Origin of the sequence: Anabaena sp. 54, from assembly GCF_017355725.1 — a bacterium.
GTDB classification, from domain to species: domain Bacteria; phylum Cyanobacteriota; class Cyanobacteriia; order Cyanobacteriales; family Nostocaceae; genus Dolichospermum; species Dolichospermum heterosporum.
In genome coordinates this window covers 1-47,708 of the sequence record NZ_JAAVWA010000038.1, presented here as the reverse complement: position 1 = coordinate 47,708, position 47,708 = coordinate 1, and the positions used below count along the sequence as shown (strand labels likewise).

Below are 47,708 nucleotides of genomic sequence, written 5' to 3'. Positions count from 1 at the left end.
TCAATAACCAATACTTATTGACAGAACTGTTGCTGTTACGTACTTTTAGACTTTTTATTTACATCGAACTCAGGTGACACGATATTTGCGGCAGGCAGAGATGGACACCAAGAGAAGTAGTTCGCCACCTGGGCAGTTAAAAAATATGCTAAAATATAATCGGTGGAAGTCTTATGACAAAGAAAAAATATGCAAATTTCTATTGTTTTACCCGATGCTATAGCTCATTATCTGACAGAACAATGGGGTGATTTAGATACTAGAATCATGGAAATGATTGCAGTTGAGGCTTATCGTCAAGGTTTAATTAGTGTAGGTAAATTAAGAGAATTATTAGGTATGAAAACCCGTTTAGAGGTAGATACTTTTTTGCAATCTCAAGGCATTTATCTAGCTTATAATGAAATGGATTTAGAGCAAGATCACCAAACACATCAACAATTACAAGAATCAGGTATTTTGTAGAAAAATGTTAGTTATATCTGATACTTCTCCAATTTGTTATCTAGTGTTAATTGGTGAAATTGACATACTTGCTCAACTTTATCATCAAGTGCTAATTCCGCAGATAGTTCAGGAAGAATTGTCGCATAAAAAATCACCAAATTTAGTTCAGAATTGGATTAATGATCCTCCTCGTTGGTTAATTATTAAAAATATTGATATTTCTGGGAGTCCAGATTTAGAAGTTTTAGATCCAGGAGAAACAGCAGCTATTCTTTTAGCGAAAAAAGAAAATGCCAATTTAATTATTATTGATGATGGACTAGGAAGAAAAATTGCCAGCAATCGCGGTTTAAAAGTGACTGGTTTGCTGGGCGTTTTAGAGCAAGCAGCATCTCAAAATTTAATTGACTTACCTGATGTTATTAGTCGTTTACAAAAAACAAGTTTTCGAGCTTCATCATCATTGCTAAATTCTTTATTGAAACGTCAAACATAAAAATTGTGCAGCTTCAGGAGTATCTTTGTATAAGCATTCAAAACGAACAAAATTGTGCTTTTGTGCAAGTTGGTACAAAGTAGTTTGAGTTTCGGGAAAATCATAAGTAGATATATGATTTTCCATGATTGACATATCTTGAGACGAGAGTGCAGTCCAGTTTTGACGCATATTTTCTAAGTAGCGATTAACAAAGTGTTCTTTGTCTTCCTCTTCTTTGCAAACTATGTCAATCAAAACAAATATACCGTTGGTTTTCAGAAGATGAGATACTTGCTCAATGACTTTATCTTTTTGTGCCAAACTTAGATGATGTAAAACAAAGGAAGTCATAACCAGTAAACCAAAAAGTTTTTCCCAAAGAGCGATTTTTACGGAATGCTAACGCTATTGCTACAGACGAAGCAGGCATCAACAACAAAATACGATAGACATTTATGTGATATAAAATACTAAATACATAAGAAATAGTTATAGTAATTTGCACTGGGTCAAAATATGAAATGATGAATGTAGTGTGTAGCATATTGGTTGAAAAAATTGACTGTTTCATCTCTAACAAAAGCCACGCAGGGCGAATCTACAGAAGAACTCGTTTTAACCGACTCAGAAACCCAAGACGCAGGTTATTCAGTGTTTAGTAGAAAATTTTTCGATTGAAACGCAAGGAGCCTGTGACCAACAAACTTTATTCGAGATTCTGGTTAAAGCAGCCAGCACTGGAGACAGTATTGAAAACACAGCTAAATTGTTAAAAAATATTCCGACAGCTAATGATATTAGATATCATCTCAATAAAATTAATAATTTTGAGGAATTAGAAGCGCAAATAAATCAAGCATTAAAAAGTCGAATTCCTTTAGGATTAAAAAAGGGGTGTTTAAAAATAGCGATTGATTTAAATTTAATTTGTTATTATGGTAAACCAACACCGTCAGAATTACCCTACATACCTGAGTTCGATGTAAATAAAAAGTCTAAAAGTACGTAACAGCAACAGTTCTGTCAATAAGTATTGGTTATTGAGAATTAAAGCCCACGCCAAAAAGTTCTCAAAAAATTAATTTTTTGAAATGTATTTACTATTAGGTAATATTGATATTTAATTGGTAATTAAGCTAATAAAACTGGTAAGGTTTCAATTTCATTTTCATCAAATCTTAAAGAAGGTTTTTTAGGTTGCCAAGTATAAGCTATTATTGCAGCAACAACATTAACCATGAAATTAGTAACACTTCGATGTCGAGAATGAGCAAGTTGTGAAATATTTTTGAGTTGGTCATTAACAGTTTCAATTAAAGAGCGTTTTCGGAGCATTAATTTCTCCTCCAGGGACAAGAGCTTATTCCGCATATTTTTCTTGAAAGGAGTGATTAATTTGAGTCCATTAGACCAAAGTTCAAGCCAGAGTTTTTGAGAAATATATCCTTTGTCTCCAAATATTTTCCCAAATAACCTGAGTTCGATGTAAATAAAAAGTCTAAAAGTACGTAACAGCAACAGTTCTGTCAATAAGTATTGGTTATTGAGAATTAAAGCCCACGCCAAAAAGTTCTCAAAAAATTAATTTTTTGAAATGTATTTACTATTAGGTAATATTGATATTTAATTGGTAATTAAGCTAATAAAACTGGTAAGGTTTCAATTTCATTTTCATCAAATCTTAAAGAAGGTTTTTTAGGTTGCCAAGTATAAGCTATTATTGCAGCAACAACATTAACCATGAAATTAGTAACACTTCGATGTCGAGAATGAGCAAGTTGTGAAATATTTTTGAGTTGGTCATTAACAGTTTCAATTAAAGAGCGTTTTCGGAGCATTAATTTCTCCTCCAGGGACAAGAGCTTATTCCGCATATTTTTCTTGAAAGGAGTGATTAATTTGAGTCCATTAGACCAAAGTTCAAGCCAGAGTTTTTGAGAAATATATCCTTTGTCTCCAAATATTTTCCCAAATAAGTTCTTAGTCAAAGTGGGAACAGGTTTTCGGTCATCTGTATTTCCAGGAGTAATTTGAAACGCAAGTAACTCTCCTTGATCATTAATAATCAAATGAAGTTTAAACCCAAAATACCAACAAATAGAACTTTTCCCCCAGCCAGCTAAATCTTTAAAGACCTTATTTGTCTTGGCTCTTTTAGAATGACAAATGGGAATAGAGGTACTATCAATAAAACTTATACCTGTATTGAGTCCTTTTCGTGTATTCAGATAATACATCAAGGGAATTAAAGCATTTGGCATTAATTCAACAAATCTTTGATAACTCACTAAATTGGGAAATTCACCTTGGCAATATTTGAAGATATGTTTCAGGTAATAATCTTTAAAATTGCGGTAACTAGAGCGATGAAAATACACAATTATTGTCATAATTTCACTTAGACATAATCGGCTGGGTCTAATTCTTTTTTTTATTTGGGATGGGATAAGTTGAGCTTGAAATATTGGCTCAAAATAGGTACAAAAATCATCAATTTCACAGAAAATAGTTTCTAATTCCATGAGTTATAATCATTAATTTTCTTTAATTAAACCTCTTCTATTGTCCCTAATCTGAGGTACTTTGAGTTTGTATTCAAATAGTATTCGTAATATAAATTTAGATTTTGTTATGAAAATTTACTTAAATCTAGGCTGGTTTCCTATTAATTCTCAATAATTAAGGCTTATTGAGAATATAGGCTCTTTCCAGAAAAGCCTCTAACCCTTTTGAATACTCATTTTTAGCTGGTTTTCTTACATCGAACTCAGGTGTATAAGGTTTTTGAGGTTTTCTTAGCATACAAAATTCTCGTGAACACTCGCTAATTATACTTACTTATTTAGAACCTCGCCATACTTAGATGTTAGTATTTTGGGGATGTGATCTCCCCAAAACCTTTATTGATTTACCGCAAAAGCTGGTTTAAACAAATTCTTGATTCTATCCCTCACATCTTGGGTTAAAGCTTTCCAAGCGGCTATCTTTTGCTTAGATGTAATGCTATCATTAATCGCATAGCATTCTTCCTGAGTTGAAATTTTCTGCAATTGTTCAATAATAAACGGAACTATTAGACGGTCATGGTCTGTTAAAGATTCACTACTATTCATAATTTCTGGCTCGCTATTTATAATTTCGTTCCAATCAATAATTGATTTTTCTGACTCCATCCAAGCCGTGAACCGCTTACCAATTGCGGTTAAAATATCCTCTCTAGCTGCGGTTAAATCAAATTCTCCATCGTCCAATTCTTCCTTGAACTCAACAGGCACGGCTTGGTAATGGTTCAATCTAATATCACCGACAAACTTTTTACCCTGCGATTTATTCTTAAATCCAATCATGCCTAGCAGGGAAGAAATAATATTTAAGTTTTCCTTACCTGTTTCAGTGGCAGGTGGCATACTTTCCATCTTTAATGCAATTCTGATATCTTTGCTATCTCGTAACTTTTGAATCAGGTTTAGAACGTCCTCAGAATTTTTGTGATATTCCCTTCCATCGGTAAAATTCAAAATGTCTAATTCTCTTAATGCCCAGATAACGCTATGACTCATCCTACTGACTCTAGCACTGTAAAAATCTTCCTTAGTGGCTTCATAAAACCATTTTGCTTCATGCCGTTTTTGGCTGACATCGAAGTTTTTAACGAACCAATACCGCTCTATATTTCTGATGTATTCCTTCCGCTTAATATAAGTTTCATAAATAAATTCATCCCCCCACAATGGACTATCTTCAATCTCTGGTAGTCTATCTAAGAAGAATGTTTTCTCGATCCGTCGCTGGGTATCCTTCCTTGGGTTAGCTTTAGCGGCTTGTTTCGCTTCTTCTACAGTGTCAAATTTATTAGCTGTATAAAGTTCTTTGGCGTAAGTTTTTTGAACTGTTTCTTTAGCCAGTGATTCAGTTTTTTTCAGTTCGTCATTAGCTTCTATTTGAATAATCTCAACATTATGCCCTGCTTCTTCTAAAGCGTAAATTAAGCATTTTCTGAGATTATCCATTTCATAGTTATCCAATGCTCCTAGCACATAGGATATACCAAGCCAATCGTCTTGTTGTCTCGTTATGGCATTGCCTATTACTTCTGATGCTCTAGTAGGATTATTAGCACTGAGAGAAGCTAAAATACCTGATTGAAAAATTCTCTCGTTGGCGATTTCCTGAAGCTGCTTGGCATTGTATGTGTGGGGACTATTGCGGTCTTTTACCATAGATTGTTCTGGACAAAAAACATAATGAGGGATTGAGTTATCACGTAATCTAAACAGTGCTTGCATTTGAGAATTAGTTCCTGCAACCCCCGCAAAAAATGTGAATTTATGGGTAAAGTAGCCAGTTAACGTTACTTCACCATTTTTACGTTTCCTTTCTGCTTTTTTTGAATCATCACCAGCAGATATACCACTTTCGGCAGTAGGTGAAAGTATTATGTAATCTGGCTTTTTATCCAGAATAAATTTATCAGGATTTGCTAAAAATTCTTTAGCCCAATCATCCCCCGCAGTCTCAGAATTGAGGCAGTAACCACTTTTCCCACCTTCAATCAAAATCTGATGCAATATTTTAGTTCTTTCTTTAGAATCGCAGTAAATCCAGGCTTTAACCTGTAAATCTAATATCATTTCTAATAATGGCGTTCTGTTTCTTGACTTTAATTCTCCATCGGTAACAGCCTCTACAAACATAAAGTTTTGCTTTGGTGAACCATAAGTATTTTGAATTTTGATGAGTTTTTTATCTAAACACTGAGAATGGAAAAAATTAGTATACAAATCGCTGTTGTTTCCATCTAACAAAAAGACTCGATTACACTGTTTAAGTGCAGTAGACAGTATTCTAATTGATTTGGCTTGATTATCGCCTAAAGTGCCACCATTTAAAGCATGAATCAATACTGAACATGATTCATCAAGAATGATATCTCTATCTTTAAAATAGCCCTCTACTTTATGAATACTATCTAAACAAAGTGCAATACAAGCATATCTATCTGCTAATACATCAGTTCCGTCGTCATCGTTTAGATGATATATATTTAAACCATTTTCTTTAGCCCTTGCTATTGTTTGGTGTAATAAATTATTCCGATAACCAATAATAAGTACACCATTACCAGCGCGGATAATTTCTTGAATTATCGCTTGGGTTTTACCTTTACCCAAACTAGCCATAACGGATATCATTGCATTAGAATTAGGCAATTTTGGAAACTGAAAATATTCATCCTTCATGATGATATCTGGCGTGAACTTACGGCTTTTTACCCATTGTTCCCACGCCCAATCACCTATAGATTCTTCCTTGGATTTTTTGATTGATGTATCAACAAAAGCCAACGAGACAAACTCATCAGGAGTAATATATTCAATCTGGCTAAAATCTTCTAATTCATCAATATCAAAGTCATCCTTGCTGACCTGACCCCACCAACCAAACTTGACATCATAGCCAAAACTAATAATTAAACTGGCTATCTGTTTCCATCTGGACATGACAGATTTATTTGCAATGTCCCCCGCATCAGGATAGATAACTATTTCCTTGATTCCTACATCTTTACTAGCACGGCTTAAATATTCCTCTAGCAATTTGGGACTACCAGCAAACTGGCCACCCGCCGCGCCGATGACAATATTATTTAACCGCTTGCTTGCTAGATAAGGCTTAACGCCTGTTCCCTCAACAATTGATATTCCCGTAAGGTTTTCTGGTTTAAAGACCGTTAGCGGGTTTTCCAGACCATCCCCAACATTCAATGACAATGTTTGAGCCGATGAACTAACCCACCGATATCTACCAGAATTATCTGGATTATGAAGCCTTAACTGTAGCGCGACAATTTTCCCGTCATAGTCTTTAAGAGGGCATAGATACCCGTCACCACCGACTACCAATGATTTACCATCTTTTCCTATTCCTGGTAGTCTCTTATCTACCGCAAAGGGTAATTTCTGCCACTTCTGAACCGACTTAAAGCCGCAATTAACAATTTCATCTTTACTAAAACCGCGATTTTCTAGATCTGCAACTGTGGCAGCATCCAAACTGAGAGAATCAAGAATTTTGGAGTACAGGTCATGCCGTTGATCCGTCGTTAAGGATTTTTCGCGCTTGGCTTTTTCCTCTAATCTTGCGTCTGCTTTTCTGAGTGCTTGCCTAGTTTTCCATTCTTCTCGTTGCTGTTCGGTCCACTCTTGGGAATTGTGGCGAGTAAAACCTTTTTTCTCGATCCCAATTCTTGCCAAGGCTTCACTAAGTGGATTAATTACTTCCCTGATTAATTCAGACGGACAGCCTTCACCCCAGCAATGATAAGCGCCAGTTTTGGGGTCAATTGTTAGCACTCCCTCTATACATTTAGGGCATTGGTAGCGATTTTTGCCCTGCTTAGAGATTAATCGTTCTGTAAAATTTCTGATGTCAAATCTTTCAAGTGAAGGGTTAAGCATCGCCACACCCCACAGCCGCAATTTCACCCAAAATGAATAATAAAGCTAAATCACCTGTAAACCCTGATTCTTCAAGCACTTCCAGAGTTTCGGTGAGTCTATGTTGGCTAATTAAGAGCTTAATTTTCTTGAAGATGCAGTTCCCACACTTCACTGCCAAACGCCCGCCGGGACACTTGATTAAATTCCCGACTTCATAGCCACAGGATTTACAGAGATTTAAGAGTGGAGTAGAGGTTTGCGAATTATAGTAAAATGTACTATAATTAATTTGGGTGGCTAAACCCTTTACGACTGCACTTGAATTTGATATTATTTTTCTATCTGGCTTTTTCAATAAAGCCTCTGACTTATTTGATCTGACTGGCTTTGACATAGAGCCTCTTTTAAAACACAAAATAAGTGTTCCCATGTTGAACTCATGGGAAAAACTAGAAGCTCTGAGTTTGCACCTCAGAGCTTTTTCGTTTTCAAGTTAATTTTATTGGTTCTTAACCCTGCTTTTTGAAAAATGGTTAAATTCCGTATATTCTGCCATTTTTTTGCTTTTTTTGCAGCTTTTTTTACATCGGTGGGATAAAAAATAGCAGAAGATGGATTAACCATCTATCAATTTCATCAGAATAGCTTCTAATCTCTCTAAAGCGGCATTAGTTGAGCGTTGATTTTCTTCAAAACGCTGTTGATGTAGCTCAAAATTACGGTCAAGCCTAACGATCAGTAAACCAAAAAGTTTTTCCCAAAAAGCGATTCCTATAAAACACTGATGCTATCATCAAACAATCAGTAATATAAAATACTTTTTAATTCCCAGTGTTCTAACCAGTAGATATCATATAGATAACAATTACTTATGATTGGCTGGGTAATAATTTCTTGACGCTAACCGGATGGAATATAAATGCTTTCAACGACTTGATATTTCCTCTGTAGGGCTTGAGATAAAAAAGCTAACATCTGTTTGAGTGTGAAAAGTGTGCGATAAATTAATCGACTACCCTTCCTTTTACGGCTGATTTTGAGCCATAGTAGATTCACCCAGATATTAACTAGAAGAAAGGATATTCCAATGAATAGTAATCTCAAAACTGGATTTTTGTTATTCGTCTTAATTCGACAAATATTTTTCAGACGATAACTAGTTTCAATGCCAAATCTTTTTCGATAATCTTGATAGATATAATTTAAATTTGTTTTGACCTTATAAGCAAGATAAACAAAGTATTGAACTCCATGCTTTTTATGCTTTCCCTTTCTATATTTACAGACAATCCATAAATCAAATGTGACGAAATCATCTTTGTCTCTTGTAATGGTATAGGTAGTTTTATAACTTTTTTTACCCTTGAGAAATTGTTTGATTCCTCCTTTTTTTCCAGTCTTGATAGCAGGCATAAGAAAGGGGATATCTAATGCCTGTAACCATCTAATTACAGGAGTATTAAAAAATCCTCTATCCAAGTAGAGTTTTTTTACATTTATTTTGAGGGGTTCAAGTTCTGCTAATAAATAAGTAATTAAAGCCACACTAGTATCTAATTGGCGAACACCTCTTATTGCCAGAGTTACACGCTTATTATTACTAATAACGTATAAAGTGGCATAGGCGTAAAATGAATTAGTACCAGATTTAGCTTCACTTCGATATATGTAGGGTAATTCTGACGGTGTTGGTTTACCATAATAACAAATTAAATTTAAATCAATCGCTATTTTTAAACACCCCTTTTTTAATCCTAAAGGAATTCGACTTTTTAATGCTTGATTTATTTGCGCTTCTAATTCCTCAAAATTATTAATTTTATTGAGATGATATCTAATATCATTAGCTGTCGGAATATTTTTTAACAATTTAGCTGTGTTTTCAATACTGTCTCCAGTGCTGGCTGCTTTAACCAGAATCTCGAATAAAGTTTGTTGGTCACAGGCTCCTTGCGTTTCAATCGAAAAATTTTCTACTAAACACTGAATAACCTGCGTCTTGGGTTTCTGAGTCGGTTAAAACGAGTTCTTCTGTAGATTCGCCCTGCGTGGCTTTTGTTAGAGATGAAACAGTCAATTTTTTCAACCAATATGCTACACACTACATTCATCATTTCATATTTTGACCCAGTGCAAATTACTATAACTATTTCTTATGTATTTAGTATTTTATATCACATAAATGTCTATCGTATTTTGTTGTTGATGCCTGCTTCGTCTGTAGCAATAGCGTTAGCATTCCGTAAAAATCGCTCTTTGGGAAAAACTTTTTGGTTTACTGTTAAATAAGATTTCATCCCACATTCCGCACCCTTGACTGTCACAAACGGTGATTACGGAGGTAAATTGATGAAAAATGAGTAAAAGAATACATTTATCTATAAAAAAACAAATTTTAGATAGGAAAATTGATTCAGATACATTCTCAATAAGAAGCAATAAAGAATGAGGGTGGTTTCTGGCAGAAAATATAATATAATTTTATTGTTAGTCTATCAAGACTTAATCATAACTTATATCCTTCTAGAAATAAACTTAAAAACAGCATTAAAACTTAAACTCATTAATAAAATCAATGAGTCAAATTGTATAATTAAACTATTAATAATGTTGATAAATCAACTTATATATCTGTAGTAATTACGGCAAGCTTCTGGGAGGAATAGCAGCAATTCTCATTTTGAAAAAAATAAGATAAAATTCTCTTAATTTAAGTGTAAACCCTGTATTAAATTATTCTTTTTTAATAGATAATTATCATCCGACGCTGGAGATAGATAGGGTTTTAAAAATCTTTAAAAATCTAGACATGAAGAATTGATTTCAACTTACCAATCTAGCTGAAATTCTAAGCAAATTTATAGTTTTTTGAATAAATAACTTTCTCCTCCTCTTTCAATATATTGACATTTTTCAACCAGAATTTATTTTTTTAAATGGGACATATTCCCTGAGAATAAATGAGAAAAAATCCGACCAATCTTTAAACCAAATAAATTTTAATAGGCTACGCATATCATTAAAAAAAGAAGTTCGGGTTACTAATAACTCACGAACTTTCTGATAGGTATAATTAACTAAATCTAAAACAGTATGAAATAAAAAAGCTAATAAATTCAAAGACAATAATAACTCACACAAATGATTTTCTCCATGACCAAAGTTATGCTCTAAATTATAACCGTGATTTTTAAGAATGTTATTCCCTTCATTCTCAACTTTCCATCTGCTGCGTGCAGCCTTGACAATTTTTTCAACATTATTTTCAGTGATCTTATGATTAGTAATCCAATTATTTTGGTAGATGATTTTCTGTGTTTTTTCATTAATAACAGTTACTTCGCACCAATTAACTTCGAGACTGGAGTCTTCATCTTTTAAGGGAACTCTAGAAGCATAACGATAACGATAAATTAAATTTTTTCGTCCATCCCATTGTTTGGTTTCAACGGTTGCAACTTCTCCACTTTTTTCTAAGAAGTCTAGCCATTCATATACAGTTTTATGCGACGCTTCCAGACAAACAAAAATAAAATTATAACCTTGTTTTAGAGCTAGTTCACAAATAGGTTGGTGAGAGTACAAGTCGTCCCCTAAAAGAGTTGCAGCATAACCATACTTGTTTTGATGATTCTTGTTTAACCATCTTTTAACCGCTGCATTTTCACAATCTTGTTTTTGATGCCCATCTTGCTTTTTAATAAATTCTGGTTCTAAATTAATTACTTGTTTTTGATTAGGAGAAACTACAATGGGTGTGACACAGCCATGAAAATAAGTTGTAGTTCCATTTCGATGATTACGACAATTACAATGAGGGCAACTAATTTTTTTAGATGAGAAATATTCTGTCCCATCTAAAGCGATTAAAATTTCTTCATCTAAATAGACAAACTTTTTCAAAACTCCATTTTTATTTAACCATTCATAGACTTCTTGAAAAGTCATAAAGATAGTAGCGGCTGGAACTGGATCTAACAAATTTCTTATTTGATTATCACAGGGGATTTTCTTAATTGAAAATAAACTTTCTGCGTTATCTTTTCCTTTATTGCTTTTCATTAATCTTTGATGCTCTAAAAAAGACGCTGACTGCGTAAAAAAGATTGAAAATGCTGCCATCACTGCGTCTTCTACCTGATATTTCGTATTATTTCCAGGTTTTCTTTCATCAGGTAAATCATGTAATTGTTGACGTAAAAATTGCATTAATTCAGGAATTTCTAGTGTCGCTGTCTTTGGAGTCATGTTTGAGTAATTTGATGCACTATCAGATTTTTAACTCACCGATTTTACATCATCTGACAACAATTATAAATTTTTATTTCCCTTGGATTCCCTATTCTAAAACCCGAACGATAAACTGGATTTTCCCCATTCGTTGTCAAGCAATCTCTCTAGTTTATTGAGTATTCATACTTATTTTTCAACCCGACTGTTTTTTTAGCCAGAGGCAATGGCTAAAAAATAGTTACTTTGTACTATATTTTGAATTCCAAAATCGGGGCTAATACTTTATTTTTCTCAAAATGAGAATTGCTGGAGGAATAGGAGAATGTACTTCATTTCTGATGTCAAATTATAAAATTCTCTTTTTCCTTGAAAAGTCACAAGATGAACTGATTGAAAACATTGAAATATCCACCGCATAGTTGGATTGTTTATGGCCTTTCCTAATTGATTTTCTTCTTTGATTTTAGGACTTTTTTCGATAACTTCAATATTTTCTACTTGATGATATTTAAATTCTTTACTTATTTTTGTTAATTCCTTTCTAGCATCAGCCGCACAAGCAAATTTTTCTTGCGATAGGTTTTTTAACTTACTTTGAGTATTAGTCAAAGCTTTTTCTATTCTCTTTGATAATTTCTTTAAGTCAGATTTTTTTCTATCTTGACTTTGTACGATTAACCATCTTTGCTCTATATCTCCATAAGTTATTTTCTTCTCGGCATAAGAATATCCTGCTTTTTCACTTTTAACAAATTCCGATTCTGCTAAACTCATCACTAAGTTTTTTGCTGATTTTATCGTTAAGGGTACTCTGGTTAACCATTTGAGACTCGACATTAACTTGATATTTGATTCTGTATATAATGCGCTATCTGCTACTATCAAACTATCAACTTGTATTCTTTTCTGATATTCAACTGCGATTTCTCCAAATTTTTTAGAATCAACTTCATTCCCTGATACTGCTTTTATATATATTGGTATATCTCCATCTCCTGAACATACTAATTGTGTAATAAATTGTTTTAAATCTGGACGATGATCTCTAGAATAACCGTAAGTCAGCTTTATCGCTTGAGGTGATTGACTCTCTTCATTTTCTTTTTCTAATGAACCTGATTCTTTTGAATCTTCAAATATTACTGATGGTAAACTATTTTCATATTCTCCATGTACATGAAATGATGTTGAATCCAAGTGTGATGATGAGAGTGATATCTGATATATTTCTACTGCATTTAAACTGACGGCTAAAAATACTGTATCTAGTCCTTTTATAAATAATTTATCTAATACTCTCCCCAGCTTGTCATCATTGAGATATTCTGCTTTTACTCCTACACCAATTAAATGTTCACAAGCAATTAATTCAAAGAATTTTGGAAACATATATAACGGCTGTGACATCATACTTAAGCCGTTCAAAATCATCGCCTTTACCACCTGACCTGCACTGACTTTTTCTCCTGGCTCTGAACCTACTAAATTATTAATTATTTCTACAATCCCTATTGAATCTACTATTCCTGCTACTATCCCTAAATGGTCTATCTTCTTCAATTCCAGGTCTTTTGTACTAAACATGGTAACAGAAACTCCATATAAGTATCTGTTACCATGTTCTCATTTTTCTGTTGATTTAAAACGTTTTTTTAGTTTTTTATAGTCATTGAGGATAAAGCTTTCAATGATTCTGGACTAGGTTTTCCATTACAATCACCTCAGAATCAAAATTTCGTACTTAGTCGTTTTATTGACTATATATCTGCTTTAATAGTAATTATTCCTATTTAGCCTCAATAAATTTTAATCACCCCTCACAGGTATTAGTTCTTATGTACTAAATATATCGGTTTTCTTGGGGTGTGACACTTGGGGGTGCGGAATGTGGGATACAACCCATCGTAGGCTAAAACAGTTTATGAGGAATTTTAGGGGCAATTGGGAAAACTTGACTCCTCCCGATCATATAGAAGATAAGCCAGTGGGAATTATGTAAGTATTTTTGTGTCCAGACTATCCCTATCTATAAGAGGATAGGGTAGTGCTGGACACGGGAAATTAAGCTTTGAGCCGCCACTTAGTTGGAAATATAGCCAGATTAGTAAAGTCGAGAATTTGGGAAAATTGGGAGAATCGGCGAGCGCCCATCTGGAAAAATGCACAGAAGCCGCGCTTAAATTTTATTCTATCCGTTGTTTGATGTTGGGAGTCAATAAAGAAAGATAAGCCAGTGAGAATTATCTAAGTATTTTCGTGTCCAGACTATCCCTATCTATAAGAGAATAGGGTAGTGCTGGACACGGGAAATTAAGCTTTGAGCCGCCACTTAGTTGGAAATATAGCCAGATTAGTAAAGTCGAGAATTTGGGAAAATTGGGAGAATCGGCGAGCGCCCATCTGGAAAAATGCACAGAAGCCGCGCTTAAATTTTATTCTATCCGTTGTTTGATGTTGGGAGTCAATAAAGAAAGATAAGCCAGTGAGAATTATCTAAGTATTTTCGTGTCCAGACTATCCCTATCTATAAGAGAATAGGGTAGTGCTGGACACGGGAAATTAAGCTTTGAGCCGCCACTTAGTTGGAAATATAGCCAGATTAGTAAAGTCGAGAATTTGGGAAAATTGGGAAAATTAGCGATAGCGAAGCGCTCCGTAGGAATCGCCCATCTGGAAAAATACACAGAAGTCGCGCTTAAATTTTATTCTACCCGTTGTTTGATGTTGGGAGTCAATAAAGAAAGATAAGCCAGTGGGAATTATGTAAGTATTTTTATGTCCAGTGATATCTCATCTATAACCCACATTCCGCACCCCCAAGTGTCACACCCCAAGAAAACCGATATATTTAGTACATAAGAACTAATACCTGTGAGGGGTGATTAAAATTTATTGAGGCTAAATAGGAATAATTACTATTAAAGCAGATATATAGTCAATAAAACGACTAAGTACGAAATTTTGATTCTGAGGTGATTGTAATGGAAAACCTAGTCCAGAATCATTGAAAGCTTTATCCTCAATGACTATAAAAAACTAAAAAAACGTTTTAAATCAACAGAAAAATGAGAACATGGTAACAGATACTTATATGGAGTTTCTGTTACCATGTTTAGTACAAAAGACCTGGAATTGAAGAAGATAGACCATTTAGGGATAGTAGCAGGAATAGTAGATTCAATAGGGATTGTAGAAATAATTAATAATTTAGTAGGTTCAGAGCCAGGAGAAAAAGTCAGTGCAGGTCAGGTGGTAAAGGCGATGATTTTGAACGGCTTAAGGAATGTGGATTAAATAACTTACAATTCTAAATGTTGTTGTGGTTTAGCAGTATAGTTCCACTGTGGCAAAAAATCATCAAAGAAAATCTCCATTGTTTCTTTAAAACCCTCAGCAACTTTCTTACCGGTTTGGTAGGCTTTATCAATGATGGTCGTAAAAACCTGTAACCCTTTCTGAGTAGTAGCTTTTGCCATCAGTTTAGCTACAGTGTTAACACTGTCGAAAATAACACCTTTACAAGCCCGACTTAGATGTGGAAACAGCCGATGCTCAATCGGATTGTACTTAGATGTATAAGGAGGATAGTGAGCAATGCGAATTTCAATTCCAATTTCATTCACCAAAGCTTGTAATGCTTCTTTGAATACATAGTAACGAGAACTGTTGCTACCACCACCATCACATAACAGTAGTATAGAGGTAGCCAATTGGTAGCGGTTTTTGCCATAATTATTCCACCAATAACGGATTGAATCACAGGCAAATTCGCTGGTGTCATGGCTAGTACCAATTTGTATAAAACCAATGTTATCCTTTAAATCATATAACCCATGTGGAATTGCTATTCCTGTTGCCAAAGATGGAAAGTCGTGGTCTAATACCTTGATTGGAGCATCAGTATAAATACTTCCTTCTCTATATAAATTGCCAATTAACTCTTTTTTTTACTGTCCATACTAATCACTGGGTTACCCTCAGCAAAATACTGGGTTTTAAGGCTTTCAATCTTCTCAAACTGCTCATTACGATTTTCGCTACTTCCACACGCAATCATTTTCACTGCTTTGCGTTTACGAAATTTATGTTCCCAGAGTAATTGGTCTACAACTGTAACACTGATATTTATGCCTTTTTCGGCTAATAAGTCTGCTATTTGTTGACGAGTTAAGTTTGTCCATTTAATATCCTCGTCCATTGGCGAACCTGCTGTGTGTGTTTCTATTACCGTCAGGAATGCTTCATTGATTCCAGGTATCGTTAACAGTGCTTTTTTTCTTCCTCCTCCTGGACGGCGAATTCTTGGACTGCTGGTTTTACTCGGCTGTTCCAGATCCTCCATCCCTCTATTGATTGTTCTGTAGTTACATCCCAACAATTTACTTATGTATCCAATCCCCCCGTACCCAAGCTTTTTTGCTTCAATCGCTGCATACCGCCTACGGTCTTTCTCCGATAGAGATTCATAGTAATCTTGCATCTGCTTTTCTAGCATTGGAGAGTAGATTTCTATCACGATATTGTTCCCTAATACCTACTTCTTTAGTCTACTATACCCCTGTCACAACTTCTGCATTTTATTTAATCCACATTCCTAAGGACTACGCTTTTCCACAGATTCACTAGATAATAAATCATTTAGTTTTTGTATATATTCATCATCAAGCCGACTAATCACTAGAGAAAATAATTTTTGATTAACTAAAGTTCTGATCCGAGCTACCAATCGATCTAAAGTATTAAATCCAGGTAATTCATACCGTTCTTTTACTAATTCACCAATAGCTACATTGATTAAATCAGCAGGATTATCCATTACCTGTGCAGACTTATATATAGATTCAGCGCAAAAGTGTCGAGCATTTTTATCAAATGGATTAACTTTTAGATACTCACGGATAGCTATTCGATGCCGATACATTGTTTTAGAATTTTCGTAACCCAAAACAATTTCATCGGACAATTTTAAACAGGTTCTTACATGATTTAACACCAAGTTAGGTATATCAGAAAGCTTGGGAAAATAACCCAGACGTTGGAATACCTTTAACAAACCTGAGTTCGATGTAAGAAAACCAGCTAAAAATGAGTATTCAAAAGGGTTAGAGGCTTTTCTGGAAAGAGCCTATATTCTCAATAAGCCTTAATTATTGAGAATTAATAGGAAACCAGCCTAGATTTAAGTAAATTTTCATAACAAAATCTAAATTTATATTACGAATACTATTTGAATACAAACTCAAAGTACCTCAGATTAGGGACAATAGAAGAGGTTTAATTAAAGAAAATTAATGATTATAACTCATGGAATTAGAAACTATTTTCTGTGAAATTGATGATTTTTGTACCTATTTTGAGCCAATATTTCAAGCTCAACTTATCCCATCCCAAATAAAAAAAAGAATTAGACCCAGCCGATTATGTCTAAGTGAAATTATGACAATAATTGTGTATTTTCATCGCTCTAGTTACCGCAATTTTAAAGATTATTACCTGAAACATATCTTCAAATATTGCCAAGGTGAATTTCCCAATTTAGTGAGTTATCAAAGATTTGTTGAATTAATGCCAAATGCTTTAATTCCCTTGATGTATTATCTGAATACACGAAAAGGACTCAATACAGGTATAAGTTTTATTGATAGTACCTCTATTCCCATTTGTCATTCTAAAAGAGCCAAGACAAATAAGGTCTTTAAAGATTTAGCTGGCTGGGGGAAAAGTTCTATTTGTTGGTATTTTGGGTTTAAACTTCATTTGATTATTAATGATCAAGGAGAGTTACTTGCGTTTCAAATTACTCCTGGAAATACAGATGACCGAAAACCTGTTCCCACTTTGACTAAGAACTTATTTGGGAAAATATTTGGAGACAAAGGATATATTTCTCAAAAACTCTGGCTTGAACTTTGGTCTAATGGACTCAAATTAATCACTCCTTTCAAGAAAAATATGCGGAATAAGCTCTTGTCCCTGGAGGAGAAATTAATGCTCCGAAAACGCTCTTTAATTGAAACTGTTAATGACCAACTCAAAAATATTTCACAACTTGCTCATTCTCGACATCGAAGTGTTACTAATTTCATGGTTAATGTTGTTGCTGCAATAATAGCTTATACTTGGCAACCTAAAAAACCTTCTTTAAGATTTGATGAAAATGAAATTGAAACCTTACCAGTTTTATTAGCTTAATTACCAATTAAATATCAATATTACCTAATAGTAAATACATTTCAAAAAATTAATTTTTTGAGAACTTTTTGGCGTGGGCTTTAATTCTCAATAACCAATACTTATTGACAGAACTGTTGCTGTTACGTACTTTTAGACTTTTTATTTACATCGAACTCAGGTTTAACAAAATGACTAGGTTTAAAATATTGCTTTGTCCATTGGTAGTATTATAAGCAAAGGCAATTTCAGATTTTGTAGGAGTATAAATTTCTCCTAGTTCTTTAGGAGTGAAATAGCGTTTAAATCTCGGATAAGCAGTACGTTGAATAGATGTCACAAAAGGTTATCAAATAAAAGTTTTAAGGAGGCACAAGGTAGGAGGCAGAAGGAATCCCTATAAATAAATTTAGGTGGCTCAGAACCCTGTAGCAAAATGCAAAAAATATATTTTCTTCCTCCTACATTTTGCCTTTCTTCTGTCAAATAATTTCCGTGAGGTATGGAAATAGAAAATTCAGTAATAACACTATTACTTGGAGTACCCTGCACCACAATTTGGGCAGAATCGATGTTTGAAATCACTGATTGCTTCATCGCATCTATGACAGCGAGTACGTAAAATCCTGCCACAAACTAAACAATACTTGGCACGTTGCATCAGCCATACTGGATCTGGGTTACTACCAGGAGTCCAGCATTGGGGACAAAATTGCTTTTTTTCTACCATAGATACTGGTTGACCACACAACACTGCATCTAGATATTCGACGGGTATTGACAGTGCTGTTGCTAAACCAACTTTAGTTTTTTGATTTAGCCTTTGGGTTTGACCCCGCTCAATCTTACCCATGCTTTGAATGTGAATCCCTGCCAGAATTGCTAATTGTTGCTGGCTGATCTTTATCTCATTGCGTAACCTTTGGATATAATTGTCTAAGGTTTCTCCTGCCTTTGGGGCTTTCTGCTCTGTTAAAATATACATATAAATATATGATTTTAGTAGATAAATAAGTATATATTATTTCTAGAAATTTACAAAAATCTTTCATATAGAGGGGGTTGTAGTTTGTCAATTACTTTAGCTAGATTAGCCAGAGAATTTTTAGACCGTCCAGGTTTGAGCCAAAATACACGGAAGTCTTATGAATTCACATTGATACCTTTACTTAAAGAACATGGATGGTTGTCAGTGGAAATTATTACTCGCCAAACTATGTGTGATTACTTGAATGCTGTAACACATATTCATCACACTACTCATCATCGCCACCAAGCCATAATTCAAGCTCTTTTTAATTTTGCTGTAGAACAAGGCTATTTGAGTAATAATCCGCTCTCTAGTTTAAAAAGACGCAAGCCTGATGCTGATAAAGGAGAACATGGAACTGATGAAATTATTCGTTACCTTTCCGCAGAACAGTTAACGATTTTATACAAACTTGTGGCAACCGATTTCCGAATGAATGCTTTGGTAAGGTTGCTTCATCGTACTGGAGCCAGAATTAGTGAAATATTAGCATTGAACTTAGATAATATTGACCTGAATGCTAAGAAATTCCAGGTCATTGGGAAGGGTAATAAACGACGGTGGTGTTTTTATAGTGATGATGCATCTATTGCTATGCAAAAATATTTTCAAAATGAGAGACATCCTCATTCCAAAGCAGTTTTTACGGCGAAACAACCATTGACAGGAGAAATAACTCGTTTAAGCTATCGCCGATTTCATAAGTGCTGGAGTGATTTAATTGCCCAAAGTCCAATACTTTTGGGAGTTCGGATTCACGATTTACGACATACTTTCGCAACTGAGCGAGTCGGATTGATGGGAATTGAAACCCTTCGTGCATTGATGGGTCATGAGAATATACAAACGACATTGCGTTATCAAAAAGTTACATCATCACGAGCAGAGGAAATCGCACAACTTGCTTTTAATACTCTAGCCAAATACTAGAATGATTTTCTCAAGACTAAACAAGAGCAAGTATATATTTTTCACTTAATAATCTTATTTAAATTATTTAAGGAGAGTATGTATTATACTCTGCCTCAGAAAAATAAGGTTTCCTATTTCTTGATCATAAAACGTTGCATATTGCAAGCATCTTTACAAATCTTTGCATCGTGTCCCATTTTGCGCGTATCCCGGCTAGACCCCTCGTTCTGGCATTGGTTGAAGTGCTGCATTAATAGGTACATACTTACAATAACAAATCACAATCATATCAAATCCCATACTGGCAATATCAGGAGTATAGGTTTCAACACTGGTTACTTCCCAATCACTTAAACGATGATGGGTTTTGGCTTCTGGGTATTCGGCATCAACAAACTGCTCAACTTTAATAAATTCTGGGGGACGATAACCAACTTCGGGTAGTGGTGTATCTGAACAATCATAGTGTTCACCTAGAGTTTTGGTTAAAGAACCCGTGTGAGCATATTTTCTGTCTTGCCAACCTGGTTGACGTTTATCAGCACGAAACACAATCCATCTACGCATCATCACAACATTCCTCATGTGATTTATTTTGCTCCTGGGGTTTTGGCATATTCTCTTTTATTCAACTTTCTTGTTAGGATTATTTTTGATTGTTTCAGTGATCGCCTCCCATATATCTTTGATTTCATCTTTACTATTGAGATTAAATTGATAGACAGTGTTCGCGTGGACTTGAGAATTTCCCATTGTTACAGAGCAACTATTATCGTCTTTGATAGGAAATAATTTCTTTACCAACTTAGCTTTTTCATCTATCGTCAAATGCGTCAAATGTTCAGTAGCCATTTCCAAAAATTCTAACTTTTCTTCAGCACTTAACTTATCGTAATGATTTCTGTCCATTGGGATTCCCTGGTAATAACTGCTATAATTATCCTATATTTTATGTGACATACTCCACACACTCCCTTTCAGGTTTTTGGGATTTTCCTCTAAGAAAATTTTGACAGTAGCATGGAACAAAGGAAATGTGGGAGCAACCTTTCCAACATTCTTAGAGGAAACCCAAAAGTAATTATGTAGAGTAAGTGTAATCACTGAAGGATTTTCTTAGAGGAAACCGCAAAACTCTAATTTTTCACTTTCTAAAACTTTTCAAACATCCTCTTAAACTTTTTGTCCTGCTTTGATTTGATTTTTTGAGTCCGTCACTGGTTGGTGGTTTTGAACTTGTTGTGCTATCTAATCCCAGTCGCCTCTCTAGCTCTGCTATTTTTTCCCGCAGTGCTTTCACCTCTTGCTCCAGCCTTTCTATTTTTTGATCTTTTTCTTCTGGACTCATGCTTGAACTCTACCATCTTTTTTCCCTTATGGGAATATCCCTGGTTTTCCTACCTGGGCAGTTACTTTTTTTCTTTTCTTTGTGAGAAATCCGGGTTAGGATATCGAACATGGGCAGTGCGCGAGTTTTTGAGTTGTTGTTTTGGAAAACTATAACTTTACTACATCAGCCCTTTTTTCATACTCTTTTTTTGGCTAAAGTATTGCAAATCATGACAAAGATTCTGGTAATTTATTATTCTCAGTCAGGTTCTGTTTGGCAAGCGGCTCAATCATTACTGAGTCCTCTCGAATCTCTTTCTGATATTGAGATTACTTGGCAAAAGATTAGCCCCGAAGTAGATTATAGTTATCCTTGGAAATTATATCAATTTTTTGATGTTTTTCCCGAGTGTATCAATCAAGAAGTCTCAGCAATTAAAACGCCAAACTTTGATCCAAATGAGCAATTTGACTTGGTGGTTTTGGCTTACCAGGTGTGGTATTTAGCTCCATCATTGCCAATCCAGGGATTCTTAAAATCAGAATATGCTAAGGTATTGAAGAATACTAAAATCATCACTTTAATTTGCTGTCGTAATATGTGGCATTCTGCTTCGGAAATCATGAAAAATATGATTAAAGATGTAGGGGGTATCCATATTGATAATATAGTGGTAACTCACCAAGGTTCCCCCTTAATTACTTTTATCACTACCCCTAGAATGGTACTAACAGGAAAAAAAGACTCTTTAATGGGAGTGTTCCCACCAGGAGGTTTTCGGGATGAAGAAATTGATTCACTGTCACGTTTTGGGGAAGTAATTGCCAAAAACATCAATAACTTGGGTAATTCATCTTTACTCAAAAAACTTGAGCCTGTTTCAGTCAATCAACGTTATATCATTCCCGAACAGATTGGACGAATTCTCTATCGGCCTTGGGCAAAACTTGCTCGTTTGTTTGGAGAACGAGGAAGTTGGACGAGAATACCAATTATTATCCTATTTGCTTTACAGCTTGTAATTTTAATTCCGGTCGTTTTATTTATTTCGGGGCTGATTTACCTAATTTTTGGTTTTTTACTTCAAAATAAACTGGATAGCTATGCTCAGACTCTTAAATCTACGGCTAGTGAGGGTTAAGGCATATAGTTAAAACTGGAGTTTAGACTAAGCCATGCAAAAAGACCCAAGATATCTGATCTGACAGGTGTAGTAGTGTGTTAATTCTGTGTATTTTTGGAGGGATTGTCCGGAAAATTATTGGTGTTACCGCAATTTACACCGAAAACATCTGTTCCAGGCACTTTCTCATAAAAATATGGCGACATATTTTGTGCATGAAGTCTTATAGGATAAGGGATTCAGAATTAACACACTACAGGTGTAGGTTTTTTACAACTAGCACGATTGGGGATAATAAAAACTATCAACAGGAGTAGGAGGAAAAGAACTCCAACGTTTACAAACTTTGTTAACGCCCATCTCCCTCGAAAAAAAATCGCTCTCCTTATAGTTGCAAATAATCCTGGTTTGAAAGTGTCTTGATTGCAAGTTTTAGTAATTAGCATTGCAGGTCGCTACATTCTACATTTAGGCATGGGAATTTTCAAATATTCCCTGAAAGTATTGACCATGAAACCCAAAAGGAATATGATGAGGGACTTTAGTTCTGGCAATTTCTACAAAAGAATGACCATCCAGTATTAACAAAAAGGAATTGCTTTGGTTTCCATCTAAAACCAGAGAAAGAACAATCCCCTCATCTTCTTGTTCACTATTTGGTTGAGGAACAAAAATAGGTTCGCCTGGATAACAGCCTTCTTCATACCATCTGGATACTTTCTGCTTGATAATATCTATTTTTAAGAGTTGATTGAAAAAATCATTATGTCGCTCTTGAGCGAAACCGACACCATAAACAAACTGATACTTTTTACTCTGACATTTTTCTGAATTGATTTGAGGAAATTCTAAGAATTGCTCCGATAACAATTCATAGTTAACTAATTTGGATGATAAGGCTATTTTATAGCGTCTTAATTCAGGTTTTGATAGTTTACATTCTTGTGTATTTCTGAGATTACTTAAGTAATAGTCATTGATTACATGGCTTGGATAAGCACATAAATCAAGAATTATTTCATCTTGATTCTCGAAAGCGTTGACTTGATTTAAGGCAAAACAAGCTTCTGTTTCATAAATACCAATTAATTCGCTTTTTTTTCGATTAATAACTAAAAAACGAGTCATTTTTTCAGGTTTCCAGTTAAAGTTATCAATAAAGGGTTTTCCCTTCAACTTTTGTGAAATCAAATTCATGGGATTCGTAAGCAAAGGAAATTCCGGTAAAATTATATAATTTTCGGTTAAAGCAAAACTTTGTATATAAGCTGGTTCAGCAACAGGAATTGATGTAATTAGTTGCCTTGTGGTTTCTCCAAAAAAAAGCCGATATATATTGTAGGTACTGTTTTGAGAAATATCTGTGGTAAAATTAATTATTTCTTGCTTCTCAAAATCTCGCTGCGGGTGTCCTGTTGTTAATAAACCGGGTATGTTATCTGTATAGTCAAATTTTCCTAACGTCTCTAAAGTATATGGGTCAAATTCTATCAGATTAGCACTTCCAGTAATTGCAAGAAAATGCCCGGCTATTTGGGCTATATTTAGGTTATTATTGTCACTGATTTCTAGATTTAAAAGCGAACCAACATTCTGCCAAATCGAGCGATTTATAGAAGTAGCAAATTCATCTACACAAATCTTACCAGCTTTTAGATTTTTCCGATAAGTTTCGCTCCGTAAAAAACGATTACGATAAGATACTTTTCCTTCTTTAAAAGTAAATTTATGTAGCATTGCCAAACCATCAAAAAGATGACGATATTGTTGATTGCCTACTTCAAATTTACTCGGTCCGTTACGGAATAAGCTTCCATTAAGCCAAAGCGGAATTTCACCTTGGATCGATAACTGCTCTAATGTTATTTCTTGCTCTAAGGTCGTCAAGCCTAGCTGAAAGTTATTGCTTTTTAACATAATTTTCCCAAAAAATCTGATTAATATAAATGGATTTAGCAATACCTTAGCCAAAAAAAGAGTATGAAAAGAGGGCTGATGTAGTAGAGTTATAGTCTTCCAAAACAAAAACTCAAAAACCACAACCAGCTCATGTTCGATATCCTAACACTCTTGCAATGCCTGCTACCAGCAAATTTAAGTGACGACAATACGGCAGTTGAACCAGATCATCATGGCCATGTTAGCCATGAGCGGGCGAGTCACAATGTTAGAAATCTCTCGTTGGGCAGGTGTGGGTGGTAGTTATCGGACGGTGATGAGATTCTATCAGACGGTCATACCGTGGGCAACAGTGTTCTGGGTATTTTTTCGTCGGCATCTGTTTTCTCCAAATGATGTTTATCTGTTGGCAGGAGATGAGGTAGTAATAAGCAAAGCCGGGAAAAAACATATGGATTAGATAGGTTCTTTTCCAGTCTAATAAGCAAACCTATATCCAGTAAACCAAAAAGTTTTTCCCAAAAAGCGATTCCTATAAAACACTGATGCTATCATCAAACAATCAGTAATATAAAATACTTTTTAATTCCCAGTGTTCTAACCAGTAGATATCATATAGATAACAATTAGGTATTGAGCCGAGATACGTGTAAAAACCTGCAAGATGGTCTGGAAACGCTTACTGTGTCTACATTTCAAAGATTTCTGGAGGGAGATTAATCGCCGCCTCCAAAGGTTGAGGAATATTATGTAAATTCACCACATAATCACCGTATCTTTTGATATGTCTTGTAATATAAGGACTCAAAGCAGCAAGGTATCGCATAGGAATCACCTCACCCTGTGACATCAACGTTTGAATCGCCAACGACATATCCACCGTATTTTGCAAAATCACCGCACTGGCCACCAAATCCAGATACTTTAACCGCTTTTCCTGCTCAATTGGATCATTCTCAGTAATCATCCCTTGCTTACCAAAAAATACCCAATCCAGAAAACCATTGTACATCTCCACAACATTTGTTACCGCCGTAATTTCCCGTCTCAACGTAACATTAGAAATATAATCCAGCAGAAACATAGTCCGTACCACCTTACCCAACTCTTGAAAAGCTTGATAAAGACGATTTTTCCGACTGTAGCTCCCTAACTTACGTAACAGCGTCGAAGGCATCACCTTACCAGCCTTAATTGACAGTACCACCCGCATCATGTCATACCAATGAGTCTGAATTAAACTCCAATTGACAACACCCTTAAACAGCGGTTCAATATGCTGATAGCTCACATCCGTACCAGGACGCACAAAACTAAGATCCTGCCAATTACGGATACGTGGCATCAACTTAATACCCAGAAGATAGGAAATAGCAAACACAGGTCCAGATTGACCTTGAGTATCTGCGTGTAACGTATCCGGCTGAATATCCGAAAGATTTTTCAACAACCCATCCAAAATATAAACCGCTTCCCAAACCCCACAAGTAATGAAGTGAGTAAACAAAGCAATGTATTTATCAGAAACATGATGATAGGCAATACCACCATAGCCACCGTAACGGATATGATACTCACTGTGTAAATTATTTTCGTATATCTCAAACTTACTACCATCCGCTGCCGCCTTTTTCCCCGTCCCCCAACAAGAAGGTAAGCTGAAACGGTTATAAGCATTAATAATATCCCGAATTGCCGCTTCAATCTTGGCAGCACTAACATGGCGACGGTTAGTATAAGAAATTTCATGGGCAGTCACCATACCCCCCGAATGACGAGCCATTTGATTAGGTCCAAGATTGCAACCATAACCAAAAGTAGTAAAAATATAACGTTCCCCAGGGTCAGATATTTTGGCTTCACTTCCCGACATTAAACCAAAATGTCTAGTCCAATTCAACCAATGCTCAACATTGCATAATATGTCTAAAATACTCCGTTCCGGCATCAGCGCCCGGATTTTCGACTCCAATAAATCCACCTCTGGAGGTTGGGTAAATGATGGCGGTTTCTTTAATACAGGATTGCCTTCCTTATTAATTGTAAATTGTTTATCGACAGCACAAATATTATCTACTTTCTCAGCGACTTGTGTTAAACATAAGCGTAAATGTTCGACAAAATCCGTTGGATTAGCCGGAAAACCAATTAAGTCACAGTAATCTTTTATTAATGGTTCACACTCAACAGGACTTAATAATTGTTCGCGGAAATCCGCGTAGCTCTCCGACCCCACAACACAGGCATCTCCCGTTTTAAATTCAGTCGCCAAATTGTAAAAGATGCAAATTTCTAATTGCTGACGTACCAAAACCTCGGTGTCATCAATTTCGGCGACAACTAGCGCCCGCCAGTTATTACTAATAAAACCCAAATCAATATCAAAAGGTAAATATTTAGAGCGTTTGTGTTCATGATCTAACACAAATTGCAAAGCTTCAATCACTGATTCATCCGCAGAAGTAGAAAGAATATCTAGAGAACGCACTAAACTAAACAGTGCTTTGCGGTTGGCAGCATAAAACCGCCACATTAATGGTAAATAGTTATTGGTATTGTACGCCGCAATTTCATCTAATTTTTGCATCAGCAATTCTGCCCCACCATGTTCATCCAAAATTAACTGCACCTGTTCTCCAAATACAGCATTATCCTGGGTTTCCTTGGCTTGTTTGGATGCTTGCAATACTTGTCCCAATGTCGCTAACAACTCTGATGTTTCTGTCAGATGTTTATCCCGGAGTTCCTGCAATCGCAGTTTGGCATTATTTTGAATTTTCAGGATACGTTTAATAAACATCTCAACCAGATAATCACGAGTTTTTACCTGTGCTTCGTATAATAGACATAATAGCAATGTCCGCCGTTTGGGTAAATTAATATCTTGAAATTCCGTGATATCTAAAGTTCTAGCATAAGCGGCAAAATGTCTAACTTTGGTAGGAGTAATATTTTGTAGTAATCGCTTGGCATCTCCAAAAGTCATGAGCATATCAAACTTGTTTTGCAGGAGTTTCATCCCATTTAGTTTGGCACTTTTAGGTGGCGATTTTAATAAATTCAGGGTGGCATTTTCATCATCATCCTCATTGTCTATCACCACGAGTAATTGGTCTAAATAAGTTTGTTCGATAGTTGAAAGTCCTTGAGAACAAAGTGCAAATAACTGATTATTGACCATTGACCGAATATGGCGAATTAATCGGTCAAGGGTGCTAAATGCTGGTAATTCGTATCGTTCTTTCACTAATTCCTCAATTGCCACATTGATTAAATCAGCAGGGTGGTCTTTAATTTGGGCTGCTTCTGCAACTAATGTGGCTATTAATCTTTGACCAGTTTTATCATATTGTTTGACCCCTAAATATTCCCGAATAATATTTTTATAGGTATGACGTTGGCGTTCGGAGGGTATTGCTTTTACTGAGTCTTGTAACTTTAAACACGACCGTAAATGTTTAATTACTGCAATTGGGATCTGTTCAGGATGAGGGAAATATCCCAGACGTTGAAAGGATTTGAGCATCACCATTAACCGTAGTAATCCTTCATGGTTCTTGGTTTTAGACTTAACAAACTTGATTTCTGTGGGTGTCGGAGTATAAAGTTCTGCCAGTTCTTTGGGGTCAGGAAATTGTTTAAATTTGGGGTAAGCGGTACGGTCAATTGAAGCCATTCAAGTAATATTTATAACATAAAATTTAAGTTAGCCCAGAAAATGCTTTTATCCCTCACTCCTCTACCAAAGAGTATTTTATATTCTTTTGGGTAGAAATTGACAATGCCCATAAAAATGTTGTTTTTTAGCTCAAAAAGTTGTCAATAATTATGAATGTTATGGTGACTCAGTTCAGCTTTGTAGTTCTGGATTAATCAGCATATTTAAGGCGTGACGGGCGGCTGATTCAGCTTTTTGGGAGGTAACTTTCTGGTAGCGTAATGTGGTTTGAATGCTTTCATGTCCCATGAGTGAGCGTAATTCTTCTATGCTGATTAATCCTACTCGTTCTGTAGCATAAGTATGGCGTAAATCATGAATACGTACCCCGGTTAATTCGGGATTTGTGCTGGTAATTTCTCGCCAATAATCATGCAATGTATGATAGCTAATTCTACTGACTTTGAGGGTAACTGGATGTTGTGCTGTGAACAGTGCGTTGATGTTTTGATGTCGTGTGTGTTGGAAATATTTATTTAGTGATTGGGCGGCATCATTGCTATAAAAACACCACCGTTGTTTGTTGCCTTTTCCCAATACCTGAAATTTCTGATTTTTGATATCTATGTCTGATAAATTCAGGGCTAAAAGCTCTCCTATTCTGCATCCTGTGCGATGCAATAGATGAATTATTGCTGACAGCCGCAGGTTATCTTTGGTTGCTGTATAGAGGATATTTAGCTGGTCTGATGTTAGATATCTTATAGGAGTATCACTTTTATGTTCACCTTTTTCTCGTTGTGGGGAACGCTGTTTTAATCCGTGAATTGGGTTGATTTTTATATAATCTTGTTGGACGGCGAAGTTAAATAGACTTTGTAGCAGAAGTGTTGAATGTTAGGAAAAGATTAAAAAAAAGTACCATAATTTGATACAATCTAAAAAAATCTAGATAAAGAATTATCAAATTATGCGCTTAAAGAATTTCCCAGAAGTGGTCAAAACAATATTGAAACCATTGCCCAAAAAAGATTATCCAGTTCTGGACACATTTTCATTTGTATCAGTGTGGTTACAGTATGTCATGGATAAAAGTATAGTGAGTATGAGAGATTTATTTCAAAGACTAAATAATCAAGGGATAGATTTAAAAATATCAAATTTTTCCAAGGCAAGTAAAAAGAGAGATACTCAAGTATTTTTGGAGATAATAACTGAATTAAACAATCAACTGAGAAAGAAAAAAGGAAAGGAAGAAACCCAAGCATTATTTCCTATAGATTCAACAATTATTACATTAACAAGTAAATTATTATGGAGTCAAGGATATCATCAAGTAAAACTATTTTGTGGGTTAGATAGTTTGACATCAGAAGTTGGTGGAATGGTGATTCATTTTGGGCAAGGACATGACCATAAATATGGACAAGAAACAGTAGAAGCAATTCCGTCAAAAGGAGTAGGGATAATGGATAGAGGATTTGCATCCTCCGAAAGAATATCTGAATTAAAACAACAAAAAAATAAAGCTTTTGTCTTAAGAATTAAAAATAATGTCACTTTAGAAATGCTAGAAAATGGTAATTGTAAAGTTGGCAAAGATGAAAGAGAAGTGGAAATTAGAGTAGTAGCATTTTGTGATATAGAAACTAAGAGTGAATTTCGTTTAGCAACAAACTTATTAAATGAAGGAGAAGAGCAAGTTAGTAATCAAGAGATTATGGAAATTTACATACAAAGATGGCAAATTGAATTGTTATGGAAATTCTTAAAAATGCACCTCAAGTTAGACAGACTTATGACAAAGAATGAGAATGGAATTAGAATTCAGATAATGTGCTGTTTAATCGCTTATTTGATATTGCAACTAATAGAAATACCGCAAGAATTTGGCAAAACTTTATTAGATAAGCTCCGTTATCTTCAGTCCTATATGTGTCAGGAAATAAGTTATGTTCATTGGTTTAGAAAACTTATTTGGATAAGATGAAAAATAGCACTTATAGGCTAAGTTTATTTCAATATGTAAAGTTTTATTACGCTATTCAACATTTCTGACTTTGTAGTATTGCTTGATGCTTGTGGTGGGTTGTGTATTTTAAATGTGAGAGGCTATCTAGATACTCTACTAATGTTTGCTTACTGATTATTTCGATTGGCCAACTTCCATACTCTGCCAGGAAGTTTAAGAGGGTTAGTTCGTAGGTTTTTATGGTACTGGGTGCTAGTCCAGTCCGTTCTAAAAATTTGACGGCAACGGTGGCTAATGTGACAGCTTGCTTCACGGAAATTTGTGTGTTTTTAGCAAGGTTATTTATTCCTAAATTATATATGTTTTAGGGAGAAATATTGGCAGCGTTTTATGGATACTTTTAAAACTCCCAAACCCGGAGAATCTCTGTCCGACTATGTTTTGCGGATGAGAAAGGAACTCAATTTAACTCAGTTTGAGGTGGCGAATGCGGCTGGTGTTCATTCTCGTTCTGTGGGGAAGATTGAACGGGGATTGACAAGGAAACTCAGCCATAAAACTCTCAGCGGTCTTGCTTTGGCTTTCTCTGTGCCTGTTGAGTATTTGCAGGCTGTTGTCAGGGGAGAAGAGGTTCTGGCAATGGCAGCGATTAAGTTTTGCCCCCAATGTTGGAATCCTGGTGGTGTTGTGGATTTAATGTGGGGTAATGTTAGGGCTAGGTTTTGTTATCTATGCGGTACGCAATTACGGTCTAGTTGTGCCAATTGTGGTGAGTTGGTGGTGTCGTTGAGGTATAAGTTTTGTCCTCTGTGTGGAAAACCTTATAAGGATGGGGGTGAAAATTGATGAAAGCTAGACACAGTAAGCGTTTCCAGACCATCTTGCAGGTTTTTACACGTATCTCGGCTCAATACCAAGTTCTGCTAATAAATAAGTAATTAAAGCCACACTAGTATCTAATTGGCGAACACCTCTTATTGCCAGAGTTACACGCTTATTATTACTAATAACGTATAAAGTGGCATAGGCGTAAAATGAATTAGTACCAGATTTAGCTTCACTTCGATATATGTAGGGTAATTCTGACGGTGTTGGTTTACCATAATAACAAATTAAATTTAAATCAATCGCTATTTTTAAACACCCCTTTTTTAATCCTAAAGGAATTCGACTTTTTAATGCTTGATTTATTTGCGCTTCTAATTCCTCAAAATTATTAATTTTATTGAGATGATATCTAATATCATTAGCTGTCGGAATATTTTTTAACAATTTAGCTGTGTTTTCAATACTGTCTCCAGTGCTGGCTGCTTTAACCAGAATCTCGAATAAAGTTTGTTGGTCACAGGCTCCTTGCGTTTCAATCGAAAAATTTTCTACTAAACACTGAATAACCTGCGTCTTGGGTTTCTGAGTCGGTTAAAACGAGTTCTTCTGTAGATTCGCCCTGCGTGGCTTTTGTTAGAGATGAAACAGTCAATTTTTTCAACCAATATGCTACACACTACATTCATCATTTCATATTTTGACCCAGTGCAAATTACTATAACTATTTCTTATGTATTTAGTATTTTATATCACATAAATGTCTATCGTATTTTGTTGTTGATGCCTGCTTCGTCTGTAGCAATAGCGTTAGCATTCCGTAAAAATCGCTCTTTGGGAAAAACTTTTTGGTTTACTGATATCTGGACTATCTTTTTCAGGGTAAGCGCATCTCAAACGCTATTGACAAAAGGGTTCAGAGGTATCATGATGTTGGGATAGACAAGCGGCAAGAACAGTGAGCATATAGTTATTGTCCATTGCGGCTCGATGTGATTTTTGGCGATTGCTGCGTTTTAAAATAAAGGTTTCAAATTTTGTGTTGCCGAAAGTGACTAAAAAGGGTTATTTTATCTTAAGTCTACCATCTTCCATATCTAAGATACGATTTGCAATATCTAAAATACGATTATCATGAGTGACTAACAAAATTGTACATCCTTGTTCTTTAGCTAATTTTTGCATCAGTTCAACTATCTCTCGACCAGTATGACTATCTAAGGAAGCTGTAGGCTCATCCGCTAACACTAATTTGGGATTACTCACCAGTGATCTAGCAATTGCTACTCTTTGTTTTTGTCCACCGGAGAGATCCCGTGGATAATAGTTAATTCGATGTTCTAAACCTACTTCTTTTAACATCATTTCAGCTTTAGCTTTAGCTTGTACATTCGTCAAATGGTCATGAAGTTCGACAGACATTTGTACGTTTTCTCTTGCCGTCATAAATTCTAACAAATTATGAGCTTGAAAAATATAGCCTACTTGTCGTCTTACCTTGACCATCTTTTCTTCATTTGCTCGGTATAATTCTTGTCCTAAAGTTTGTAAACTCCCTTGTTGGATCGACCTTAATCCGCCAATTAAAGAAATTAGGGTTGTTTTCCCAGATCCTGATTGCCCAGTCAGAATAATAATCTCTCCCGCTTTTATTTCTAAGTTAATATCAAATAAAACTTGCTTACGTAATGAACCTTTCCCATAATAATGATTCAAATAATTAATGATTACAGTTGCTTCTTTTGACATCAGTTTACCCCGACATTTAATTTAACTAAAATATATCTGCTGGATCTGCGTCCTGTAGTTTTCTAACAGCAATTGCCCCAGAACTAAAACAGATGAGAATAGTTAAAAATAGAACCGTTAAAGCTCTCGTTGTTTCCATTGTTATGGGCAGTCTAGTTGCTTGTTGTGCGGCTTGATACATACTTAGTGTGATTAAAAAACCTGGTATATAACCAAGAATTGCTAAAATCAGAGCTTCTTGGAAAATAACTGTCAGAAGATATTTATGTTTATAACCCATAGCTTTCAGGGTTGCATATTCTGCTAAATGCTCTGAGACGTTACTATAAAGAATTTGATAAACAATAATAATTCCAACAATAGTACCTAAAATCACCCCAAAAGTAAAGACAAAACCAATGGGAGTTGTTGTATTCCAATATTCTTTTTCAAAGTCCATCAATTCTTGACGATTCATTACTCTGATGTCGGGAGGTAAATAATCCTTGAGCTTCCGAATAACTTGTTCGGGATTATAACCGGGATGTAATTGAATAATTCCTAGATTAATAAATCCTTTTTTTCGTTGGATAAAAATTCTCAAGAAATTCAAATCACTGGTAATTAAATTACCATCAGAACCAAAAGATGTTCCTATTTCAAACAATCCTCCTACAGTAATTTTACGATTATTTGGACCCCGATCTCCAATTTCAGTTTCTACCTTTCCTTGTTGATTAAATAACTCAACAATTGGACCAAATTCTGTCCGAGATTTCGCATCAAATAGAACCATATCTGGTTCTTTAAGCTTATCTAAATTATTATTAAAACCAGACAAATTAAAGACATTTTTATTTAATTCAAAGCCAATTACATAAATATTACGCCAGTAGTTTCTGGTTTGAGGATTTTTCCATTGGGCAAATCCTAAATAGATAGGAATAACATTTTTTACTTCAGGAAAGGCTAGAGTTTGATCTAAACGACGTTCCGAAAAATTTTCCATCGCAATTAAAGCTGTTGAACGAGGACTCAATAAAAAGATATCCGCTTCTAGTTTACTATAAAAAGCTACCGCACTATCAAACAATGCTACTCTAAGACCAAGCTGCATAAAAATCAAGACTACGGCAAAGCTAATCCCTCCAATTGCCACCATTAAGCGGATTTTTTCATGTTTTAATTGTAACCAAGCCGTTGATATTTTAAAAATCATTCTGTGGAGTTTTCTTGAACGTATTGATCAGAACTTTAACTTGTAAATTCGTTAAATTAGCAACTTGTTGACTAGAATTTGAATCAAGGTGAATTTTAACTTCGACTACACGCGCATCAATATCAGCAACTGGATCTGTTCCTAAAATATCTTTTTTACCAATCGCCAAACCAATTTCTGCTACTGTCCCTTTTAATTTTCCAGGGAAACCTTGGCTGATAATGGTAGCTTCCTGACCAAGTTTTACGCGATGAATATCAGTTTCATAAACTTCTGTGTTAACATACATTTGTTTTGTTCGTCCCAGTTCGACAATGCCTTTATTGCTGATCAATTCTCCTGGCCTAGTCCTGATTTTCAGAACTTGTCCAATGAGAGGAGACTTAACATAGGATAGATCAAGTTCTGCCCTAGCTTGTTTCAATGATGCTTCGGCAGATTTGAGTTCAGCTTCTGCTAAAGATATATCCACTGGACGAATTTCCTCAATTTTTTCTAAGGTTGCTTTTGCTTCTGTTTGCTTTTCAGCTAAGGTTATTTTTGTACGTTTAAGATTGGCTTGGGCTTCATTGATTTGTTCTTGACGGGTTAGCATAATTTCCGTTAGGTTAATTTCAGCCTCAATAACCCGCTTGACTGCTGTTTTGTCAGCTAAACAGATTATATCTCTTTGGGAAGTGGTTACTGCACCATCTTGATAAAGAACTTGATACCGCCTACATTCAGTTTTGGCATTATCCATCTCAGCTCTTAGACGTTCAATTTCTGCCTGTTTAGCCTCTTTTTCTCCTTTTAACTGAGCTTTCAACCTTTCAATCGTAGCCTCTTGTGCGAGAATCTGTCCTTCTAGTTCAGCCTGCAAGTTTTTAATTGTTGCCTTCTGAGCTTTGATTTCTCCTTGTTTAGCTCCTGTCTGAATCTGTCTAAGTTTTGCTTCGGCAACTAGGACTTGAGCCTCTGCTTTTTGTACTGCTGCTGCTAGACGAGGAAGACTGTCAAGAGTGGCGATAACTTGACCAGTTTCTACGTTATCTCCTTCTTTAACTAGCAATTTTTCTACTCTAGCACCTTCAGCGAAAGCAGGAGCAGATAAACTAACTACTTCACCTTGAGGTTCTAAAATCCCTAAAGCCGAAACAGATGGTGGTACTTTAGCCGAATCAGAAGTTGCCAGTGTCGAATATGATATATCTAATTTACCTTTAGTTTTTAAGAGCATAAAACGATAAACTATTCCCATACTTATAGCAGTCAATAGGATGATTGTTAGCCCTAATGACCACCGTTTTTTTGATTGAGTTAAAATTTTTAACTTCATCTAAATACAAAATTGAGTTTTTAAGTTAGAGTTAAGATAAATCCTAACAGAGGAATCAGATCAAAGTAGAAAATTATAGCTACATTTAACAAACACACATCCTTATAAGGCTTCAATTCGCTCTTTATGAGACTAACTAAAATGATCTTGAACAAAACAACTTAAGATTGAACCTTTGAGTTGGAAAGGGAAACACCTTGAATATCTGTATCTCTACCATAGTATTTTTGACTTAAAGCCCGAAAAACAGCCACCAAATATCCATTGATAACAATATAGGGTTGCTCATTCTTAGTAACAGTAAATACTTCGGGTAAATAGCGATAATGTAAATAGGGATAACGATGATGAACTTGATGGTAATTGCTATTGCTCCATAGCCAATCCATCACAGGATTACCTAAGATCATCCAACTATCAACTTTCAATTCGGATTTGCTATTATTTACAGTTTGAGCGGGGATTCCATGGTGTTCGCAAACATTACGAACCATAAAAACAAAAGGAAGGAATACTAGCAAAGGAAAAACTGTATAAGTAAGGGAAAGATGGGTTAAGGGAACTAGATAAAAATAAAAGATAAATATCCAAGATATAAAACCGACATCTTTTAAGCCTTGACCGCGTATTTTTTGATTGTTACTTAACAAGTATTCACCAACTGTTTTATAGTGAATCCCTAAGCCAATAAGTGGACCAATTGTTAAAGCAAAGAAAGCAGAGTGATTATTAACTGGTTCTTCAGGATCTTTACCCGGTATATGGGTATAACTATGGTGGGTTAAATGAAACTCCTTGAAAGAGTAAAAGGGAATTAACAAAAAGGATATAAAAATACCGCCACAAAAGTCATTCCAAAGGGGATTCTTAAATAATCCTTTATGAGCAGCTTCATGACCCAGTATACCTAATCCCATGGCGAGAACAGCATTGATTATTGCTAAACCCAAAATCCAAGTCCACTTTAAGAAAAGATGCAATTCGTCAGAACTATTAGGTAGACTTGAAAATCGACTGTCAATGAAATTTACTCCCCACTGGCTTAACCAAAACCCTCCTAAAATTAGAGCGAATAAAGTTAAGGATTTGAACAGATTCATTTTTTTAGGTATAACCTGTTCTGTATATTTAGGAATTGTGTATGTTGTCGTCATAAGTTAATATCCAAGTCAGAAAAAATCAAACAATATTAAAGAACAATCATTGGATTTTAGTGAGCTACTTCAGACAGTAATTCATCATTTTGATTGAAGAATGGCTTAATCTTTTCTAAATCACTATGATATTTCTATGGAACAGACTGAAAGACAAAATAAGGATGTTTCTTACAGGTTGCTTCAAAGATTTTTAGGAGATAATGATGAGATAAATTGGGATAGCGATCTTATTCAGGAGTGAGTTTAATCATCAAATCACTCCTGACGATATTTGGCTATATCTAAGCAGAAGGTTGAATGATGAAAGGTTCAATTTCTTCAGGTTTAGAATAGTATTTCAATTTAGAGTTGTACAACAAACAACGCCAATATCCTTTCGCTACCGCATAGGGTTGTTCATGCTTAGTAACTTCATAAATTTGAGGTAAATAATGGTGTGATAGATAAGGATAACGATGATGTACTTGTTGATAATTGATGTGACTCCACCACCAATTCATTAAAGGATTTGTTAATACTACCCAGCTATCAACTTGATACTTGTTATATGTCGGGTCTTGTATTTCTTCATCTGTTGAGACAATTGGTTCGGAATTTTTTAGCTCCGCAGGCGAAAGGGCAGGTACAAAGGCATAATGATCACATAATGATCGATAAGAATAAACCAAAGGAACGAATAACAATGTAGGGACAAATGTGTACCAAAGAGACATCCCTAAAAAAGGTAAAAGGTAGAGATAGAAAGCTAAGGAAAATCCAATAAAACCTAAATCTTTTAGTCCTCTTAACCCCTGCTTCCAATTATTTGACCCAAACCCTGATAGATTAGTTGCGACAATTTTATAATGTTGATAGAGAGCAATTAAACCACCAAAAACAAAAGCAACTATAAAGGAATGGTTATGCAACGCCTCTTCTGGATCTAGTCCAGATTGATGAGTATAACGATGATGAGTTAAATGGAACTGGCGGTTAGCATAAAAAGGTAGTGTCATTACTAAGGAAGATAATAAACCCCCTAATAGTTCATTCCAAAAGCGATTTTTAACTAAAATGCCATGAATCCCTTCGTGAGCAACTACACCAATACCTGTTAACAACATACAGTTAAAAATTGCTAACAGAATGATTACTGACCATTTCAGGACTAGATAAACTGGATTTTGGGAAAGGGAGAAATAAACATCTAATTGATTCGCCGTTATTTGTGCTGTGTAAAAAGATCCGAACATCAAGGAAACAAATAAACCTGCCTTGAATAAGTTGCTGGCTTGCGGAATCACTTGTTCCGCTGGTTTAGGAATGGTAAATTCTTTCATTGATTACTCCTTATTGAGGCTAATTTATCCAATTACTTCTGTCTCCTGAGTCATCAAGATTATATTCTACTTTTATCGATAAATTCTTTCTTGGAAATACCCTTACACAACAGTTAAGTGTATATATCCATAAGAAAAACGCGAACTCTCAGGAACAAGGCAGAAGATTGTTTCACCTTTTTGTAGTTTTCCTGAATATAGGAGTTCTTCTAACATTAAATAGATAGATGCTGAACCAGTGTTGCCTTTTGTGGTTAAGTTAGTAAACCATTTTTCATAAGGAATAGGAACACCAGCTTTAGCAATAATGTCGTGGGTTTTCTCCCTGAAAAATTCTGATGAGTAGTGAGGTAAAAACCAACTGATTTTATCAGCATCTAGGTTACGTTTTTCTCGAACGCTTGATAGTCCTTTACCCCCATAAGAGATTACATTTTCTCCCAATAATTTAACATCTTGTTGTACCGCAAAATAACTCTCTTGATGAACTTGATCAGGATTGTCAACTTCTCGCCAGCCTTTTAAAGATCCATCCTCAAGTTTTTTACAGCCCATATACATACAAGATTCTAATTCATTGGCATAGGAAATATACTCAACCCAATCAATTCTCAAGGAAAGCCCTTCCAGACGAGGAGTATTTTCAATTAATATTGCTCCGGCAGCATCAGAAAGCATCCATCTGATAAAGTCTTTTTCAAAACCAAGAGTAGGATTCCTCTCGAGTTCGGCTACTTTTGTGTCAATTTCTGGCTGGAAATAAACACTCCGAAGTGCATTAGAAACTAGCTCCGAACCTGTGGTAATAGCATTCTTGGTTAAACCAGATAATACATTCATATAGCCATACTTAAAAGATGCTACTCCAGCACAACAGACTCCTGCCGTACTAGCGACTTCGCAAGAAGGAAAGCCTAGTTCTCCATGAACCATCAGTCCATGATGGGGGAAAAGCTGATCTGGACCCGATGTCCCACAGACTAGACAATCAAGTTCCTCCAAAGAGAAATTGACTTTTTTAGTCAGATTTCGGATTGCTTCCGCCGTTATTTGAGTATTATTATGAGTCTGCTTACCTGTAACCGGATCAATGGCATAATAACGAGTCTTGATCCCGTTATTATTCAGGATGCGCTTTTTGGAACGAGAAGGTTTACCATTAAGCATCCCTAAAAGATTTTCAATTTCATCATTGGTAACAGGCTGATTGGGTAAAAATACACCAATCCCGTTAATATATGCGTCTGACATAGTATCTACTCCATCATGAATCGTATTGATTTATATGGTGTGCAGTCGTAAGATGTACATTTACAGCCTCTCTCGTGCTTGCGGTGGAAACCTCGGTATTTCAGTCACAACCTGAACGACAATATTTCTCTAACAAGGAATGTGGATTAAATAAAATGCAGAAGTTGTGACAGGGGTATAGTAGACTATAGCCATAGGTGAAGGCTTAGATCGCTCATTCTCCCAGCGGTTAATAGTGCCATAAGTCACACCTAGATAAGCTCCGAACTGTTCTTGAGTAAGTCCAGTCAACAGGCGAAACTCCCGAATTAGCCCCCCAATTTCGGGTTGTTTGACCAGCAATGGTCTTTTTAACATCTGGTTCATGCCTGATGTAACGAGTAATATGTCTTTTGACATAATAAGCACATTTCAAAATAAAAGCAATAGCAAAAGCCGCTAATTTTAAGAAAATTTACTGATTTTCGTTTTTACTTATTTTTGAACTGTATAAAGTCGAAATACGCACCAAGTAAGCCCATTGTCATCTGCCAAAAGTTAGATATTAAAACAGAGATATTGATAAACAAGTAATTATCAGTAAACCAAAAAGTTTTTCCCAAAGAGCGATTTTTACGGAATGCTAACACCTGAGTTCGATGTAAATAAAAAGTCTAAAAGTACGTAACAGCAACAGTTCTGTCAATAAGTATTGGTTATTGAGAATTAAAGCCCACGCCAAAAAGTTCTCAAAAAATTAATTTTTTGAAATGTATTTACTATTAGGTAATATTGATATTTAATTGGTAATTAAGCTAATAAAACTGGTAAGGTTTCAATTTCATTTTCATCAAATCTTAAAGAAGGTTTTTTAGGTTGCCAAGTATAAGCTATTATTGCAGCAACAACATTAACCATGAAATTAGTAACACTTCGATGTCGAGAATGAGCAAGTTGTGAAATATTTTTGAGTTGGTCATTAACAGTTTCAATTAAAGAGCGTTTTCGGAGCATTAATTTCTCCTCCAGGGACAAGAGCTTATTCCGCATATTTTTCTTGAAAGGAGTGATTAATTTGAGTCCATTAGACCAAAGTTCAAGCCAGAGTTTTTGAGAAATATATCCTTTGTCTCCAAATATTTTCCCAAATAAGTTCTTAGTCAAAGTGGGAACAGGTTTTCGGTCATCTGTATTTCCAGGAGTAATTTGAAACGCAAGTAACTCTCCTTGATCATTAATAATCAAATGAAGTTTAAACCCAAAATACCAACAAATAGAACTTTTCCCCCAGCCAGCTAAATCTTTAAAGACCTTATTTGTCTTGGCTCTTTTAGAATGACAAATGGGAATAGAGGTACTATCAATAAAACTTATACCTGTATTGAGTCCTTTTCGTGTATTCAGATAATACATCAAGGGAATTAAAGCATTTGGCATTAATTCAACAAATCTTTGATAACTCACTAAATTGGGAAATTCACCTTGGCAATATTTGAAGATATGTTTCAGGTAATAATCTTTAAAATTGCGGTAACTAGAGCGATGAAAATACACAATTATTGTCATAATTTCACTTAGACATAATCGGCTGGGTCTAATTCTTTTTTTTATTTGGGATGGGATAAGTTGAGCTTGAAATATTGGCTCAAAATAGGTACAAAAATCATCAATTTCACAGAAAATAGTTTCTAATTCCATGAGTTATAATCATTAATTTTCTTTAATTAAACCTCTTCTATTGTCCCTAATCTGAGGTACTTTGAGTTTGTATTCAAATAGTATTCGTAATATAAATTTAGATTTTGTTATGAAAATTTACTTAAATCTAGGCTGGTTTCCTATTAATTCTCAATAATTAAGGCTTATTGAGAATATAGGCTCTTTCCAGAAAAGCCTCTAACCCTTTTGAATACTCATTTTTAGCTGGTTTTCTTACATCGAACTCAGGTAACAAAGGAGTTGTTAATTTAGCAACAGAAAGGACTGATGATTTAATGCACGATTTTGTTTCCATTATTACTTCTTTTTGTGCAAGACTTTACTCAATTAGAAGACGGACTCGGAAAACAGAGTGTATTATAGAATGTCTTCAGGAGGATGAATGCAACTAACCGAAAGACACATCATCAAAAAAACTCATAAACATTACAGAGAAATTGATAGGCTTTGCTTTCTTTCTAAAAATCTCTATAATGTTGCCAACTACTTAATTAGGCAATCCTTCTTTAAAACTGGTGAAATTCTCAATTATAATCAGACCCAAAAACTATTACAAAGTCAGTTTGATTATAAAAATCTACCAGCGAAAGTAAGTCAGCAAATATTAATGATTTTAGATAAGAACTGGAAAGCATTTTTTCAAGCACAAAAGGCTTATCAAGAAAACCCATCTAAGTTTTTGGGTAAACCAAAATTACCTAAATACAAACATAAGGAAAATGGGAGAAACCTTTTAGTGTATACTATACAGGCTTTATCCAAACCATTTCTATGCAAAGGACTTATTAAACTTAGCCAGACTGAGATAGTTTTCCCTACTCAAGCTAAAAAAATAGCACAAGTGAGGATTATTCCCAAACTTAATCATTATGTTATTGAGGTGATTTATCATCAAGAAGAAAAACCAAAACAGGTAGATAATAAGAGAATTGCCAGTATTGATTTAGGATTAAATAATTTGGCTACTGTAACTTTCAATCAAGCAGGTTTAATACCTTTCTTGCCTTTCTTGATCAATGGCAGACCGTTAAAATCCATTAATCATTTTTTTAACAAAAAGAAAGCTGAACTACAGGCTATTCTCAAAACTACAACTTCAAAAAGATTACAGAATCTTTGTATAAAACGCAATTTTAAGGTTGATGACTACTTGCATAAAGCCAGCAGATATTTAATCAATAAATTGGTTGAATTAAATATAGGTACTTTGGTAATTGGCAAAAATGAAGGTTGGAAACAAGAACTGAATATAGGTTCTAAAAATAACCAAAATTTTACTCAAATACCACATACCAGATTTATTGAACAGTTGACCTATAAAGCAGAATTAGAGGGAATATCTGTAATTATCACCGAAGAAAGCTACACATCTAAATCTAGTTTTTTAGATCAAGATGTACTCCCAACATATAAAAAAGGGGAAAACCATTCTTTTAGCGGTAAGAGAATTAAACGTGGTCTTTATAAATCGGCTCAAGGTATTTTAGTTAATGCAGATGTAAATGGATCACTAAATATTCTCAGAAAAGCAATCCCTAATGCTTTTGCAGATGGGATAAAGGGGATTGTAGTTTCCCCAGTCAAGGTAACACTTTCAAAGTAAAAGATATTTGTCTATATTTTTTACAACTATAACCCCAATGTTAATTAAACCTCAAATTAAAACTCCAGAGAAATTACCGTTTCTAGAAAAATTATGTTGGCAAAGAGAAGATATAGAAAATCTTACTCCTTTAGAAATGCTGAGAATATATGAACGAGGGTGGCACTACCGGGGAGTTTTAGGCGACTTGAGCCAAATAGAAGCCTTATTTGTGCAACAATTAGCTGAATATTATCATTCATGGTTAGGAGCAAAAATGTTTGAAAGGGAATTTCATCAAAAAATTTTAATTGTTCTTAATCAATTAAATGCTAATTTTTTATTAGAGTGTGGCGCGTATTTTGGCGGTGGGACTCTGGTTAGTTTAAATCATGGGGAATATAGATTAAGCAAGGATATAGATTTTCTCTGTTCCACTGGTACTGGCTACCGATTACTGCGACAAAAAATAGCTGAAAATCAATATAATGCTCTTTTTAAGACTCAAAATAATCTCAACCTACCCGGAGAAATTAAAGCTGACCAGTACGGAGTAAGATTTGCCATTGTAGTTGATGAAACTTTGATTAAATTTGAGATAATTATGGAAGGACGGATTGAATTGGGAGAAGCAGATTATCCCAGTTGGTCGCCTGTCCCATGCTTAAATGAAATTGATAGTTTTGCGGAAAAACTTTTAGCCAATTCTGACAGATGGAATGATTCCTCGGTAGAGTCGAGAGATTTAATTGATTTGGCGATGCAAAGGCTCAATTCTCCTATTCCTCAAGCAGCTATTGAGAAGGCAGAATCAGCTTATCCTGTAATTGAACCTTTAAAAAAAGCGATCGCCTTTTTCCAAAATCACCCCAATTATCGAGACAACCTGAGTTCGATGTAAGAAAACCAGCTAAAAATGAGTATTCAAAAGGGTTAGAGGCTTTTCTGGAAAGAGCCTATATTCTCAATAAGCCTTAATTATTGAGAATTAATAGGAAACCAGCCTAGATTTAAGTAAATTTTCATAACAAAATCTAAATTTATATTACGAATACTATTTGAATACAAACTCAAAGTACCTCAGATTAGGGACAATAGAAGAGGTTTAATTAAAGAAAATTAATGATTATAACTCATGGAATTAGAAACTATTTTCTGTGAAATTGATGATTTTTGTACCTATTTTGAGCCAATGTTTCAAGCTCAACTTATCCCATCCCAAATAAAAAAAAGAATTAGACCCAGCCGATTATGTCTAAGTGAAATTATGACAATAATTGTGTATTTTCATCGCTCTAGTTACCGCAATTTTAAAGATTATTACCTGAAACATATCTTCAAATATTGCCAAGGTGAATTTCCCAATTTAGTGAGTTATCAAAGATTTGTTGAATTAATGCCAAATGCTTTAATTCCCTTGATGTATTATCTGAATACACGAAAAGGACTCAATACAGGTATAAGTTTTATTGATAGTACCTCTATTCCCATTTGTCATTCTAAAAGAGCCAAGACAAATAAGGTCTTTAAAGATTTAGCTGGCTGGGGGAAAAGTTCTATTTGTTGGTATTTTGGGTTTAAACTTCATTTGATTATTAATGATCAAGGAGAGTTACTTGCGTTTCAAATTACTCCTGGAAATACAGATGACCGAAAACCTGTTCCCACTTTGACTAAGAACTTATTTGGGAAAATATTTGGAGACAAAGGATATATTTCTCAAAAACTCTGGCTTGAACTTTGGTCTAATGGACTCAAATTAATCACTCCTTTCAAGAAAAATATGCGGAATAAGCTCTTGTCCCTGGAGGAGAAATTAATGCTCCGAAAACGCTCTTTAATTGAAACTGTTAATGACCAACTCAAAAATATTTCACAACTTGCTCATTCTCGACATCGAAGTGTTACTAATTTCATGGTTAATGTTGTTGCTGCAATAATAGCTTATACTTGGCAACCTAAAAAACCTTCTTTAAGATTTGATGAAAATGAAATTGAAACCTTACCAGTTTTATTAGCTTAATTACCAATTAAATATCAATATTACCTAATAGTAAATACATTTCAAAAAATTAATTTTTTGAGAACTTTTTGGCGTGGGCTTTAATTCTCAATAACCAATACTTATTGACAGAACTGTTGCTGTTACGTACTTTTAGACTTTTTATTTACATCGAACTCAGGTGAGACAAATGTTTTGCGGCTTTGGGAATTGCCGAACCCAGTAAAATTATTGATGGTATTGATTTGATGGCGGCTGATTTTAATTTAAACAAGACACCTAGAACATTTAGCGAATCTAGACAAGACTGGGAATGACAATTAATTTAATCGCTTTTCTTCGCGGCAAACACAAACAAATCTACTCTTTTCTAAGAAAATTGTGTGACATAGGTGCTACAGTCATAATTCATTGAGGATTTTCCCACAAAGTTGAAGCCACAGAGATATCATATCTTTGTCCTGTTTCTGTAATTTGAAAGTCCAGAATAAAATATTTATTATCAGAAAAATGCTGATGTTTTCTAGCAATTAGTTCAGCAATCATTTGTGTAACCCCCTGTTGAGTTTCTGCATCCTGATTTGATAACTGTTGTTCCAAGAAAGTATCAAGTGTTGTTTTTTGTTGAGATTCAGGCATCACCGCCGCATTCCAGGCTATCACAGCCAAACTAAATAATGATTTACGTCGTTTTGATGTGTGTACATTATCTAAGTACGGAGCAACGAACTGTTGGAGAATTTCTGACATTTTTGGAGCGCCCTTGGGTTCTATCGGTATATTTGCAGCCAATTCCCCAAATCCCCCCTCTACCATCTTCTTTCTAAGTGCTTCCAGGTTTTTCTGCTTATCTTGGGAACTCTGTTTTTGTTTCATCAAATCTTTAAAATCCTTAGACTTTCTCGCCATAGTGCATCTCCTGTTTTGATTATTTCTGGGTTTCTATTCCAACAATTGTTCTAAATCACTCAACAATTTCTCTAGCTTTTTGGTTTTTTTAGCATCTTCCCACACCTGAGCATTCTTCAACCGTTTACCAATCTCGGAATATTTAGCATTCAATGTTTCTTTGGCTGTGATTTTCCCTGGGGTTAATTCCTTTACTAACTGCTTAATCTCACTTAAAGATAGATTTTCATTAAGAACTTTATCCAGTAGTTCCCTACGTTCACCGTCATCTTTGAGTTTAGCGATCGCCCTGGCTTTGGTGTATTCTAGTTGACCCTGCCGCAAGATTTCCAATACATCATCGGGTAAATTCAATAATGGTAAACGACTGGTCCGAAAACTTTCAGCACTGAATCTCCCCACACCTGACAACACAGATTCCATAATTTCCAGTTGACGGGAAACGTTTTCCGTCAGTTCTAATCCTCGTTTTTTGGCGTTGGCAACTTGATTGAGAATTGAGATCACCTCACCAGAATTTACATCAAGTTCCATACAGAGTAGTTCTAAAATCCCCTCGGTTTCTTCAACTGGGTTTAAATCTTCCCGTTGCAGGTTTTCCAGTAAAGCGATTTGCAGGGTTTGGAGGTCAGATAATTCCTTGGTGATAATCGGTACTTCTGTTAACCCCGCTTCTTTGGCCGCCCGGAGTCGGCGTTCACCAGCGACTAACTCAAATTCACCATTAACAGCACGCACCAACAAAGGTTGTAAAATCCCGTGTTCTTTAACTGACTGCACCAGTTGATTGAGTTTCTCAGGGTCAAAATACCGTCGGGGTTGTTGAGCAGGTAAACGAATTTTATCAATATTAACAGTGGCAGTTGGTGATTCTGATTCCACATCCATACTCAACAAATCTTCCACACCACGCATTTTTGGGAGTTCTAAAGGTTTCTTGACCATTACAGTTTCTCCATCCCCAAGGCGATCTTTTTCAGAACTGCGATCGCTGGATGTTTGGGGTCATATACAGCTAAGGGTTGACTATTCATCACTGCATCCGCAAAAGCTGTGGCACGGGGTATCTTCGGATAAACTTTAGCTAGTGGTGATAACTGCTGTTCCAAAGCCTCCAAAATCACTTTGTCTTGGTTGGCGTTTACGTACAAGGTTGGCACAAATCCGGCGATCGCTAATTTCGGATTGATATGTTTCTTCACCTGTTTGATGCTATCCAATAATAACTCCGTTCCCTTGAATGCTTTGTAATGAGTCTGAACTGGCACTAAAACATGAGTAGCAGCACAGAGTCCGAGAATACTGAGGATACCTAAAGAGGGAGGACAGTCAATCAAAATGAAATCGTAGTTATTTAAAATGGGTTCTAAAGCTTGTTTGAGTCGTAGTTCCCTGGCCATAACCGCAGAGAGTTGTAATTCTACCGCACTGAGGGTAATATTAGCCGGGGCTAAATCCATACCGTGTAGATCAGTATGAATTGGTAATTTAGTCTCTGGTGTGAGCAGTGAGTCAGCAACGATTTCTTCCAGTTCATGGGGTTCAAGTCCCATAAAAGTTGTCAGGGATGCCTGGGGGTCAGTATCCACCAGTAAAACTTTATGTTTGAGGGAGAGATGATAACCCAAATTCATCGTCAGACTGGTTTTCATCACCCCACCGGCTTGATTGAAAATGGCTATAATTTTAGTCACAGTAGTTGCAGTGCTTGGTTTACAGGTAATCGTCAGGAGTCAGGAGTCAGGAGTTAGGAGTCAGGGGTCAGAGTAAAACCTTTTTGTGGACGGAATTTAATGATCAATTAATGTCCTAACCACGTTGGCGGTTGCTATAAATCAATGAAAGTCTCAGTTACTCTAATTAATAACATTTTTCTGTAATTAAAAGTCTATCTACGGTTGTGATTTATCAGTAATATTATGAATAACTTGACACTCTCTGGCAACATTGTTGATGTTCTCCACCGTCGCATTTTCCCCGGTACTATTCACATCACAGATGGACGCATTCAAACCATAGTTCAGGACCAGGGGCAATACTCACAGTACATTCTTCCTGGTTTTATTGATGCTCATGTTCATATCGAAAGCTCGATGCTTGTACCCACTGAATTCGCCCGATTAGCGACGGTGCATGGTACGGTGGCAACTGTCTCTGACCCCCACGAAATCGCCAATGTGCTGGGTTTAGAGGGTGTGGAATTCATGGTAGACAATGCCGCCCAGACTCCCTTGAAAATAGCCTTTGGTTTTCCTGCTTGTGTCCCCGCTACCGAGTTTGAAACTGCCGGGGCAAAACTGACGGTAAACGATTTCCGTCAACTGGTTAAACATGGTATTTCTTATCTGAGTGAGGTGATGAATGTACCGGGGGTTTTGGCAGATAGTCCAGAAATGATGGACAAAATTCATCTAGCGCAAAGTCTGGGACTACCCATTGATGGCCACGCACCGGGGTTATCTAGTACGGGATTACGTAAATATGCTACTCAAATTACCACTGATCATGAATGTTCCACACTAAATGAAGCTCTAGAGAAATTAGCATTGGGAATGAAGATACAGATCCGGGAGGGTTCAGCAGCTAAAAACTTTGATGCCCTGCACAGTTTGATTGACTCCCATGCAGCAGATTGTATGTTTTGTAGCGATGATAAACACCCTGATGATTTAGTTACAGGACACATTAATCTACTGGTAAAACGGGCTGTGGCATTAGGTCATGATGTGATGAATATCCTGGAAATTGCCTGTGTGAACCCCGTCAAACATTACAATTTGGATGTGGGACTACTACAAATTGGTGATAGTGCAGATTTGATTGTTGTTGATAATTTACAAGATTTCACGGTGTTGGCTACCTATTGTCAGGGAATATTAACAGCAAAAACAGGGTCAACTTTGTTACCATTTGTTCCTGTCAAACCTATCAATCAGTAAACCAAAAAGTTTTTCCCAAAAAGCGATTCCTATAAAACACTGATGCTATCATCAAACAATCAGTAATA

Annotated in this window: 46 protein-coding genes and 4 pseudogenes; 16 read left to right on the top strand and 34 right to left on the bottom strand. The window is 35.5% G+C overall.

What is annotated here, in order from left to right; translation table 11 throughout:
- Window positions 1–189: 189 nt before the first annotated feature.
- Window positions 190–465 carry a UPF0175 family protein gene (locus HEQ36_RS23105; protein ID WP_053541445.1) on the top strand — a complete coding sequence of 92 codons (276 nt, stop codon included), beginning with the start codon at window positions 190–192 and terminating at the stop codon, window positions 463–465.
- Window positions 466–469: 4 nt separating this feature from the next.
- Complete coding sequence (locus tag HEQ36_RS23100; RefSeq protein WP_053541444.1) at window positions 470–943, top strand: DUF3368 domain-containing protein; 474 nt, start codon at window positions 470–472, stop codon at window positions 941–943.
- Here HEQ36_RS23100 and HEQ36_RS23095 read toward each other — a convergent pair.
- Complete coding sequence (locus HEQ36_RS23095; protein WP_290708548.1) at window positions 923–1,276, bottom strand: hypothetical protein; 354 nt, start codon at window positions 1,274–1,276, stop codon at window positions 923–925. The two genes, HEQ36_RS23100 and HEQ36_RS23095, sit on opposite strands and share 21 nt — an antisense overlap.
- The gene (locus tag HEQ36_RS23090; RefSeq protein ID WP_290708546.1) at window positions 1,230–1,469 is read right to left on the bottom strand and encodes a hypothetical protein; all 240 of its coding nucleotides are present in this window, start codon (window positions 1,467–1,469) and stop codon (window positions 1,230–1,232) included. Before HEQ36_RS23090 ends, HEQ36_RS23095 begins: the two co-directional genes overlap by 47 nt.
- 222 nt (window positions 1,470–1,691) lie before the next feature.
- Between HEQ36_RS23090 and HEQ36_RS23085 the strand changes: the two genes are divergently transcribed.
- Window positions 1,692–1,934 (top strand): hypothetical protein, encoded by a 243-nt coding sequence (locus tag HEQ36_RS23085; RefSeq protein WP_290708544.1) that lies wholly within the window; start codon window positions 1,692–1,694, stop codon window positions 1,932–1,934.
- 122 nt (window positions 1,935–2,056) lie between these two features.
- Here HEQ36_RS23085 and HEQ36_RS23080 read toward each other — a convergent pair whose 3' ends face one another.
- The 7 genes from HEQ36_RS23080 to HEQ36_RS23050 form a co-directional block, all read right to left on the bottom strand.
- Complete coding sequence (locus tag HEQ36_RS23080; protein ID WP_290708542.1) at window positions 2,057–2,491, bottom strand: transposase; 435 nt, start codon at window positions 2,489–2,491, stop codon at window positions 2,057–2,059.
- A 68-nt stretch (window positions 2,492–2,559) separates the two neighbouring features.
- The gene (locus HEQ36_RS23075; RefSeq protein ID WP_168634808.1) at window positions 2,560–3,447 is read right to left on the bottom strand and encodes an IS982 family transposase; all 888 of its coding nucleotides are present in this window, start codon (window positions 3,445–3,447) and stop codon (window positions 2,560–2,562) included.
- A gap of 157 nt (window positions 3,448–3,604) precedes the next feature.
- Window positions 3,605–3,727 (bottom strand): hypothetical protein, encoded by a 123-nt coding sequence (locus HEQ36_RS23070; RefSeq protein ID WP_290708540.1) that lies wholly within the window; start codon window positions 3,725–3,727, stop codon window positions 3,605–3,607.
- 98 nt (window positions 3,728–3,825) lie between these two features.
- Window positions 3,826–7,383, bottom strand: coding sequence for a plasmid replication protein, CyRepA1 family (locus HEQ36_RS23065; RefSeq protein ID WP_290708538.1), 3,558 nt, complete (start codon window positions 7,381–7,383; stop codon window positions 3,826–3,828).
- Window positions 7,376–7,759: a hypothetical protein gene (locus HEQ36_RS23060; protein ID WP_290708536.1), complete on the bottom strand. Its 384-nt coding sequence runs from the start codon at window positions 7,757–7,759 to the stop codon at window positions 7,376–7,378. Before HEQ36_RS23060 ends, HEQ36_RS23065 begins: the two co-directional genes overlap by 8 nt.
- A gap of 77 nt (window positions 7,760–7,836) precedes the next feature.
- The gene (locus HEQ36_RS23055) at window positions 7,837–7,989 is read right to left on the bottom strand and encodes a hypothetical protein (RefSeq protein ID WP_290708534.1); all 153 of its coding nucleotides are present in this window, start codon (window positions 7,987–7,989) and stop codon (window positions 7,837–7,839) included.
- A 276-nt stretch (window positions 7,990–8,265) separates the two neighbouring features.
- Window positions 8,266–9,252: an ISH3 family transposase gene (locus HEQ36_RS23050; RefSeq protein WP_290602942.1), complete on the bottom strand. Its 987-nt coding sequence runs from the start codon at window positions 9,250–9,252 to the stop codon at window positions 8,266–8,268.
- A 204-nt stretch (window positions 9,253–9,456) separates the two neighbouring features.
- Here HEQ36_RS23050 and HEQ36_RS23045 point away from each other — a divergent pair, with 204 nt between their 5' ends.
- Complete coding sequence (locus HEQ36_RS23045; RefSeq protein WP_290708532.1) at window positions 9,457–9,654, top strand: hypothetical protein; 198 nt, start codon at window positions 9,457–9,459, stop codon at window positions 9,652–9,654.
- 624 nt (window positions 9,655–10,278) lie between these two features.
- Here HEQ36_RS23045 and HEQ36_RS23040 read toward each other — a convergent pair.
- Window positions 10,279–11,613: a hypothetical protein gene (locus HEQ36_RS23040; RefSeq protein ID WP_053538738.1), complete on the bottom strand. Its 1,335-nt coding sequence runs from the start codon at window positions 11,611–11,613 to the stop codon at window positions 10,279–10,281.
- Window positions 11,614–11,889: 276 nt separating this feature from the next.
- A complete protein-coding gene (locus HEQ36_RS23035; RefSeq protein ID WP_290708530.1) occupies window positions 11,890–13,182 on the bottom strand; it encodes an IS1634 family transposase in 1,293 nt (430 codons plus the stop codon).
- Window positions 13,183–14,706: 1,524 nt separating this feature from the next.
- On the opposite strand from HEQ36_RS23035, the pseudogene HEQ36_RS23030 reads away from it, so the two are divergent.
- Window positions 14,707–14,877, top strand: a pseudogene (locus tag HEQ36_RS23030) (DUF4277 domain-containing protein); the annotation flags it as partial.
- Window positions 14,878–14,897: 20 nt separating this feature from the next.
- Here HEQ36_RS23030 and HEQ36_RS23025 read toward each other — a convergent pair.
- Together HEQ36_RS23025 and HEQ36_RS23020 are read right to left on the bottom strand one after the other, a co-directional pair.
- A pseudogene (locus tag HEQ36_RS23025) lies at window positions 14,898–15,796 on the bottom strand (ISAzo13 family transposase).
- Window positions 15,797–16,192: 396 nt separating this feature from the next.
- Complete coding sequence (locus HEQ36_RS23020) at window positions 16,193–16,651, bottom strand: DUF4158 domain-containing protein (protein WP_290708528.1); 459 nt, start codon at window positions 16,649–16,651, stop codon at window positions 16,193–16,195.
- A 251-nt stretch (window positions 16,652–16,902) separates the two neighbouring features.
- Between HEQ36_RS23020 and HEQ36_RS23015 the strand changes: the two genes are divergently transcribed.
- Window positions 16,903–17,790 carry an IS982 family transposase gene (locus tag HEQ36_RS23015; protein ID WP_168634808.1) on the top strand — a complete coding sequence of 296 codons (888 nt, stop codon included), beginning with the start codon at window positions 16,903–16,905 and terminating at the stop codon, window positions 17,788–17,790.
- Window positions 17,791–17,935: 145 nt separating this feature from the next.
- On the opposite strand, the gene HEQ36_RS23010 is transcribed toward HEQ36_RS23015, so the two are convergent.
- The gene (locus HEQ36_RS23010) at window positions 17,936–18,109 is read right to left on the bottom strand and encodes a DUF4158 domain-containing protein (protein WP_290708526.1); all 174 of its coding nucleotides are present in this window, start codon (window positions 18,107–18,109) and stop codon (window positions 17,936–17,938) included.
- Between the two features lie 192 nt (window positions 18,110–18,301).
- The gene (locus HEQ36_RS23005) at window positions 18,302–18,754 is read right to left on the bottom strand and encodes a zinc ribbon domain-containing protein (protein ID WP_290708524.1); all 453 of its coding nucleotides are present in this window, start codon (window positions 18,752–18,754) and stop codon (window positions 18,302–18,304) included.
- Between the two features lie 84 nt (window positions 18,755–18,838).
- Between HEQ36_RS23005 and HEQ36_RS23000 the strand changes: the two genes are divergently transcribed.
- On the top strand, window positions 18,839–19,729 hold the full coding sequence (locus tag HEQ36_RS23000; protein WP_290708522.1) for a tyrosine-type recombinase/integrase: 891 nt from the start codon (window positions 18,839–18,841) through the stop codon (window positions 19,727–19,729).
- A 195-nt stretch (window positions 19,730–19,924) separates the two neighbouring features.
- Here the strand turns inward: HEQ36_RS23000 and HEQ36_RS22995 are convergent, their stop codons facing one another.
- The 3 genes and pseudogenes from HEQ36_RS22995 to HEQ36_RS22985 form a co-directional block, all read right to left on the bottom strand.
- On the bottom strand, window positions 19,925–20,281 hold the full coding sequence (locus HEQ36_RS22995) for a hypothetical protein (RefSeq protein ID WP_290708520.1): 357 nt from the start codon (window positions 20,279–20,281) through the stop codon (window positions 19,925–19,927).
- 54 nt (window positions 20,282–20,335) lie between these two features.
- The gene (locus tag HEQ36_RS22990) at window positions 20,336–20,620 is read right to left on the bottom strand and encodes a hypothetical protein (RefSeq protein ID WP_290708518.1); all 285 of its coding nucleotides are present in this window, start codon (window positions 20,618–20,620) and stop codon (window positions 20,336–20,338) included.
- A 262-nt stretch (window positions 20,621–20,882) separates the two neighbouring features.
- Window positions 20,883–21,059: pseudogene (locus tag HEQ36_RS22985) on the bottom strand (DUF6444 domain-containing protein); the annotation flags it as partial.
- A gap of 211 nt (window positions 21,060–21,270) precedes the next feature.
- On the opposite strand from HEQ36_RS22985, the gene HEQ36_RS22980 reads away from it, so the two are divergent.
- On the top strand, window positions 21,271–22,182 hold the full coding sequence (locus HEQ36_RS22980; protein ID WP_290708516.1) for a hypothetical protein: 912 nt from the start codon (window positions 21,271–21,273) through the stop codon (window positions 22,180–22,182).
- Between the two features lie 450 nt (window positions 22,183–22,632).
- Here the strand turns inward: HEQ36_RS22980 and HEQ36_RS22975 are convergent, their stop codons facing one another.
- Entirely contained in the window at window positions 22,633–24,081 is a 1,449-nt protein-coding gene (locus HEQ36_RS22975) for a carotenoid oxygenase family protein (RefSeq protein WP_290708513.1), read from the bottom strand.
- A 132-nt stretch (window positions 24,082–24,213) separates the two neighbouring features.
- Between HEQ36_RS22975 and HEQ36_RS22970 the strand changes: the two are divergent.
- A pseudogene (locus HEQ36_RS22970) lies at window positions 24,214–24,561 on the top strand (transposase); the annotation flags it as partial.
- A 190-nt stretch (window positions 24,562–24,751) separates the two neighbouring features.
- Here the strand turns inward: HEQ36_RS22970 and HEQ36_RS22965 are convergent.
- Both HEQ36_RS22965 and HEQ36_RS22960 read right to left on the bottom strand, forming a co-directional pair.
- Complete coding sequence (locus tag HEQ36_RS22965; protein ID WP_168636483.1) at window positions 24,752–27,739, bottom strand: Tn3 family transposase; 2,988 nt, start codon at window positions 27,737–27,739, stop codon at window positions 24,752–24,754.
- 174 nt (window positions 27,740–27,913) lie between these two features.
- Window positions 27,914–28,486, bottom strand: coding sequence for a site-specific integrase (locus tag HEQ36_RS22960; RefSeq protein WP_290707873.1), 573 nt, complete (start codon window positions 28,484–28,486; stop codon window positions 27,914–27,916).
- A 205-nt stretch (window positions 28,487–28,691) separates the two neighbouring features.
- Here HEQ36_RS22960 and HEQ36_RS22955 point away from each other — a divergent pair, with 205 nt between their 5' ends.
- On the top strand, window positions 28,692–29,711 hold the full coding sequence (locus tag HEQ36_RS22955) for a transposase (RefSeq protein ID WP_053537527.1): 1,020 nt from the start codon (window positions 28,692–28,694) through the stop codon (window positions 29,709–29,711).
- 55 nt (window positions 29,712–29,766) lie between these two features.
- Here the strand turns inward: HEQ36_RS22955 and HEQ36_RS22950 are convergent, their stop codons facing one another.
- Window positions 29,767–30,006 carry a phage integrase N-terminal SAM-like domain-containing protein gene (locus HEQ36_RS22950; protein ID WP_290707839.1) on the bottom strand — a complete coding sequence of 80 codons (240 nt, stop codon included), beginning with the start codon at window positions 30,004–30,006 and terminating at the stop codon, window positions 29,767–29,769.
- Window positions 30,007–30,083: 77 nt separating this feature from the next.
- Between HEQ36_RS22950 and HEQ36_RS22945 the strand changes: the two genes are divergently transcribed.
- On the top strand, window positions 30,084–30,539 hold the full coding sequence (locus HEQ36_RS22945) for a zinc ribbon domain-containing protein (protein ID WP_168635408.1): 456 nt from the start codon (window positions 30,084–30,086) through the stop codon (window positions 30,537–30,539).
- A gap of 45 nt (window positions 30,540–30,584) precedes the next feature.
- Here HEQ36_RS22945 and HEQ36_RS22940 read toward each other — a convergent pair whose 3' ends face one another.
- Entirely contained in the window at window positions 30,585–30,965 is a 381-nt protein-coding gene (locus HEQ36_RS22940; RefSeq protein WP_290708511.1) for a hypothetical protein, read from the bottom strand.
- A 222-nt stretch (window positions 30,966–31,187) separates the two neighbouring features.
- On the opposite strand from HEQ36_RS22940, the gene HEQ36_RS22935 reads away from it, so the two are divergent.
- The gene (locus HEQ36_RS22935; RefSeq protein WP_290708509.1) at window positions 31,188–31,460 is read left to right on the top strand and encodes a hypothetical protein; all 273 of its coding nucleotides are present in this window, start codon (window positions 31,188–31,190) and stop codon (window positions 31,458–31,460) included.
- 123 nt (window positions 31,461–31,583) lie between these two features.
- Here HEQ36_RS22935 and HEQ36_RS22930 read toward each other — a convergent pair whose 3' ends face one another.
- The 8 genes from HEQ36_RS22930 to HEQ36_RS22895 all read right to left on the bottom strand — a co-directional run bounded on the left by HEQ36_RS22930 (window position 31,584) and on the right by HEQ36_RS22895 (window position 40,187).
- Window positions 31,584–32,267, bottom strand: coding sequence for a DevA family ABC transporter ATP-binding protein (locus HEQ36_RS22930; RefSeq protein WP_168636484.1), 684 nt, complete (start codon window positions 32,265–32,267; stop codon window positions 31,584–31,586).
- 25 nt (window positions 32,268–32,292) lie between these two features.
- Window positions 32,293–33,465, bottom strand: a complete 1,173-nt coding sequence (gene devC, locus HEQ36_RS22925; RefSeq protein WP_168636485.1) for an ABC transporter permease DevC — start codon at window positions 33,463–33,465, stop codon at window positions 32,293–32,295.
- Window positions 33,455–34,783, bottom strand: a complete 1,329-nt coding sequence (locus HEQ36_RS22920; RefSeq protein WP_168636486.1) for an ABC exporter membrane fusion protein — start codon at window positions 34,781–34,783, stop codon at window positions 33,455–33,457. Before HEQ36_RS22920 ends, devC begins: the two co-directional genes overlap by 11 nt.
- A gap of 161 nt (window positions 34,784–34,944) precedes the next feature.
- Window positions 34,945–35,937: a fatty acid desaturase gene (locus HEQ36_RS22915; RefSeq protein ID WP_168636487.1), complete on the bottom strand. Its 993-nt coding sequence runs from the start codon at window positions 35,935–35,937 to the stop codon at window positions 34,945–34,947.
- 284 nt (window positions 35,938–36,221) lie between these two features.
- Window positions 36,222–37,259: a fatty acid desaturase gene (locus tag HEQ36_RS22910; protein WP_168636488.1), complete on the bottom strand. Its 1,038-nt coding sequence runs from the start codon at window positions 37,257–37,259 to the stop codon at window positions 36,222–36,224.
- Window positions 37,260–37,361: 102 nt separating this feature from the next.
- Window positions 37,362–38,510 carry a beta-ketoacyl-ACP synthase III gene (locus HEQ36_RS22905; protein ID WP_168636489.1) on the bottom strand — a complete coding sequence of 383 codons (1,149 nt, stop codon included), beginning with the start codon at window positions 38,508–38,510 and terminating at the stop codon, window positions 37,362–37,364.
- A gap of 129 nt (window positions 38,511–38,639) precedes the next feature.
- Window positions 38,640–38,909 carry a helix-turn-helix transcriptional regulator gene (locus HEQ36_RS22900; protein WP_325064619.1) on the bottom strand — a complete coding sequence of 90 codons (270 nt, stop codon included), beginning with the start codon at window positions 38,907–38,909 and terminating at the stop codon, window positions 38,640–38,642.
- A gap of 390 nt (window positions 38,910–39,299) precedes the next feature.
- Window positions 39,300–40,187 carry an IS982 family transposase gene (locus HEQ36_RS22895; protein ID WP_168634808.1) on the bottom strand — a complete coding sequence of 296 codons (888 nt, stop codon included), beginning with the start codon at window positions 40,185–40,187 and terminating at the stop codon, window positions 39,300–39,302.
- Between the two features lie 403 nt (window positions 40,188–40,590).
- Between HEQ36_RS22895 and HEQ36_RS22890 the strand changes: the two genes are divergently transcribed.
- The 3 genes from HEQ36_RS22890 (at window position 40,591) to HEQ36_RS22880 (ending at window position 43,813) form a co-directional block, all read left to right on the top strand.
- Window positions 40,591–41,811: an RNA-guided endonuclease TnpB family protein gene (locus HEQ36_RS22890; protein WP_168636490.1), complete on the top strand. Its 1,221-nt coding sequence runs from the start codon at window positions 40,591–40,593 to the stop codon at window positions 41,809–41,811.
- Window positions 41,812–41,848: 37 nt separating this feature from the next.
- A complete protein-coding gene (locus tag HEQ36_RS22885; RefSeq protein ID WP_233455521.1) occupies window positions 41,849–42,691 on the top strand; it encodes a nucleotidyl transferase AbiEii/AbiGii toxin family protein in 843 nt (280 codons plus the stop codon).
- Between the two features lie 234 nt (window positions 42,692–42,925).
- Complete coding sequence (locus HEQ36_RS22880; RefSeq protein WP_053540817.1) at window positions 42,926–43,813, top strand: IS982 family transposase; 888 nt, start codon at window positions 42,926–42,928, stop codon at window positions 43,811–43,813.
- 387 nt (window positions 43,814–44,200) lie between these two features.
- Here HEQ36_RS22880 and HEQ36_RS22875 read toward each other — a convergent pair whose 3' ends face one another.
- Genes HEQ36_RS22875 through HEQ36_RS22865 form a run of 3 tightly spaced genes read right to left on the bottom strand, consistent with a single transcriptional unit; the run spans window position 44,201 to window position 46,395 of the window.
- Complete coding sequence (locus tag HEQ36_RS22875; RefSeq protein ID WP_168636491.1) at window positions 44,201–44,701, bottom strand: hypothetical protein; 501 nt, start codon at window positions 44,699–44,701, stop codon at window positions 44,201–44,203.
- Window positions 44,702–44,734: 33 nt separating this feature from the next.
- Entirely contained in the window at window positions 44,735–45,646 is a 912-nt protein-coding gene (locus HEQ36_RS22870; protein ID WP_168636492.1) for a ParB/RepB/Spo0J family partition protein, read from the bottom strand.
- Complete coding sequence (locus tag HEQ36_RS22865; protein WP_168636493.1) at window positions 45,646–46,395, bottom strand: ParA family protein; 750 nt, start codon at window positions 46,393–46,395, stop codon at window positions 45,646–45,648. The genes HEQ36_RS22870 and HEQ36_RS22865 overlap by 1 nt, the downstream gene beginning before the upstream one ends.
- Window positions 46,396–46,620: 225 nt before the next feature.
- Here HEQ36_RS22865 and HEQ36_RS22860 point away from each other — a divergent pair, with 225 nt between their 5' ends.
- On the top strand, window positions 46,621–47,640 hold the full coding sequence (locus HEQ36_RS22860; protein ID WP_233455522.1) for an amidohydrolase family protein: 1,020 nt from the start codon (window positions 46,621–46,623) through the stop codon (window positions 47,638–47,640).
- Window positions 47,641–47,708 lie beyond the last annotated feature (68 nt).

Excerpts from the sequence above, each read along its gene's own strand:
- HEQ36_RS23105 (WP_053541445.1), top strand. The coding sequence starts at position 190 with ATGCAAATTTCTATTGTTTTACCCGATGCTATAGCTCATTATCTGACA.
- HEQ36_RS23100 (WP_053541444.1), top strand. The coding sequence starts at position 470 with ATGTTAGTTATATCTGATACTTCTCCAATTTGTTATCTAGTGTTAATT.
- HEQ36_RS23095 (WP_290708548.1), bottom strand. The coding sequence starts at position 1,276 with ATGACTTCCTTTGTTTTACATCATCTAAGTTTGGCACAAAAAGATAAA.
- HEQ36_RS23090 (WP_290708546.1), bottom strand. The coding sequence starts at position 1,469 with ATGCTACACACTACATTCATCATTTCATATTTTGACCCAGTGCAAATT.
- HEQ36_RS23075 (WP_168634808.1), bottom strand. The coding sequence starts at position 3,447 with ATGGAATTAGAAACTATTTTCTGTGAAATTGATGATTTTTGTACCTAT.
- HEQ36_RS23070 (WP_290708540.1), bottom strand. The coding sequence starts at position 3,727 with ATGCTAAGAAAACCTCAAAAACCTTATACACCTGAGTTCGATGTAAGA.
- HEQ36_RS23065 (WP_290708538.1), bottom strand. The coding sequence starts at position 7,383 with ATGCTTAACCCTTCACTTGAAAGATTTGACATCAGAAATTTTACAGAA.
- HEQ36_RS23060 (WP_290708536.1), bottom strand. The coding sequence starts at position 7,759 with ATGTCAAAGCCAGTCAGATCAAATAAGTCAGAGGCTTTATTGAAAAAG.
- HEQ36_RS23055 (WP_290708534.1), bottom strand. The coding sequence starts at position 7,989 with ATGGTTAATCCATCTTCTGCTATTTTTTATCCCACCGATGTAAAAAAA.
- HEQ36_RS23045 (WP_290708532.1), top strand. The coding sequence starts at position 9,457 with ATGCTACACACTACATTCATCATTTCATATTTTGACCCAGTGCAAATT.
- HEQ36_RS23040 (WP_053538738.1), bottom strand. The coding sequence starts at position 11,613 with ATGACTCCAAAGACAGCGACACTAGAAATTCCTGAATTAATGCAATTT.
- HEQ36_RS23035 (WP_290708530.1), bottom strand. The coding sequence starts at position 13,182 with ATGTTTAGTACAAAAGACCTGGAATTGAAGAAGATAGACCATTTAGGG.
- HEQ36_RS23015 (WP_168634808.1), top strand. The coding sequence starts at position 16,903 with ATGGAATTAGAAACTATTTTCTGTGAAATTGATGATTTTTGTACCTAT.
- HEQ36_RS23005 (WP_290708524.1), bottom strand. The coding sequence starts at position 18,754 with ATGTATATTTTAACAGAGCAGAAAGCCCCAAAGGCAGGAGAAACCTTA.
- HEQ36_RS22995 (WP_290708520.1), bottom strand. The coding sequence starts at position 20,281 with ATGATGCGTAGATGGATTGTGTTTCGTGCTGATAAACGTCAACCAGGT.
- HEQ36_RS22990 (WP_290708518.1), bottom strand. The coding sequence starts at position 20,620 with ATGGACAGAAATCATTACGATAAGTTAAGTGCTGAAGAAAAGTTAGAA.
- HEQ36_RS22980 (WP_290708516.1), top strand. The coding sequence starts at position 21,271 with ATGACAAAGATTCTGGTAATTTATTATTCTCAGTCAGGTTCTGTTTGG.
- HEQ36_RS22975 (WP_290708513.1), bottom strand. The coding sequence starts at position 24,081 with ATGTTAAAAAGCAATAACTTTCAGCTAGGCTTGACGACCTTAGAGCAA.
- HEQ36_RS22965 (WP_168636483.1), bottom strand. The coding sequence starts at position 27,739 with ATGGCTTCAATTGACCGTACCGCTTACCCCAAATTTAAACAATTTCCT.
- HEQ36_RS22955 (WP_053537527.1), top strand. The coding sequence starts at position 28,692 with ATGCGCTTAAAGAATTTCCCAGAAGTGGTCAAAACAATATTGAAACCA.
- HEQ36_RS22945 (WP_168635408.1), top strand. The coding sequence starts at position 30,084 with ATGGATACTTTTAAAACTCCCAAACCCGGAGAATCTCTGTCCGACTAT.
- HEQ36_RS22935 (WP_290708509.1), top strand. The coding sequence starts at position 31,188 with ATGCTACACACTACATTCATCATTTCATATTTTGACCCAGTGCAAATT.
- HEQ36_RS22930 (WP_168636484.1), bottom strand. The coding sequence starts at position 32,267 with ATGTCAAAAGAAGCAACTGTAATCATTAATTATTTGAATCATTATTAT.
- devC (WP_168636485.1), bottom strand. The coding sequence starts at position 33,465 with ATGATTTTTAAAATATCAACGGCTTGGTTACAATTAAAACATGAAAAA.
- HEQ36_RS22920 (WP_168636486.1), bottom strand. The coding sequence starts at position 34,783 with ATGAAGTTAAAAATTTTAACTCAATCAAAAAAACGGTGGTCATTAGGG.
- HEQ36_RS22915 (WP_168636487.1), bottom strand. The coding sequence starts at position 35,937 with ATGACGACAACATACACAATTCCTAAATATACAGAACAGGTTATACCT.
- HEQ36_RS22910 (WP_168636488.1), bottom strand. The coding sequence starts at position 37,259 with ATGAAAGAATTTACCATTCCTAAACCAGCGGAACAAGTGATTCCGCAA.
- HEQ36_RS22905 (WP_168636489.1), bottom strand. The coding sequence starts at position 38,510 with ATGTCAGACGCATATATTAACGGGATTGGTGTATTTTTACCCAATCAG.
- HEQ36_RS22900 (WP_325064619.1), bottom strand. The coding sequence starts at position 38,909 with ATGTCAAAAGACATATTACTCGTTACATCAGGCATGAACCAGATGTTA.
- HEQ36_RS22895 (WP_168634808.1), bottom strand. The coding sequence starts at position 40,187 with ATGGAATTAGAAACTATTTTCTGTGAAATTGATGATTTTTGTACCTAT.
- HEQ36_RS22890 (WP_168636490.1), top strand. The coding sequence starts at position 40,591 with ATGCAACTAACCGAAAGACACATCATCAAAAAAACTCATAAACATTAC.
- HEQ36_RS22885 (WP_233455521.1), top strand. The coding sequence starts at position 41,849 with ATGTTAATTAAACCTCAAATTAAAACTCCAGAGAAATTACCGTTTCTA.
- HEQ36_RS22880 (WP_053540817.1), top strand. The coding sequence starts at position 42,926 with ATGGAATTAGAAACTATTTTCTGTGAAATTGATGATTTTTGTACCTAT.
- HEQ36_RS22875 (WP_168636491.1), bottom strand. The coding sequence starts at position 44,701 with ATGGCGAGAAAGTCTAAGGATTTTAAAGATTTGATGAAACAAAAACAG.
- HEQ36_RS22870 (WP_168636492.1), bottom strand. The coding sequence starts at position 45,646 with ATGGTCAAGAAACCTTTAGAACTCCCAAAAATGCGTGGTGTGGAAGAT.
- HEQ36_RS22860 (WP_233455522.1), top strand. The coding sequence starts at position 46,621 with ATGAATAACTTGACACTCTCTGGCAACATTGTTGATGTTCTCCACCGT.